At 71.8% G+C, this 44,775-nt stretch carries 43 protein-coding genes and 1 CRISPR repeat array; of the genes, 25 read left to right on the forward strand and 18 right to left on the reverse strand.

Annotation, left to right across the window (positions count from 1 at the left end):
• The first annotated feature begins 2 nt into the window (after positions 1–2).
• Positions 3–1,005: a CRISPR direct-repeat array (repeat unit 28 nt; unit sequence GGACCATCCCCGCGTGCGCGGGGCCGAC).
• 506 nt (positions 1,006–1,511) lie between these two features.
• A complete protein-coding gene (locus AR3_RS18010; protein ID WP_169803853.1) occupies positions 1,512–2,798 on the forward strand; it encodes a glycosyltransferase family 87 protein in 1,287 nt (428 codons plus the stop codon).
• Between the two features lie 864 nt (positions 2,799–3,662).
• On the opposite strand, the gene AR3_RS18015 is transcribed toward AR3_RS18010, so the two are convergent.
• A complete protein-coding gene (locus AR3_RS18015; RefSeq protein ID WP_227023379.1) occupies positions 3,663–4,559 on the reverse strand; it encodes a PaaX family transcriptional regulator in 897 nt (298 codons plus the stop codon).
• 211 nt (positions 4,560–4,770) lie between these two features.
• On the opposite strand from AR3_RS18015, the gene AR3_RS18020 reads away from it, so the two are divergent.
• The 5 genes from AR3_RS18020 (at position 4,771) to AR3_RS18040 (ending at position 10,501) form a co-directional block, all read left to right on the forward strand.
• Positions 4,771–6,081: an MFS transporter gene (locus AR3_RS18020; RefSeq protein WP_227023380.1), complete on the forward strand. Its 1,311-nt coding sequence runs from the start codon at positions 4,771–4,773 to the stop codon at positions 6,079–6,081.
• A 149-nt stretch (positions 6,082–6,230) separates the two neighbouring features.
• The gene (locus AR3_RS18025) at positions 6,231–7,160 is read left to right on the forward strand and encodes an SDR family oxidoreductase (protein WP_067915395.1); all 930 of its coding nucleotides are present in this window, start codon (positions 6,231–6,233) and stop codon (positions 7,158–7,160) included.
• Positions 7,157–8,059, forward strand: a complete 903-nt coding sequence (locus tag AR3_RS18030; protein WP_067915396.1) for an amidohydrolase family protein — start codon at positions 7,157–7,159, stop codon at positions 8,057–8,059. The genes AR3_RS18025 and AR3_RS18030 overlap by 4 nt, the downstream gene beginning before the upstream one ends.
• Positions 8,056–8,514 carry a MaoC family dehydratase gene (locus tag AR3_RS18035; protein WP_067915397.1) on the forward strand — a complete coding sequence of 153 codons (459 nt, stop codon included), beginning with the start codon at positions 8,056–8,058 and terminating at the stop codon, positions 8,512–8,514. The genes AR3_RS18030 and AR3_RS18035 overlap by 4 nt, the downstream gene beginning before the upstream one ends.
• Before the next feature lie 565 nt (positions 8,515–9,079).
• Positions 9,080–10,501, forward strand: a complete 1,422-nt coding sequence (locus AR3_RS18040; RefSeq protein ID WP_067915398.1) for a multicopper oxidase family protein — start codon at positions 9,080–9,082, stop codon at positions 10,499–10,501.
• Here the strand turns inward: AR3_RS18040 and AR3_RS31165 are convergent.
• Complete coding sequence (locus tag AR3_RS31165; protein ID WP_169803852.1) at positions 10,494–10,691, reverse strand: hypothetical protein; 198 nt, start codon at positions 10,689–10,691, stop codon at positions 10,494–10,496. The two genes, AR3_RS18040 and AR3_RS31165, sit on opposite strands and share 8 nt — an antisense overlap.
• 10 nt (positions 10,692–10,701) lie before the next feature.
• On the opposite strand from AR3_RS31165, the gene AR3_RS18045 reads away from it, so the two are divergent.
• The 3 genes from AR3_RS18045 (at position 10,702) to AR3_RS18055 (ending at position 12,754) form a co-directional block, all read left to right on the forward strand.
• Positions 10,702–11,535 carry an NAD(P)-dependent oxidoreductase gene (locus tag AR3_RS18045; protein ID WP_245637900.1) on the forward strand — a complete coding sequence of 278 codons (834 nt, stop codon included), beginning with the start codon at positions 10,702–10,704 and terminating at the stop codon, positions 11,533–11,535.
• A gap of 103 nt (positions 11,536–11,638) precedes the next feature.
• Positions 11,639–11,875, forward strand: a complete 237-nt coding sequence (locus AR3_RS18050; protein WP_067915400.1) for a hypothetical protein — start codon at positions 11,639–11,641, stop codon at positions 11,873–11,875.
• Between the two features lie 162 nt (positions 11,876–12,037).
• Positions 12,038–12,754 (forward strand): MerR family transcriptional regulator, encoded by a 717-nt coding sequence (locus tag AR3_RS18055; protein ID WP_067915401.1) that lies wholly within the window; start codon positions 12,038–12,040, stop codon positions 12,752–12,754.
• Positions 12,755–12,758: 4 nt separating this feature from the next.
• Here AR3_RS18055 and AR3_RS18060 read toward each other — a convergent pair whose 3' ends face one another.
• The gene (locus AR3_RS18060) at positions 12,759–13,538 is read right to left on the reverse strand and encodes a helix-turn-helix domain-containing protein (RefSeq protein ID WP_067915402.1); all 780 of its coding nucleotides are present in this window, start codon (positions 13,536–13,538) and stop codon (positions 12,759–12,761) included.
• Between the two features lie 65 nt (positions 13,539–13,603).
• Here AR3_RS18060 and AR3_RS18065 point away from each other — a divergent pair, with 65 nt between their 5' ends.
• Positions 13,604–14,185, forward strand: coding sequence for a TIGR03086 family metal-binding protein (locus AR3_RS18065; RefSeq protein ID WP_067915403.1), 582 nt, complete (start codon positions 13,604–13,606; stop codon positions 14,183–14,185).
• 75 nt (positions 14,186–14,260) lie between these two features.
• On the opposite strand, the gene AR3_RS18070 is transcribed toward AR3_RS18065, so the two are convergent.
• On the reverse strand, positions 14,261–14,851 hold the full coding sequence (locus AR3_RS18070; protein ID WP_106259225.1) for a TetR/AcrR family transcriptional regulator: 591 nt from the start codon (positions 14,849–14,851) through the stop codon (positions 14,261–14,263).
• Between the two features lie 83 nt (positions 14,852–14,934).
• On the opposite strand from AR3_RS18070, the gene AR3_RS18075 reads away from it, so the two are divergent.
• Together AR3_RS18075 and AR3_RS18080 are read left to right on the forward strand one after the other, a co-directional pair.
• Positions 14,935–16,830 carry a cellulase family glycosylhydrolase gene (locus AR3_RS18075; protein ID WP_217998621.1) on the forward strand — a complete coding sequence of 632 codons (1,896 nt, stop codon included), beginning with the start codon at positions 14,935–14,937 and terminating at the stop codon, positions 16,828–16,830.
• Positions 16,831–17,487: 657 nt separating this feature from the next.
• Positions 17,488–18,831, forward strand: coding sequence for a S8 family serine peptidase (locus AR3_RS18080; protein ID WP_083951651.1), 1,344 nt, complete (start codon positions 17,488–17,490; stop codon positions 18,829–18,831).
• A gap of 314 nt (positions 18,832–19,145) precedes the next feature.
• On the opposite strand, the gene AR3_RS18085 is transcribed toward AR3_RS18080, so the two are convergent.
• The 4 genes from AR3_RS18085 to AR3_RS18100 form a co-directional block, all read right to left on the reverse strand.
• Positions 19,146–20,159 (reverse strand): lysylphosphatidylglycerol synthase transmembrane domain-containing protein, encoded by a 1,014-nt coding sequence (locus tag AR3_RS18085; protein WP_083951652.1) that lies wholly within the window; start codon positions 20,157–20,159, stop codon positions 19,146–19,148.
• A gap of 3 nt (positions 20,160–20,162) precedes the next feature.
• Positions 20,163–21,044 (reverse strand): methyltransferase domain-containing protein, encoded by an 882-nt coding sequence (locus tag AR3_RS18090; RefSeq protein ID WP_067915407.1) that lies wholly within the window; start codon positions 21,042–21,044, stop codon positions 20,163–20,165.
• Complete coding sequence (locus AR3_RS18095; RefSeq protein ID WP_067915408.1) at positions 21,041–21,439, reverse strand: 6-pyruvoyl trahydropterin synthase family protein; 399 nt, start codon at positions 21,437–21,439, stop codon at positions 21,041–21,043. Before AR3_RS18095 ends, AR3_RS18090 begins: the two co-directional genes overlap by 4 nt.
• Positions 21,440–21,519: 80 nt before the next feature.
• On the reverse strand, positions 21,520–22,500 hold the full coding sequence (locus AR3_RS18100; RefSeq protein WP_067915409.1) for a zinc-dependent alcohol dehydrogenase: 981 nt from the start codon (positions 22,498–22,500) through the stop codon (positions 21,520–21,522).
• A 68-nt stretch (positions 22,501–22,568) separates the two neighbouring features.
• On the opposite strand from AR3_RS18100, the gene AR3_RS18105 reads away from it, so the two are divergent.
• Positions 22,569–23,384, forward strand: coding sequence for a CDP-alcohol phosphatidyltransferase family protein (locus AR3_RS18105; protein WP_083951653.1), 816 nt, complete (start codon positions 22,569–22,571; stop codon positions 23,382–23,384).
• Between the two features lie 81 nt (positions 23,385–23,465).
• Here the strand turns inward: AR3_RS18105 and AR3_RS18110 are convergent, their stop codons facing one another.
• Positions 23,466–25,055 carry an MDR family MFS transporter gene (locus tag AR3_RS18110; protein WP_083951654.1) on the reverse strand — a complete coding sequence of 530 codons (1,590 nt, stop codon included), beginning with the start codon at positions 25,053–25,055 and terminating at the stop codon, positions 23,466–23,468.
• Positions 25,056–25,177: 122 nt separating this feature from the next.
• Here AR3_RS18110 and AR3_RS18115 point away from each other — a divergent pair, with 122 nt between their 5' ends.
• The gene (locus AR3_RS18115) at positions 25,178–25,732 is read left to right on the forward strand and encodes a TetR/AcrR family transcriptional regulator (RefSeq protein WP_067915410.1); all 555 of its coding nucleotides are present in this window, start codon (positions 25,178–25,180) and stop codon (positions 25,730–25,732) included.
• Positions 25,733–26,196: 464 nt separating this feature from the next.
• Here AR3_RS18115 and AR3_RS18120 read toward each other — a convergent pair whose 3' ends face one another.
• Complete coding sequence (locus AR3_RS18120) at positions 26,197–26,649, reverse strand: hypothetical protein (RefSeq protein WP_067915411.1); 453 nt, start codon at positions 26,647–26,649, stop codon at positions 26,197–26,199.
• A gap of 381 nt (positions 26,650–27,030) precedes the next feature.
• On the opposite strand from AR3_RS18120, the gene AR3_RS18125 reads away from it, so the two are divergent.
• Positions 27,031–27,834 (forward strand): SAM-dependent methyltransferase, encoded by an 804-nt coding sequence (locus tag AR3_RS18125; RefSeq protein WP_217998623.1) that lies wholly within the window; start codon positions 27,031–27,033, stop codon positions 27,832–27,834.
• A 94-nt stretch (positions 27,835–27,928) separates the two neighbouring features.
• Here AR3_RS18125 and AR3_RS18130 read toward each other — a convergent pair whose 3' ends face one another.
• From AR3_RS18130 to AR3_RS18145, 4 genes are all read right to left on the reverse strand, one after another.
• Positions 27,929–29,422, reverse strand: a complete 1,494-nt coding sequence (locus AR3_RS18130) for a tripartite tricarboxylate transporter permease (protein ID WP_067915412.1) — start codon at positions 29,420–29,422, stop codon at positions 27,929–27,931.
• A 33-nt stretch (positions 29,423–29,455) separates the two neighbouring features.
• A complete protein-coding gene (locus AR3_RS18135) occupies positions 29,456–29,992 on the reverse strand; it encodes a tripartite tricarboxylate transporter TctB family protein (RefSeq protein ID WP_067915413.1) in 537 nt (178 codons plus the stop codon).
• Between the two features lie 105 nt (positions 29,993–30,097).
• Complete coding sequence (locus AR3_RS18140) at positions 30,098–31,090, reverse strand: Bug family tripartite tricarboxylate transporter substrate binding protein (RefSeq protein ID WP_217998625.1); 993 nt, start codon at positions 31,088–31,090, stop codon at positions 30,098–30,100.
• Between the two features lie 166 nt (positions 31,091–31,256).
• A complete protein-coding gene (locus AR3_RS18145) occupies positions 31,257–32,255 on the reverse strand; it encodes a Bug family tripartite tricarboxylate transporter substrate binding protein (protein WP_067915414.1) in 999 nt (332 codons plus the stop codon).
• A gap of 139 nt (positions 32,256–32,394) precedes the next feature.
• On the opposite strand from AR3_RS18145, the gene AR3_RS18150 reads away from it, so the two are divergent.
• The 6 genes from AR3_RS18150 (at position 32,395) to AR3_RS32635 (ending at position 38,381) form a co-directional block, all read left to right on the forward strand.
• Entirely contained in the window at positions 32,395–34,017 is a 1,623-nt protein-coding gene (locus AR3_RS18150) for a sensor histidine kinase (RefSeq protein WP_067915431.1), read from the forward strand.
• Positions 34,014–34,769, forward strand: a complete 756-nt coding sequence (locus tag AR3_RS18155; protein WP_067915415.1) for a response regulator — start codon at positions 34,014–34,016, stop codon at positions 34,767–34,769. Before AR3_RS18150 ends, AR3_RS18155 begins: the two co-directional genes overlap by 4 nt.
• A 232-nt stretch (positions 34,770–35,001) precedes the next feature.
• Positions 35,002–36,792, forward strand: coding sequence for a ferredoxin reductase family protein (locus AR3_RS18160; protein WP_067915416.1), 1,791 nt, complete (start codon positions 35,002–35,004; stop codon positions 36,790–36,792).
• Between the two features lie 53 nt (positions 36,793–36,845).
• The gene (locus AR3_RS18165; RefSeq protein WP_067915417.1) at positions 36,846–37,391 is read left to right on the forward strand and encodes an FMN-binding protein; all 546 of its coding nucleotides are present in this window, start codon (positions 36,846–36,848) and stop codon (positions 37,389–37,391) included.
• Between the two features lie 21 nt (positions 37,392–37,412).
• Positions 37,413–38,198 carry an FAD:protein FMN transferase gene (locus AR3_RS18170; RefSeq protein ID WP_217998627.1) on the forward strand — a complete coding sequence of 262 codons (786 nt, stop codon included), beginning with the start codon at positions 37,413–37,415 and terminating at the stop codon, positions 38,196–38,198.
• A 54-nt stretch (positions 38,199–38,252) separates the two neighbouring features.
• Positions 38,253–38,381: a hypothetical protein gene (locus AR3_RS32635; RefSeq protein WP_281179279.1), complete on the forward strand. Its 129-nt coding sequence runs from the start codon at positions 38,253–38,255 to the stop codon at positions 38,379–38,381.
• Positions 38,382–38,386: 5 nt separating this feature from the next.
• Here the strand turns inward: AR3_RS32635 and AR3_RS18175 are convergent, their stop codons facing one another.
• A complete protein-coding gene (locus AR3_RS18175; RefSeq protein WP_169803854.1) occupies positions 38,387–38,818 on the reverse strand; it encodes a MarR family winged helix-turn-helix transcriptional regulator in 432 nt (143 codons plus the stop codon).
• A 140-nt stretch (positions 38,819–38,958) separates the two neighbouring features.
• On the opposite strand from AR3_RS18175, the gene AR3_RS18180 reads away from it, so the two are divergent.
• Positions 38,959–39,252 (forward strand): FAD-binding oxidoreductase, encoded by a 294-nt coding sequence (locus AR3_RS18180; RefSeq protein WP_067915419.1) that lies wholly within the window; start codon positions 38,959–38,961, stop codon positions 39,250–39,252.
• Positions 39,253–39,421: 169 nt separating this feature from the next.
• Here the strand turns inward: AR3_RS18180 and AR3_RS18185 are convergent, their stop codons facing one another.
• Positions 39,422–39,784 (reverse strand): MmcQ/YjbR family DNA-binding protein, encoded by a 363-nt coding sequence (locus AR3_RS18185; protein ID WP_067915420.1) that lies wholly within the window; start codon positions 39,782–39,784, stop codon positions 39,422–39,424.
• A 355-nt stretch (positions 39,785–40,139) separates the two neighbouring features.
• On the opposite strand from AR3_RS18185, the gene AR3_RS18190 reads away from it, so the two are divergent.
• Together AR3_RS18190 and AR3_RS18200 are read left to right on the forward strand one after the other, a co-directional pair.
• The gene (locus AR3_RS18190) at positions 40,140–41,009 is read left to right on the forward strand and encodes a universal stress protein (RefSeq protein WP_083951656.1); all 870 of its coding nucleotides are present in this window, start codon (positions 40,140–40,142) and stop codon (positions 41,007–41,009) included.
• A 682-nt stretch (positions 41,010–41,691) separates the two neighbouring features.
• Entirely contained in the window at positions 41,692–42,216 is a 525-nt protein-coding gene (locus tag AR3_RS18200; RefSeq protein WP_083951657.1) for a cyclic nucleotide-binding domain-containing protein, read from the forward strand.
• A gap of 1 nt (position 42,217) precedes the next feature.
• On the opposite strand, the gene AR3_RS18205 is transcribed toward AR3_RS18200, so the two are convergent.
• The gene (locus AR3_RS18205; RefSeq protein ID WP_067915423.1) at positions 42,218–43,138 is read right to left on the reverse strand and encodes a universal stress protein; all 921 of its coding nucleotides are present in this window, start codon (positions 43,136–43,138) and stop codon (positions 42,218–42,220) included.
• A 657-nt stretch (positions 43,139–43,795) separates the two neighbouring features.
• Positions 43,796–44,170, reverse strand: coding sequence for a CBS domain-containing protein (locus tag AR3_RS18210; RefSeq protein ID WP_067915424.1), 375 nt, complete (start codon positions 44,168–44,170; stop codon positions 43,796–43,798).
• Positions 44,171–44,677: 507 nt separating this feature from the next.
• On the opposite strand from AR3_RS18210, the gene AR3_RS32640 reads away from it, so the two are divergent.
• Positions 44,678–44,775 (forward strand): SAM-dependent methyltransferase (locus tag AR3_RS32640; RefSeq protein WP_174545457.1); only part of this gene is annotated, 98 nt, incomplete at its 3' end.

Genomic DNA, 44,775 nt, shown 5'->3' on the forward strand with positions numbered 1-44,775 from the left:
CGGGACCATCCCCGCGTGCGCGGGGCCGACTCAACCATGGGCTGAGCTGCCCCCAACAGGGACGGACCATCCCCGCGTGCGCGGGGCCGACTGGCACAGTTACGGGGACGTCATCCCGGAATGGGGACCATCCCCGCGTGCGCGGGGCCGACGTGAGCCAAGCATCCTCATGGGCAACCACTTGAGGACCATCCCCGCGTGCGCGGGGCCGACGAGTCCCCGGTGTTGAGGCGCCTGGAGGGCCTGGGACCATCCCCGCGTGCGCGGGGCCGACCCCGGAGTCGCGCCCGAAGGGACTCAACGGGAAGGACCATCCCCGCGTGCGCGGGGCCGATTCGAAAACGTCCGCGTAAGGTTGCTGGATCAGCGGACCATCCCCGCGTGCGCGGGGCCGACGAACTGCCAAACCTGGACATCCTGCCCGACATCGGACCATCCCCGCGTGCGCGGGGCCGACCTGCGCCCCTACGGCGTGTCCAGTCGGCCCAAGGGACCATCCCCGCGTGCGCGGGGCCGACACAGCGTTCCGCCTGCGGCGCTGCTCGGAACGCGGACCATCCCCGCGTGCGCGGGGCCGACCAGGCCCCGCTCCAGGACCAGGCCACCCGCCTGGGACCATCCCCGCGTGCGCGGGGCCGACGCCAAAACGCAGCAGCTGATCCGCAGCGGAGAGGGACCATCCCCGCGTGCGCGGGGCCGACGTGACCTTGTACACCCATCGGCCGCTGTTCCCGGGACCATCCCCGCGTGCGCGGGGCCGACGTGGCTCTGCGGTCCGCTCACCGTCTTTGTTGGGACCATCCCCGCGTGCGCGGGGCCGACCCGCACGTGCACCGCAACTGGAACCGCACCAAGGGACCATCCCCGCGTGCGCGGGGCCGACACCCCGTGCCGGAGACAGAACCTGAGGCATCAGGGACCATCCCCGCGTGCGCGGGGCCGACCGTCTCATGGCTCGCCCCAACCGCCGACCGCCAGGACCATCCCCGCGTGCGCGGGGCCGACACTTTGTGACCTGCGATTCTATGGTGTCGAATCCAGGATTCCATTCAGTTGGAGTTGCAAACGGACCCCAGGGCGTCTAGCGGCAAGGCAGCGGGATGCAGGGTTGATCCTGCCGACCGTGCGGGCGGCGTTGGGAACATCATGCTCGGTCGCAGTGTCGCTGATTCCGCTGACATCAGATCCTGAACCGTCATCGGACCGGTGTCCTACCACCAACCCATCTCATGTGTCGGACGTCGCCTTTGATGACGTTGAGGGGCGGCGCTTCTTCCTTCGTCAACAAGATCACGATGGGGCGGTGGATCTCGTAGTGTGACAGCGTGTTGATCTTGGCGAGGAGTGGCCGTCGGTCGGCGGGGCGGGCGGCGGACGGACGCCCTGGGCGTGTATGCGCCCTCCTGGGGTTCGCGTTCTTGCTGGTCAGCGTGGCGGTGTTCGCAGTTGGGATGGCTGCGGGCCCGTCTGGGCTGGTCGCGCGGTGGGGGTCTGGCGGACCGTTCCTCGCGGTGGCGGCTGACTTGTCTCGCCACACCGTCACGGTGATCGCCCGTACGGCGGCCGCGTGTTCGGCGGTTGGCGTTGTGCTGCTTCTGTTGGCGCTGCGGCGCGGATGGAGCGGTGTCGCGCCCCGGGTGCTGCTGTGGGCCGGGGTGGTCGGCGCCGTCCTGTTCTGTCTGCTGCCGCCGGCCGGGTCGATCGACATCCTCAACTACGCGATCTACGGCCGCATCGCCGACCTCGGGTTCGACCCGTACCACATGACGCCGAACCAGCTTCGGCAGGCAGGTGACCCGGTGGGCCTCTGGCGGCCGCGGTCGTGGGCGGAGCAGCCCACGGTGTACGGGCCCGTGGCGACGGCCGTACATGCCGTGGCCGCTCGGCTCGGCGGCGCTTCCATGGCCTGGATCGTGGCGTGGCTCAAGGTGGCCCACGCGGCGGCGTTCGTCGCGATCGCAGTGATGATCGACCGGCTGGTCGGGCCTGATCGAGTGGCGCGGATGCGGGCGGCGGTGCTGTGGACGGTCAACCCGCTGATGCTCTTCTGGATGGTGGGCAGCGGCCACGTCGACGTCATCGCGGTGGCGTTGCTGGTCGGAGCCGTGTGGGTGCTCAGCCGGAGCAGATGGGGGATCGCCGCGTCCGGCCTGGTCGCTGGAGCGCTGGTGGGGGCTGCGATCGCGGCCAAGGTGACGTACCTGTTTCCTGCGGTCGGCCTAGCTCTGGGCTGTCGCCGTCGGCCTCGTGTGGTGGTCGCGGGTGCTCTGGGGGCCGCCGTCACCGTGGGAGTCGGCTATCTCCTCGCCGGGCGAACGGCGATGGCGTCGTTGTCTCAGCGCATGTCCCACGACAGCGACCTGTTCTTGCCGATACCGTCCATCTTGCGGGACCGGCCCGCCGTCTACAGCGCGACTGTGCTGGTCAGCACCTTGTGCGTCGCTGGCCTGGTGTGGTGGCGTCTCCGCCGCGACGGCACTGGCGACGGCACCTTGGACCTGCGTCCGCTGGTCGCGTTCGCCATCGCCTGCGTGGTGGTGTCGCCCGTTCAGTACCCGTGGTACGACGCGACGTTCCTCCCCGCGCTGGCCCTGCTGCTGCGCACTCGTTTCGACGAGGCTGTGGTGTTGCGCTGCGCTGTGCTGAGCGTCGTCCTGTTGCCTGGGATTGGCACGTTCCCATCCCAGTACGAGACGGCACGCGTCGCCGTGCTGATGTTCTTTGTGGCACTCGGAGTGCTAGTTGCTGTCAGCGGCCGCGGCGTACTCCGAAATTGGGAGCGTTTGCGAAGTACGTGACGCGTCTGCCTGTCCGTCAGGGTGTTCGGGGATGAGGCCGCCTTGTGCACGGCATCTCCTCGAGGGGGCGGACCAGCCCGTAGCTGCGTCGGCTGCGGCAGAGCACATGGCGGACGATCGTTGCGGCTCCAGGAGCGGCTCAGCACAGTCGGTAGATGTGTGTTGGCTCGTGGCTGTGGCCCCCGACAGCACACCCACCGGTCGATTCGACCCGATCCTGCAGACGATGCGCCATCAGCGCTACGGGCGGACATGCAGTGTGTCGCGACCTTGTTGCGAGGGCAGGGGAGATGGCGGCGTGGGCAGCCCCCTGCGAGTGGTGGCGCCCTATGGGCTTCTCGGCCTGACACGTCGGGTGGGTGGGCTGCTCGCGTCGCCGTGTCGGCTGCGGCAGCGCAAGTGGCGGATGATGTCGTCCGATTCCAGGAGCGGTGCAGCGGAGTCGGTAGACGTGTGGTGGCTCGTGGCTGTGGCGCCCCCAAAGTGCCCCATCCGTCGACCCGATCTTGGAGACGATCCGGTCGTCAGCTACAACGGGGCGGGGTGGTGCGCGCCCGGCGTTGTCGCGGAGATGGTAGGCGAGGATCGTCCAGATCATCGGCCCGGTGGACGAGGACCGCGGAGCTGCTGGAGCCGGTGACATTGAGTTCGGCGAGGAGGACCTGCAGCCGCGTCCGCCTGTCGTGACCGTCATGGGTCACGTCGACCACGGGAAGACGAAGCGCTCAGCGCTGGCGATCGGCGGGGTGCAGGCTCCGCGGGCCGGCGGGAAGAACCCGTTCGAGGACCGTTTCGCGAGTGGTGGGAGCCCGGCGGGCTTCTTCGGGCACACGCGTTGGGTGGATGGGCTGTCCGCGAGTGGGCTCAGTGGGCGACAGCGGCGGTCTTTGGCTGCTCGTCGGGGATGGTGTCGAGCACTTCGGCCGCGATCGCGCGGGCTGCCGGGTCGAGGTCGGCGTGCAGTGTGCGGAAGACGTGTTGGGCGCGCTCGGCGGGCCAGTCCTCGGGCAGGTGCTCCTGCGGCAGGCGCGGATCCTGTCTGATGACCTGGAGCCATTCGGTCTCGAGCAGAAGTTGCCGGGCCAGGCTGTCGGTCGGAATGCCTGGCGGCGGGGACGGGGCGTCCCATCGGTCGAGGAAGCGGCGGTAGCGGGCGGCGACGGCGGTCAGGTCCCAGGCGTCGCGCACCAGCTCGGCCACGTTGGTCGGCGGGAGCGCCCGCCCCTGGAACACCTTGACGTGCTCGGCCGCCTCCAGGCCTTCCAAGAGTGCGCGGACGTCGACTTTCGACGGGGAGATCCATAGTCCGCCTTGCAGGCTGCCGAATCCGGCCCACAGCAGCCGTGAACGGAGCACGTGGCGTTGCCGCTGCCACGATTCGGGCAGGGAGAAGCCCAGCAGCGTCCATGTGCCGTCCCAGTGGGTGTTGACCGCGCCGATCCGCCAGATTCTGGATTCGCCGTCGCGCAGGATCTCGCGTGACCGCGGTGTCAGGCCCACGTAGACGTTGCGGCCGCGGCGGGTGCGCTGGAGGAGGCCGCGCCGCGCCATGCGGCTGAGCGTGGAGCGGGTGGCGTGTTCGGAGACGCCGACGCGGCTGAGGACGTCGAGCACGCTGGAGGTGGCCACCAGCATGTCGCGCCCCAGTACGTGTCTGCCGAAGAACGTCAGGAGCAGCGCCTGAGGACGAGGTGTGCCGGCGGGCGAATGCTCGTCCTCGTCTGTCTCTCCCGCTCCGTTGGGGCTGAGGTCGTCGTGCACGCGTTCAGGGTAGTCGCGACGATGTTGGGCAAAGTCTTGACGGCGGTGAGAGCAATGCTTACTTTCTTCGGCAATGTGGCCTGGGCCACAGTCACGCGTCAGTGGTCACCGAGAGGCAGGGCACGCCATGTCAGGCACCACCTCAGGGAAACCGTCAGCCGGACGGCCGGACGGCCGGCCGCGCCCCTCACCCGTCCAGTTGCGCCGCGCGGTGCTGTCCAGCTACCTGGGCAGCGTCATCGAGTACTACGACTTCCTGCTGTACGCCACGGCGTCGGCGCTGGTGTTCAACAAGGTGTTCTTCTCCAGCCTCGATCCGCTGGCGGGCACCGTGGCCAGCCTCGGCACGTTCACCACCGGCTACCTGGCCCGGCCGCTCGGCGGCATCGTCTTCGGGCACTTCGGCGACCGGCTCGGTCGCAAGCGCATGCTCGTCGTCACCATGGTGCTGATGGGCGTGGCCAGCACGCTCATCGGCCTGCTGCCCACCTACGACCACATCGGCGTGTGGGCGCCGATCCTGCTGGTCGTCCTGCGCGTGCTGCAGGGCGTCGCCGTCGGCGGCGAGTGGGGCGGGGCGGTGCTGATGTCCGCCGAGCACGCCACCTCGCGGCGCGGCATGTGGGCCAGCTTCACCAACGCCGGCGCGCCCAGCGGCATGGTCGTGTCGACGCTCGTGCTGACGCTGACGTCGTCGGCGACCAGCGAGGACCAGTTCCTGTCGTGGGGATGGCGCGTGCCGTTCCTGCTGAGCGTACTGCTCCTGGTGCTCGGCTTGTTCGTGCGCCTGAAGGTCGAGGAGACGCCGGTGTTCGCTGAGGCCGAGGCGGCTCGGGCATCGCGGGCCGCCGAGGCGCCGCCGCTGCTGGAGGTGCTGCGCCGCCATCCCAGGAACCTGCTGCTGGCGGTCGGCGTGGGGTTCGGTGCGTTCGTCGCCCAAGCCACCCTGACCACCTTCCTCATTTCGTACGCGGTCGACGCGGGCTTTCCTCGGCAGACGGTCCTCAACGCGCTGACCCTGTCGTCGGTCCTTGCCGTCGTGGGCATCGTCGGTTACTCGGCGCTGTCCGACCGGATAGGTCGGCGTCCGGTTGTGCTCGCCGGAGCGATCGCTATGGCGGTCGTCGCGTTCCTGCTCTTCCCGATGGTCGACAGCGGATCGGTCGTCCTGCTGACAGTGGCGGTCGTGCTCGGGCAGTCGGTCGCGCATCCGGCGATGTACGGACCGCTGGCCGCGCTGTACAGCGAGATGTTCGGCACCCGCACCCGCTACACCGGTGCGTCGCTCGGTTACCAGATCTCCGCCACCGGCGCGGGTTTCGCGCCCGTGCTCTTTGCGAGCATGACCGGCGCCTCGGGCGGCGGCACGGTCGGGGTGTCCGTGCTCATCGCCCTGGCCTGCGTGATCACCGTCGTGTGCGTGCTGGTGGCGAGGGAGAGTCACCGGCTGGACCTGACGGAGGAGCCGCAGGAGTCCGCGGGTGCGGTGGGGCGTTCGGCCGCCGAAGGCGCGGCCGGGTAGCCGCTGCGCCTCGCCTTGCCCGCGGGCCAGGGCGCCGTCCGGGGCGCCCGGCGTCCCTGGCCCGCGGGCAATGTTGGGCACTTTATTGACTGTCATAATGAACACGCCTAACATCGTGCCGACTCCCGGACGGAAGGGCGGACAGCCGCATGGATCTGGCGAACAAGGTGGTGATCGTCACCGGCGCGGGGCGCGGCCTCGGCCGTGCCTACGCGCTGGCGCTGGCCGACGCGGGCGCGGCGGTCGTGGTGAACGACGCCGACGAGTCGGCCGCCGAGCGGGTGGTCGAGGACGTGGCGGCGCGCGGCGGCCGGGCGGTCGCCGCACCGGGCGCGGTCGGCCCGACCGCGGTGGCCGGCGCGCTGGTCGACCGCGCCGTGACCGAGTTCGGCCGGCTGGACGGCCTGATCGCCAACGCGGGCATCCTGCGCGACCGGGTGCTGTGGAAGATGTCGGACGAGGACTTCGACGCCGTCGTCAACGTGCACCTGCGCGGCACGTTCACCTGCGTGCGGGCCGCCGTGCGCCGCATGCGCGAGCAAGGCGAGGGCGGCCGCATCGTCGTGGTCGGCTCTCCCGCCGGACAGCGCGGCAACTTCGGCCAGACCAACTATTCGGCGGCCAAGGCCGCGATCGTCGGGATGGTGCGCACCTGGGCGTTGGAGTGCGCCAAGGCGAACATCACCGTGAACGCCGTGATCCCCGTGGCGGCCACCGCCATGACCAAGACGATCCCCGCGTTCGCTCCCTACGTGGAGGCGTGGGAGAAGGACGGGCGGCCCTTCCCGTCCTGGCTGCGCGCCGCCGAAGGCTTCGGCACTCCCGACGACGTCGCGGGCCTGCCGGTGTTCCTGCTCTCCGACGCCGCCGCGGACGTCACCGGGCAGGCCATCGGCATCGGCGGCGACCGGCTGTCGCTGTGGACGCACCCGCAGGAGTCCGTGGTCGCCGTCCGCGACGGCGGCTGGGACGCCGACGCCATCGCCGCGGCCTGGGCGACCACGGTCGGCCGGGAGCCGCAGACCTACGGCATACCCGCCCCGAAGGTCCCCGACGACGCCCGGGAGGCCGTGGCGTGAACGTCGACGAACTGGTCGCCATCGACGTCCACACGCACGCCGAGATCTCCGCCGACGGGCACGCCTCCCTGCCTCCCGAGCTGATGGAGGCGTCGGAGAAGTACTTCGGCGCGCACGGCCACCGTCAGCCGACCGTGGACGAGATGGCCGCGTACTACCGCGAGCGGAAGATGGCTGCGGTCGTGTTCACCGTCGATGCCGAGCACGCCACCGGGCATCCGCCGATTCCCAACGAGGAGGTCGCCGAGGCCTGCGCGCGCCACTCCGACACGCTCATCCCGTTCGCCAGCATCGACCCCTGGCGGGGAAAGGCGGGCGTGCGCATGGCGCGCCGCCTGGTGGAGGAGTACGGGGTGCGCGGTTTCAAGTTCCACCCGAGCATGCAGGGCTTCGCCCCCAACGACCCGATCGCCTACCCCCTGTACGAGGCCATAGAGGAAATGGGCGTGCCCGCGCTGTTCCACACCGGGCAGACGGGCATCGGTGCGGGCGTGCCGGGCGGGGGCGGCATCCGGCTCAAGTACTCCGACCCGATGCTGGTGGACGACGTCGCCGTCGACTTCCCGCATCTGCGGATCATCCTCGCGCACCCGTCGTTCCCCTGGCAGGACGAGGCGCTCGCCGTCGCCGTCCACAAGCCGTACGTCCACATCGACCTGTCGGGCTGGTCGCCCAAGTACTTCCCCCCGCAGCTCGTCCGGTACGCCAACACGCTCCTGAAGGACAAGGTGCTGTTCGGCTCCGACTACCCGGTCATCACCCCGGACCGGTGGCTGGCCGACTTCGACCGGCTGGAGATCAAGCCCGAGGTCCGACCGAAGATCCTCAAGAACAACGCCGCCCGCCTGCTCGGGCTGACCGGGGCGGGCCCGGCGGACAAGGAGGCGAACCGCTCGTGACCGTCAAAGCCCACGGTCCGGCCGAGATTCTCGCGCTGGCCGGCGCCGACCTCGGCCGCACCGACTGGATGGAGATCACCCAGGAGCGGGTGAACGTCTTCGCCGACGCCACCGACGACCACCAGTGGATCCACGTCGACGCCGAACGGGCCGCGCGCGGCCCGTTCGGCGGCACCATCGCGCACGGCTACCTCACCCTGTCGCTTCTCATCCCGCTGTTCAGCGAGCTGCTGGAGATCAGCGGCGTGGCGATGAGCGTCAACTACGGGCTGAACAAGGTGCGCTTCCCCGCCCCCGTCCCGGTCGGCGCGCGGATCCGTCTGCACGGCGTCGTCGCCGACGCCAGGGAGATCCCCGGGGGTGTCGAGACGACCATGGACTTCACCGTCGAGGTCGACCGCGGCGACAAGCCCGCCTGCGTCGCCCAGGCCGTCTACCGGCACTACACCTCCTAGCGCCGCCCGTTCCCGCGCGACCGCCCGCGCCGCCCGTGGGAACGGGCGGCGACGAGTCGAAACAGTCATCGAAAATGCGGCGATGCCGATGATATCGGCATGTCGAATCCGGTGGGCGCGGTGAAAGCCGTCATATCGGGTGATGATCGTGACGACATGTCAGAAAAGTGCCCTGTGTGATCGACTACTGCGAACCGCAGCGACCTGTCCTACGTCGTGGCGGTATAGGGGAGGTCAGGTCCTTCTCGTCGCCGGGCGAACCGCGCGTGAACCTCGTCCAAGCGACACGCATGGCGGCGTAAACGCGCGAGATCTCGGCGCCCGCGCGCATCAAGCGCCGGTAAGTCGGAAAACCGGCGCCGATGAATTCTGGAATATGGGTCGAGAAAGCCTGGCGTGTCTTCCTCGACCTTCGACTAGCTTTTTGACTCGCACTCCCACTCGTGGTCGCACATCGCTGCTCGATTCCCCGAGCGAGCGCGTCTGCGCCGGCGGTTCCCCCCAAGCCTCCGGCGAGCTGCGCGCCTCGGTGGTGCTGCCCTGTCACCGAACGAAAGGGACGGCAATGCTGAGCAGACGTGGAATCCTCAAGGCGGGCGCGGTGTCCGCCGCCGGAGCGACGATCCCGGACCTGGTCGCGGAGCGGCACGCCGACGCGGCCGTGGCCCGGCCCAAACCGTTCTCCAGGCCGCTGTACGTACCCAAGACGGCCGTTCCCGTGCATCGGTCGAAGACGACGGACTTCTATGAGATGACGATCCGGGAGGCCGCGGTCCAGATCCTGCCGGGCCGCAAGACCCGGGTCTTGGGCTATGACGGCATGTTCCCCGGCCCCACCGTCCGGGCCCGCGCCGGCCGCCGGGTCGTCATCCGGCAGTGGAACAGGCTGCGCCGCGACGCCGTCGTCCACCTGCACGGCGGGCTCGTCCCGCCCGAACACGACGGGCATCCCGCCGACCCCATCGCGCCCGGCCGGTACCGCGACTACGTCTACGCCAACCGCCAGCCGCCCGCGACCTTGTGGTACCACGACCATTCGCACCACAAGGAGGCCGAGCTGGTGTACCGCGGGCTGGCCGGCTTCTATTTGATCGACGACCGGCCGGAGCGGTGCCCGAACCTGCCGTCGGGGCGCTACGACATCCCGCTGATGCTGCGCGACGCGCGCTTCGACAAGCACGGGCAGCTGGTGTTCGGCATGGACGACGACAACGGCCGAAACATCCTGCTGGTCAACGGACGGCCCCAGCCGTACTTCAAGGTGTGCCGCCGCAAGTACCGGCTGCGGCTGCTCAACGGCTCCAACATGCGTCACCTCGCGCTGCGGCTGGGGAACGGCGCGGAGCTCGCGGTGATCGCCTCCGATGGCGGGCTGCTGCCCGAGCCGCTGCCCGCCACCAGTGTCAGGCTGTCACCGGCCGAACGCGTCGACGTCGTCGTCGACTTCGCGCGCTACCGGGAGGGATCCCGCGTGGTGCTGTACAACACCGCCGGCTCCAGCGACGCCACCAGGCGGGTCATGTGCTTCCACGTGGGGGAGCGGGTGCCGGACTGCGGCGAGCTGCCCGACGAGCTCGGCGACAAGTTCGACCTCGGCGACGCCGAGGTCGTCCGCGATGTCAACCTGAGCACCGACGCGAAGCGGGGACGCTTCCTCATCGACGGCAAGACGTTCGACATCGACCGGATCGACATGCGGATCCGGTGCGGCCAGACCGAGCTCTGGCGCGTGCACAACCGCGACCGGAGGCCGGCGACGCTGCACAACCTTCATCTGCACGGCACCCATTTCCAGGTGGTGGAACGCAACGGCAGACGGGTGTCCGGGCATGAGACGGGTCGCAAGGACACCGTTTCGGTCCCGATCGGCGGCAACGTCACCATCAAGGTCTGCTACGACCGCCACCTGGGCCGCTACCTCTACCACTGCCACCTGCTCGATCACGCGTCCATGGGCATGATGGCGCAGGCGGAGATCATCAAATAGACGCCGCCGCCGCGCGGACATCAGTGTGATCAACGTTCTGCCGGGCATTGTCGTCACGGTCGGCGACGACGAGCGGGGCGGGCGGCCGCTCCCGCTCGGCGACGCCGCGGCAGGACATCCACGAAGCGGGGGCTTGAATGAAAAACGACGCCAATAAACACGTTGTCGGGTTTCTCGGCTTGGGCGCCATGGGCACCGGCATGGCGATACGGCTGGTCGAGGCGGGGCATTCGGTCCGCGTCTACAACCGCACGGCGGAAAAGGCCGCACCGGTCGTCGCCGCGGGGGCGCACGCGGCGGAGTCGCCGGGGGACGCGGTGGACGGCGCGACCGCCGTCTTCGTCAGCCTGGCCGACGAGCCCGCGGTGGAGAAGGTGCTGTTCGCCGACGCCGTGCACCGGCTCGCGCCCGGCACCCTGGTGATCGACACCTCGACGGTGTCGCCGGACTTCGCGCGCCGGGCCGCGCGCCGACTGGCCGCGTCGGGCGCCCGCAGAGTGGAGGCGTGCGTGTTCGGCAACCCGGCGCAGGCGCGCTCGGGGGAGCTGCGGGTGCTGACGGCGGGGGACCCCGCGGACGTGGACGCGGCCCGCGACCTGCTGGAGGCCGTCGGCCGCGAGGTGCGGCACTACGGCCCGCCCGGCGCGGCCGCCACCATGAAGCTCGTGCTCAACATGCTGATCGGCGCGGAGATCGCGGCGATGGCCGAGGCGGTGGAGCTGGGCCGGTGCGCCGGGCTGGACCGCGACGCGGTGCTGGAGTGCGTGGCCTCGACCGGCATCGGCTCGGCGGTCATGTCGTTCCGTGCGCCGATCATGCGGGAGCGCCGCTACGAGCCCCCCGCGTTCCGCACCCGCCTCATGGCCAAGGACCTGCGTTACGCCGTGGAGCTGGCCGAGGAGGTCGGGACCGAGCTGCCGCTGGCCGAATGCGCGCTGGACCTGGTGCAGCGGGCCGTCGACTGCGGCGACGGAGACCGCGACCTCGCCGTCCTCGCCGAGCACGCCGGACGGCACCCGGCAGGGGTCGGGTAGCGAGGCGCGCGGGGGCCGCGCCCGCCGCCCGGGTCCCGGTGGCGGGCGCGGCCCCGCGCCACAGGCGGCCCCCGACGACGGTGGCGATCTCCATTCGCCTACCATGAGTGATGATCAGTTGCTCAGTGTGTTCATCGGGGGTCTCATGAAGCGATTTCTGATCGTCTGCGGTCTCGCCGCCGCGCTGCTCGCCCCTGCATGGGCCGGATCGTCCGGCGAGACCGGCGTCCTCGCACCGGGGTTCGCCCCCGGCCTCGCGCCGCTTCTCCACTCGGACGCGCGTCAGACGGAGCACGGCCCGGTGCTCGCGTTGCGGCACTGCGGGCCGCGGTGTCACTGACACCCGCGGACACCCGTACGTGACGCGGGCTGCGGGTGATGCGAGTGCGTCGCAGTGTCGGGGCAGCGCCCTTCGGAGCCGGTCGCGACTTCGCAGTAGCAGTGCTCGCTATGCTGGGCAGCCGATCGCAAGAGCGTCAACTCCCGGACGGAGGAGCAACCGGTGGCCCGGGCGCTGCGTCCCGTCGACCTGGCGCGCGCGGCGAGCGTGTCGACCCAGCAGATCCGCAACTACGCCGACGCGGGCGTCCTGCCGCCGACGCCCCGCACGCCGTCCGGGCACCGCAGGTTCGGCGTCCGGCACCGGCGGGCCCTGCTCGCCTACCGCGCCCTGGCCAAGGGGTACGGGCCGGTGACCGCGCAGGCGATCATGCGGGCCGTGCACGCGGACGACGTGCCCGAGGCGCTCGCGTTGGTCGACGCCGCCCACGCGGCGCTGCACGAGCAGCGCCGGGTGCTGCGCGCGACGAGCGAGGCGCTGGAGGCCGCCGCGCGGCGGGCGCCGGACGACCCGGCCGTGCCGCGGTCGGGATGGCGCATCGGAGAGGTCGCCGCCCACCTGGGCGTACGCGCGTCCGCCCTGCGCGTGTGGGAGGCCGCGGGGCTGCTGCGCCCCGCGCGCGAACCCGGCACCGGCCACCGCCGCTTCAGCCCCGCCGATGTCCGCGACGCCCAGATGATCCACATGCTCCGGCAAGGGCACTATCCGCTGCCGCGGATCCGCGCCGTCCTGGACGAGCTGCGCCGCACCGGCAGCCGCGAGGCGCTGCACGCGGCCATCGCGCAGCGGCGGGCGGCGCTGGCGCAGCGCGCGGCGGCGATGCTGGAAGGCTCCAGCCACCTGCACCACTACCTCGCCGACGAGGATCCGCCCGGCTGAGCCGTCAGGAGCGGGCGTATCTGGCCGGGGGAACGCCCACCGTCGCGGTGAAGTCGCGGATGAGGTGCGACTGGTCGCAGTACCCGAGCTCGTCGGCGAGCGCGGCCCAGTCGACGTCGTCGCCCTGGTCGGCGCGGGCGGCGGCCTCGTGCAACCGGGCCCGGCGCATCACCCACTTCGGACTGGCGCCCACATACTCGGCGAACAGCCGCTGCAGGGTGCGGGTGGAGACGTGCAGCGCCTCGGCGGCCTGGTCGACGCGGAACAGCGCCGGGCGGGCGACGATGCGCTCCACCATGCCCGCCACCTCCTCGGCGACCGGGTCCGGCTCGGGCAGCCGGGGCAGCAGGAAGCCCTCGGCGAGGGCGATCATCTCGTCCGGGCCGTCGGCCTTCAGGACGGCGCGGCAGACGTCCTCAACGGCAGGACCGAAGAATTCCTCGGCGGGCACCCTCCGGTCGGCGAGTTCGCTGACCGCGACGTCGATGAACGGGCGGAACCAGCCGGGCCGGAACTTGACCCCGAGGACCTGCCCGCGCCCTTCCAGACGGCGGACGAACAGGCTGCGGTGCACCCCGTACACGTACGGCGCGGGCTCCTCGAACACCAGGTGGACGTTGGGATGGGAGAGCACCTTCGTCTCATAGGGCTCGGCGACGTTCCAGCGCACATGCCAGTAGAACTCCACGAACCGCGCCAGCTCCGCCCGGGGAGCGCGGCGGTCCAGTTCGACGAAGGCGGCCTGCTCGTCCGGATACAGAACGCCGCGTCCCAAGTCCCCCACGCGACCAGGGTATCTGGCGCGTTTGTCCAAGAGGCCCGGCGTGCGGCCTTCCTAGCGTGGCCCGCATGCACGAGCTGTACGCCTACATGAAGGAATGCGCCGCCGAGGCCGCCCGCGTCGCCCGCGGCGTCGACGCCGACCGGCTGGCCGCACCGACCCCCTGCACGGAGTTCGACGTGCGGGCGCTGGTGAACCACTGGGTTCTCTACACCTCCCACGGGTTGGAGCACCGGGCCCTGCGCAAGCCGCTGCCGGAGGCGCTCACCGAACGCGACTTCACGGCCGAGCCCGACTGGGCCGACGCGTACGCGGCGCAGCTCGACCGGGCCGTGGCGGCCTGGGCGGACCCGGCGGTATGGGAGGGCGAGATCGACCTCGGCTTCGCGACCTCCCCGGCGCGCCAGATCGCGTCGCTGATCATCAAGGAGATGGCGGTGCACGGGTGGGACGTCGCGGTGTCCACCGGCCAGGAGTACACCGTCTCCTCCGAGACGGAGGAGTTCCTGCTGCGGGTGGTCGACGAGCACGCCGAGATGTACCGGAAGTACGGCGGGTTCGCCGACCCGGTGCCGGTTGACGCCGGAGCCTCGGCGTTCGAACGCGCCCTGGCGCTGTCGGGCCGCGACCCCCATTGGGCGCCGCGCTGATCCGCCGTCATCCAACCCGTCAGTGACGGCGGGCGGGGTGCATGACATCCCCCGTCGTAGTCCGTTCGCCAGGAATCAGCCGTCTTGGCCGCCGGCGAGCAGCGCGGCCAAGGCGGCGGCGAAACGCTCCGGCGCGACGCCCGCCGGAGACCGGCCGAAGAACTCGCGGGACAGGTGGTAGCCGGCCAGGGCGGACACCACCACGGCGAGCAGGGCGCGCGGGTCGCCGTCGCCGGGCACGGCGCCCAGGTCGCGGCTCAGGTGCTCGGCCTCGTCGGCGATGCCGTCGTCCAGCAGCGCGCCGCGCACCTTGTCCGTCAGCTCGGGGAACCGGCCGTGCTCGTGCGCCAGCAGCATGATCAGCGGCCGGATCGCCGCCAGGTAGTCGAGCTGCTGCAGGAAGCGGCGGGTCAGCGCGGCCTGGGCGTCGCCGCCGACCGGGCCGCGTTCGAACGTCTCCCGAAGCCGCCGGGCGCGTTCCAGCTCGCGTTCGAAGACCGCCTCGAACACCTCGCGCTTGGACCGGAAATGTCGGTAGAAGCTGCCGCTGCCGGGGGAGAGCCCGGCGCGCAACTCGATGGCGGTGACGGCGGTGCCGCCGAAGCCGCGCTCCAAGACGAGCTCCAGCGTCGCGTCCATGATGCGCTCGCGCGTGGGGGAGGGCACCTCTGCAAGATAGCTCTTGCTTATGCAAGAGGGTTCTTGCACAGTGGAGGCGCGTCCATGGCCCCCCGGCGGAAGGCCCCGCCATGCGAGCACCGTTCGCGCGTCTGCACGCCGTCCGTCCCCTCACCGCCGCGGCGGTGGCGGCGGCACTGGCGGTCACCGTCACGCCCCCGATGCCCGACGCAAACGCCGACACCACCGCCCCTTCCCCGATCGTCGTCGCGCCCAAGCAGCAGTCCTGGGTCTTCCGGGACGGGGCCGGTCGGGAGGTGACGCTGCGCGGATTCAACGTCTCCGGCAGCACCAAGCTGTACGAGAACGGCCTGCTGCCGTTCCGAAGCACGGCGGACGCCGCCACGTCGGCGCAGGCCATGCGGGACCTCACCGGCGCCAACGTGATCCGCTTTCTCATCAGCTGGGAAGGCGTGCAGCCCGCCCCCGACCGCATCGACCACGCCTACCTGGACCGAGCGATCGAGCAGATCAGGGCGTTCACCGACCGGGGCATCCGCGTCCTGCTCGACTACCACCAGGACCTGTACTCGGCGCACCTCTTCCACCGCGACAGCTGGTACACCGGCGACGGCGCGCCCAAGTGGGTCATCGGCGCGGGGAACTACCCGAGGGAGTTCTGCGGCATCTGCCTGCTGTGGGGGCAGAACATGATGACGAACGCCGCCGTCCGCCAGGCCGCCCGCGACTTCTGGAACAACCGCGTGCTCACCACCTCGGCCGGGCCGATCGGCGTGCAGGACGCCTTCCTCGAGCAGGCGTCGGCCATGATGGCCTACCTCGAGCGGAGGCTCCCGGCGCAGGCGTTCGACGCCATCGTCGGCATCGACCCCTTCAACGAGCCGTTCGACGGCGGCCTGGACGGCGCGACCGGGCTGGAATGGGAGAAGACCCGCCTCATGCCGTTCTACCGGCGCTTCCGCGCCGCCATGGACGCCGCGGGCTGGTCGGGCAAACCTCTGTTCGCCGAACCGCTGGTGTTCTGGAACACCGGGTTCTTCGAGCAGGGCGGCCTGGCGACCGTCGGAACACTCGGCACACGCATGGTGTTCAACAGCCACTACTACGACGGCGCCCGCATGACGCTCGACCCGTCGCCCGCCTCCGACGGCACCTACGCCGCGCCCATGAACAGGATCCGCGACCGGGCGGCGTCCCTGGGCACCGCCGCGATCGTCTCGGAGTTCGGCAACCGGCTCACGGGCGCGACCAGCGACCGGACGCCGTGGATGGTGCGCAGCATGTACCAGGCCTTGGACCACGGCGTCCCCGGCGAGAAGTGGTGGGACCGACCCTCCTCCGGCGGCACCGTGCTGTCGGGCATCCAATGGCACTGGGACATCTACAGCGGCCGCCACCGGGAGCCGATGAACGGCAACCCCGACAAGGTGCAGACCGACGGCGACGCCTGGAACGACGAAGACCACTCGGTCGTGCGCACCGACGACGCGGGCCGCGTCACGCCTCGGCTCGACCGGCGCGTCCTGGACCGGCTCTACCCGGCGGCCGTGGCCGGCGACACCCTCGCGTTCGCCTACGAGGACCTGGCCCGCTCCGGCCACGACGGCGCAGGGCGACAGCAGACGTGGCTGACCGTCCCGCCGTCCATGCCCAACGTCGCCGCCTTGGTCAAGGACCGTCAGTATGGCGTGCTGGCATGGCGGGAGGCGCCCACGCGCGCCCCCACCGAGCTGCACATGCCCGCATCGTTCGCCCCCGCGGGCACGGTCGTCGTCAGCGACCTCGGCGCCCTCGACGGCGTCCCGTCCGACGGCGTGATCCGGATCGCCCAGGAGATCGGCTCCCGCACCGCCCGTCGTCTGATCATCGAGCCGCCGGCCCGCACCCCCGGCGCGGTGCACTACGCGCTGATCGTCAACGCCGCGTCCGGCGAACCCGTCACCTCCGAGCTGCTCGCAGCGGCCCGCGCCGAACTCGAGGCCTGGAAGAACCGGCGATTCCCCTGATCGAGGCCCGCCGCTTCGCCGATCACCCTGCAAGCGACCCCCTGATGGGCAAGGAATCGCGCCTGAACGCAGGCACCGCCCGATCCCACTTCCGGGACCGCTGAAATGCCAAGCTGCTAAGCCAAATTACCGACGTCCGCAACGACAACGCGGCCACCGACTATTGCGACCACCCTCGCCACCCGGACGAGTCCGCCGAGAATCCATGCCTAGGGCTATAACTGGCGACGAGGCCTACCGTCGGAGATGACGGCATGCGCTTTCGGTTGAATGCGGTCGACCTGAACGACCTCGTCGTCTTCGGTAAGCCGCCTTGTGGCCAGGATCACGCACTGCGATGAGCGGCAAGCCCTCGAGTCCACGCAGAGGGAGTCTTCGGCCGCTGTACTGGGCCTTTGTCCTCACCGTGCCGCGCACGTGACACGTGCGGCCTGCTGGATACGTGCCCTGAAAGGAGCGAATGAGGGGACTGTGACCTTTGAGTGATGACACCCTCAGTAACCTGTCCGGCATGCCCAGTGGCGGTCGGGTGGTCCGGGCGGTGCCCCCTCTGGTGACCGGCTGAGCCGGAAAGGCGGAGAGGCGCGAATGGGGACGGCCGGCTGCGGAACCCGCCGCCCACATTCCAGATGAGAAGGGTTGGTAGTGCGAAGGCTGATGAGATTCGCTTCCGCGGTTCTGGCGGTGTCCCTGGCACTCGCCCCCGTGGCGTCGGCCCAAGCCTCTCCACTGAGCGAGCGGCAGTGGTGGTTCGATTCTCGGGCCATCGAGGAGCTGGTCTGGCCGAAGACCAAGGGCGCCGGCGTCACCGTGGCCGTGATCGACAGCGGTGTGCAGGCCGACCTGCCCGACCTGCGTGACGCCGTGCTTCCCGGAACGGACATGACCGGGGGCGGATCGGACGGTCGCCGGGACACCCAGGACGGCGCGGGCGATTTCGGCCACGGCACCGCCATGGCCAGTCTGATCGCGTCACGCGGGACCAAGACCGGATTCACCGGGCTCGCGCCGCGCGCCAAGATCCTGCCGATCGTCGCGCCCGGCGTCGGCTCCACGACCACGGCGCCCGCCATCCGCTACGCGGCCGATCACGGCGCGAAGGTCATCAGCATTTCGCAAGGGTCGCCCGCCGGGTCCTATCCCCATCAGTGTCCCCCGGCCGTTCTCGAAGCCGTCAAGCACGCGGCCGAAAAGGACGCGATCGTGGTCGCGGCGGCGGGCAACGAGGGCGACTCGACCAACGAGCCCTCGTATCCGGCCTCCTGCCCGGGGGGCGTGGCGGTCGGTGCCTTCGACAATCAGGGCCAGGCGTGGGAGCACACCCAGCGGCAGGATTATGTGACCCTGTCCGCACCTGGCGTCAACATCACGGCGTTGGGGCGTGATGGCCAGATTTGGGTCAACGGGGAGGGAACCGGCCATGCGACCGCCCTGGCGTCCGGGTGCTTCGCGTTGCTGCGCAGCGCCTTCCCCGACAAGTCGGCGCGGGAGATCGTGCGGCTGGCCGTCAACACCGCCAAGGACTTGGGGCCGAGCGGCAAGGACGACCAGTTCGGCTATGGTGCGCTGAGCCTGCGCAACGCCCTGTCGCAGTCGGTGCCCGCTGACGCGCCGAACCCCGTGTACGAACGCCTGGACAAGGCTCTCGCGCAGAACGCGAACGGCTCCAGCACCACGTCCGCGCCGCAGGCGGCCACGGCCGCGAAGAAGTCCGGCGGCAACGTCATCTACGGCGGCGCCGTCTTCCTCCTCGGCGTGGCGATGGTGATCGCCTACCTCTACATGCGGCACTACCACGGGCGTCGCACCCCGCTCCGGCCCCCGCGGCCGCCCAAGACGCCGACGCCGCCGCCCGGATACGGACCCCCTGGCTCCGGCCCCTCCCACAACGTTCCCCCGCCGCCTCCTGCCGGGGGCTACGCGCCTCCGCCTCCCTACGGGCATGGGCCGACGCCTGGACCGCAAGGCCCTCCGCCGGGTGGACATCCCCCACAGCGTTGAGCCTGCTGACCGTCGGCGGGGGGTGGCGCACACCACGCCTCCAGGCGGGCAAGGTACGACCGTGTGATCCGCCCCGGACGCGTCGCGCATGGATCACTGTGACGCCTTGGACGGGGTAGCCGCCGACCTGGGCACCGCACCCCGATTCGGGACAGACAGCCCGGCGGCTGTGCGCTGCTGCGGCCCGTGTCTTCACGGGCCGCAGCACGTTTAAGGATGAGAGAAATGCCCCAGTAGGGCCCTGCGATCAGGCGACGGCCGTAGTGAGGGACGTCTCCAACGGCCGTGCGCGGCCCCACGTCCGGTTCCGGGGACTATTGCGTCGACGTGGTCGCCCATGTCCGTTCGCCGACCGCTCCCGCTCTTCTGCGCCAGAGGCGATCGACCCGGACAGGGATCTTGAGGTCGACTTTGGCGGCCAGCAGGACCGCCGCGCCGGGCAGGCTCGCCACCAGTGCGAGCACGCCGTACACGACGGCGGAGGCCAAACCCTGCGCCGCCCCCAGACCGGCGGCGCCGAACGCCAGCGTCGCCACGCCCTCGCGCGGCCCCCAGCCGCCGACGCCCACCGGCAGCCCCATGGCCAGCAGCGCCAGGATCATCGGCGGGAGCAGCTGGGTGACCGGCGCGGTCGACCCGGCCGTCCGGGCGGCCACCACGAACAGGGCCAGGTAACCGGCCAGCGTCGCCGCCGACAGCAGCGCGACACCCGGCCACGCGCGCCGCGACAGCAGTCCGATACGGGCGTCCTCCAGCGTGGTCGCCAGGCCGCGCAGCCAGCGGGACCGGCCCGCGGCCCAGCGCCGCCCGAGCGTGACGGCCAGGACCGGAACGGCCACCGCGGCCACCGCCATCACCGCCCCGGCGGCCAGGACCGTGCCGTGGAACCGCGCCGGGACCACCGCCGGACGCGTGAGCAGCACCGCCATCCCCGCAAGGATGATCACGGCCTGTCCGGCGGCGCGTTCCAGCGCGACCGCGCGCACCCCGCGCCCCACGTCGCCCTCCTGCTTGCCATGCCGCACCGCCCGGTGCACGTCGCCGAGCATGCCCGCGGGCAGCACCGCGTTCAGGAACTGCGAAAGGTAGTAGTCGCGGACGGCTTCGCCCAGCGGCAGCCGCAGCCCGAGCCGCCGCGCTATCAGGCACCAGCGCCCCGCGCACAGCACCGTGGTGGCCAGGCCGATTCCCAGCGCCGCCAGCACCGCGTCGACGTCGATCATCCGGAGTCCGGACACGAACGCGCCGGTGCCCACCTGCCACACCAGCACGCCGAGGATGGCCGGCGCGGCGAGCGTCCGGAACCGCCCCATCTGGAATCGCCTCATCGTTCACCCGCCCGCCGGAAGCGCCAGCAGGTCTTCGTGGCCGACGACGGCGTGCAGCTCGCCCGCCGCGCACTGGTCCAGCCGGCGCCGCAGGTAGGGGCGCGCCGCGAACGCCAGCTCGGGACGCTGCTCGACCGCGTACCGGACCCAGCCGCGCAGCCATTCGGCGGTCAGCGCGGCCTGCTCGGGGCCGAGCCGCCACGGGCTGGAGCGGCGGTGCACCGCCATGCCCGCGCGGGTGAACGCCTCGACCGCCGCCTCCACCGCGTCCGGGCCGAGTTTCCGCGCCGTCGTCTGCGGCAGCGTCACCGGGACAGGCGTTCCCCTCGTGCGGCGCTGATGCGCGTTGAACGCCTCGGCGATCGCGGCGTCGAGCGGGTCGGCCGGGGTCAGTTCGACGCGGCCGACCACCGTCAGCACCAGCAGCGCCGGGCAGCCCGCCCCGCCGTTCGCCCCGGCGCAGGCGTCCGCGAGCCCGACGACGTCCGGACCGGTGAGCAGGTCGAGCAGTGCCGAGGCCGTCACCAGGGACGTCCCCTCAAGGTCCGCCGCGCGAAGCCGGGTGATGTCGCGGCGGCGCGTCTCGGCCGTGACGGGGCCGCCGTCCTGCGCCTTGTCGGGCAGGCGCGCCGCGGCCAGGGCGAGCAGCCTCGGGTCGTGGTCGTAGAGCACCCAGTGCTGCGGGCCGGGAAGGCGTCCGGCCAGCCAGCGCGCCATGGACCCGGAGCCGCAGCCCAGGTCCCGCACCACCAGCGGCCGCTCGGGCCGTCCGGCCAGGTGCGCGCGCAGCGGGTCGAGCAGCTCGACGGCGCGGGCGGCCGCGTCGGCGTCCTCGCGCAGGGCCAGCCAGTCGGGGCTGATGGCGCCCGCCACGGTCGCGCTCACAGCGCCCGCTCGTAGGTCGCCCACGCGATGTGCGACTCGCGCAGGGTGACGGCGATGCCGGACAGGCCGCGGGCGCCCTCGCCGAGCGCGCCGGCGTGCACGCGCTCGGCCAGCCGGTCGGCGATCACCTTGGCCAGGAACTCGGTGGAGGTGTTGACGCCGGCGAACTCGGGCTCCTCGTCGAGGTTGCGGTAGTCCAGCGCACCGAGCACCTGCTTGAGCTCCCGGGTCGCCAGCCCGATGTCCACGACGAGGTTGTCCGCGTCCAGCTCGGCGCGGCGGAACGTGGCGTCCACCACGTACGTCGCGCCGTGCAGCCGCTGCGCGGGGCCGAAGACCTCGCCGCGGAAGCTGTGCGCGATCATGAAGTGATCACGGACGGTGAGGCTGAACACTGGGAGCCTTTCTGCTCGGTCGGGTCTCGTGTCGGGCCGGTGGTGCGCGGACCGGGCCGGGTCGCGCCCGGCGCCCCGGGTCACGGCTGGTCGTAGACGACCCGGTGGCACAAGGGATGCGTCCGGCCGGCCGCCAACTGCGGCATCACCGCGGGCAGCTCCGCGAAACCGCACTCGCCGGTGATCAGCGCGTCGTACGCCGGGTCGGCGAGCAGCTCGAGGGCCAGCCGCATCCGGTCGGCGTGGCTGCGGCGCCCGCGCCGGGCGGGCGCCACCGTGCCCACCTGGCTGCCGCGCACCACCAGCCGCCGCGAGTGGAACGCCTCGCCCAGCGGCAGGCTCACCTTGCGGTCGCCGTACCAGCTCAGTTCCAGCACCACGCCCTCTGGTACGAGCAGTTCGAGCGATCGGCTCAATCCCTCGTCGGTCGCGCTGGCGTGGACGACCAGGTCGCAGTCGCCGAGGGCGTCGTCGGGGGCGGCGAAGTCGACGCCGAGGGCCTCGGCGACCGCGGCGCGGGCCGGGTCCACGTCGACGAGCTGCACGCGGACGGCCGGGAACCCGGCCAGCACCTTGGCGACGGTGCAGCCGACCATCCCGGCGCCGACGACGGCGATGCGGTCGCCGAGCATCGGGGCGGCGTCCCACACGGCGTTGACGGCGGTCTCGACCGTCCCGGCCAGCACCGCGCGGGAGGCGGGCACCCCGTCCGGCACCGGCGTCACCGCCGACGCGGGGACGACGTAGCGCGTCTGGTGCGGGTACAGGCAGAACACGGTGCGGTCGACCAGGTCGGACGGCCCTTCCTCCACGACGCCGACGTTCAGATAGCCGTATTTGACCGGCCCGGGGAACTCGCCTTCCTGGAACGGCGCCCGCATCGCCTCATACTGGGAGGCGGGGACGCCGCCGCGGAACACCAGCGCCTCCGTGCCCCGGCTCACCCCCGAATACAGCGTGCGCACGAGGACCTCGCCCTCGCCCGGCGACCCCACGTCGACGGGGCGGATCTCACCGCTTCCGGGTGCGTTGAGCCAGAACGCGTGAGCCGTACGTAGCACTAGCGACCCCTCCAATCCGGATGGGTCATCGTACGCGGTGATCCCACGCCGCTAGGGGGAGGCTAAACGTGGGCACGGAAATCATCAGCCGACCGCACCAGGGCCCCGTCGTTGGGGCGGTCGCGCAGGTCGGCTTGCTGGCGACGTTGACGGCGACGACCGGTCTCGGCGCCGTCGGATGGCTGGTCGGGGTGGCGCACGCCCTGGCCGTCTGCGTGGCGCTCGACATCGGGCTGCGCCGCCGCGGCGGGACGTCAGGGCTGGGCCCCGCGGACCGGGTCACGCTGGCCAGGATGACACTGGCCGGGGGAGTGGCGGCCCTCGTCGTCGACACCGTCGTCCGCGCTCCGGCGCCGACCGCGGTGCTGGTCGGGCTCGCCGCCGTGGCGCTGGTGCTCGACGCCGTCGACGGCAAGGTCGCCCGCCGCACCGGGACCGTGTCCGCCCTCGGCGCGCGGTTCGACATGGAGGCCGACGCGTTCCTCATCCTGGCGCTGAGCGTCCACGTCGCCGGGTCGCTGGGACCGTGGGTGCTGACGATCGGTCTCATGCGCTACGTCTTCTTCGCGGCCGGTCGTCCGCTGCCGTGGCTGAACGCGCCGCTGCCGCCGAGCATGGCCCGCAAGACCGTGGCGGCGGCGCAGGGCGTCGTCCTGGTCGTGGCGACCGCGGACGTGCTGCCCCGTCCGGCGGCGGCCGTCCTGGTCGGCGCGGCCCTGGCCGGGCTGACATGGTCGTTCGGCCGCGACGTCGCCTGGCTGTACCGGAACCGCCGGGTCGAGGCGCCGGTGCGCACGCGCGTGCACTACCGGCTCATCACGCCCGTGGTGGAGCGTCCCGCTGCGCCGGTGAAGCAGCCGCATCCCGCGGGGACACGCGGCTAGCGACGAGGCGACGACACGTCGAAGGGGCCGTCCTGCGGCGGGGGACGGCCCCTTCGACGTTGACGGGTCCGTTGACGAGAGTTACAGGGCGGCGGGCTCGGCGACCGGGCGGTCTTCGCCGGTGCGCCGATCGGACGGGGCGGCGCCGCGCAGCGGCGTCTCGCGGATGAACCAGGCGGTGACGAACGCCAGCGCGGCGAACCCGGCGGCCCACAGGAACACGTTGTGCACGCCCGCGGTGACCGCGTGCTCGACGGTGTCCCGCACGTTGGCGGGCAGATGCTTGAGCAGCGCAGGGGTGAGCTGGCCGCCGCCGTTGGACAGCGCCTCGCCCGCCCGCTCGCCGAGCCGGTCGGTGAGCGAGCCGGTCAGCCGGTGGCTGTAGACGGCGCCGAGGATCGACACGCCGAGCGACCCGCCGATCGTCCTGAACAGGGTGGCGGCGCCGCTGGCCGCGCCCATGTCGCTCATCGGCACGCTGTTCTGGGCGATGAGCATCGTGTTCTGCATGAGGAACCCCATGCCGACGCCTAGCACCACCATGAACAGCGCCGCGGTGAGCCGCGTGGAGTCGACGGTGAGCCCGGACAGCAGCAGCATGCCCACGGCCATGACCAGCCCGCCCGCGATCGGGTAGACGCGGTAGCGCCCGGTGCGCGTCACCAGTTGCCCGACGACCAGGGCCGTCACCAGCATGCCGAGCATGAGCGGCAGCAGGAGCAGACCGCTGTTGGTGGCCGAGGCGCCCTGCACCAGCTGCTGGTACTGAGGCAGGAACGTCACCGCGCCGAACATGGCGAAACCGACCAGGAAGCCCAGCACGGAGGCCAGGGAGAAGTTGCGGTTCCGGAACAGCCGCAGCGGCAGGATCGGGTCGGCGGCCCGCATCTCCCACAGCACGAACAGCGCCAGCGTCACGGCGGTCGCCGCGCCCAGCCCGATGATCACACCGGACCCCCAGGCGTACTCGGTGCCGCCCCAGCTGGTCATCAGCGACAGGCACACGATGGACGCGGTCAGCAGGGCGGCGCCGACGTAGTCGATGCGGGACGCGCCGCGCGGACGCTTGGGCAGGTGCATGGTGAGCGCGGTGACGACCAGCGCCGCGCCGCCGAGCGGCAGGTTCACGTAGAAGGCCCAGCGCCAGTTCAGATGGTCGGTGACGAAGCCGCCGAGCAGCGGCCCGCCGATCATCGCCAGCGGCGCCACCGCCGCCATCAGCCCCTGGTAGCGGCCGCGCTCCCGGGGCGGCACGAGGTCGCCGATGATGGCCATCGCGCCGACCATCAGACCGCCCGCGCCCAGCCCCTGGACGCCGCGGAACGCGATCAGCTGCCCCATGCTCTGCGCCGTCCCGGCCAGCGCCGAACCGAGCAGGAACAGCGCGATCGACGCCATGAACATGCCCTTGCGGCCGTAGATGTCGCCGAGCTTGCCCCAGATCGGGGTGGCCGCGGCGGTCGCCAGCGTGTACGCGGTGACCACCCACGACAGGTGCGCCAGTCCGCCCAGCTCGCCGACGATCGTGGGCATGGCGGTGCCGACGACCATGTTGTCGAGCATCGCCAGCAGCATGCCGATCATCAGTCCGCTCAGCACCGTGCAGACCTGGCGCCGGCTCAGCGGCGCCGGCGGCGCATCGTCCGGCGCGCCCGTGGTCGAACGTGACATCTGTGCCCTCACCTTCGCAGCGCCGGGAACACTTACCTGCCGCCCGGCTAGTTTTGTGGTGCCTGCCGTACGGTACGTGCGAACTAGCCGGGCGTCAAGTAAGTTTGGGGCGGGAGGGTGCCATGGCCAGACGACGCGGCGACACCCGCGAGCAGATCCGCGAGGTCGCCCTGAAGCTGTTCGCCGAGCAGGGCTACGAGAAGACCTCGCTGCGCGAGATCGCCGAGCGGCTCGGCGTCACCAAGGCGGCGCTGTACTACCACTTCAAAACGAAAGAGGACATCGTCACCAGCCTCTTCGACGACTTCAAGACCGAGGTCGACGAGCTGTTCGCCTGGGCGCGCGAGCAGTCGGTCACCCCCGAGATGCGGCGCGAGTTCATCCGCCGCTACGCCGAGATCATCCAGGGGACCGGCGGCACCCTGATGCGGTTCATGCAGGAGAACGGACCGGCCGTGCGGCACCTGAAGGCCGGCGACGACATGCGCAAGCGCTTCCAGGCGCTCGCCGACGTCCTGGTCGACAAGGACGCGAGCCTTCCCGACCAGATCCGCGCCCGGCTGTCCATCTTCAGTCTGCACATGACCCTGTTCATCAGGGATGCGATCGACGCCGACGACGAGGCCGTCCAGGCCGCCGCGCTGGAGGTCGCGCTGGACCTGCTGCCGACCGGCTGAACCGGCGCCGCCCCCGACCTGCGACCGCCGTGAAGGACCGTCCGTCGCTGATCGGAAGACCGAATGTCCCGGCCTGGACGGTGGTTCGATGCGTCGGTCGCACATGTGACGGCGCCGCTCCTTCGGGCGGCGGAGGATGCGGCTGCGGGGGCCGACCGCTCCCGGTCGGTGAAGCGCTCATGAGGTCGGTGAGATGTGGCCGCCCGCAGCCTTCATCTCCACGAAGCCGCATCCGGATGTCCGCTGCGCCGAGGCGAAACCGGACGGCTCCGCGTACAAGCCGCCGACCGCAGGGCAGAAGACGGTACCGGCGAAGGTCTCGCGACGATCACGCCTACGGCCGTCATGATCTTCAGAAGATGATGTCCTTGGTCCCCGACAGCTAATGATCGTGAGCTGTTTCCTGTCGGAGCACCTGATCGCGCAGCCGGTGAGAAGCGGTCGGAGCGTCGGAGGAACGAGGTTCAGGACGCGAACGTATAAAGCAAACCTGCGGTCAAAACCGCCAGGCCCAGGAAGGTGAACGGAACGCCGGACCACAAGAAGGCTCGCGCCTGAGACCTCGTGATTCCCGCGCCCTCCATGGCGCGTATGCTCATCGCGAAACCGAACGATTCGCTCGGGATGAACAGCCCCGAAAACGGTGCGTACAGCAGTACGGCGGGCACCACCGTGACCGCTCCCCAGCGAGGATCTCCGGCTGCCTCCGCTATAGGGATTGTGGCCAGGCTGAGCAGCGAACACGCCAAGAGCGCGGCCATCTGCAGGCCCGCGCCTAGAAGTGCCGCCCGCACGGTACTTCCGCGCACGCGGCCGGGCAACCACGGGAGCAGCAGGCGTTCAAGCCGCACGGTCGCGAAGCCGAACCAAGCGATGAACGCAGCCGCACCCACCAGTATCAGCACCCAGGCCCACATGCGTGTACTCCCAGTCGCGACGACGATGAAAGTATGGCAGCACCCTGAGACACCGAATGATCGACCGCCCCCTTCCGCGTGTGTGGTCGTGTGACTGTACTGGGGCTGCTCGGAGTGGTGACAAGCGGTCTTGGCGTTGTAGCGGTAGGTGCTTCGTCGCAGGTGAGATGGGGTGCCGTGATGTCACCCTGCGCGGGGCGGCGGATGGCGCCTGCGGCGACCAAGAATCGGGCCTCGAGGGAAAGTCGTGGAGGGGAATAAGGCCTGCCCGGAAATGGGGGAGGTTCTCCGGCAGGGGAGTGTCGGGAAAAGCGATTTTGTTGGGAGCGTGGACCGTTAAGATCATTGTTGAGGGTGTGCTCCCGATTTGGAGGTCGCTACGTGCAGGCGAACGACGATCCGCCCCCGCCCGGCATCGACATCAGCCGGCCCCACGTGGCCCTTATGTACGACTATTACCTGGGCGGAAAGGACAACTACCAAGTGGATCGGGAGGCGGTCGACCGGGTCGCGAAGGCGATGCCGGAAATCCGCGTCCTGGCCAGGGAGAACCGCGCGTTCCTGCGCCGTGCCGTGCGCTACATGGCCGAGCAGGGGATCCGGCAGTTCATCGACATCGGCTCCGGTCTGCCCACCGCGGGCAACACCCACGAGGTCGCACAGGAGGTCCACTCCGACGCGCGGGTGGTCTATGTCGACAACGAGCCGATCGTGCTCGCCCACGGGCGGGCGCTCCTGGCGACCGACGACAACACGACCGTGGCCACCGCGGACATGCGGCGCCCGTCCGAGGTGCTCGAGCACCCCGAGACGCTGCGGCTCATCGACTTCACCGCCCCGGTCGGCGTGCTGCTGATCGCCATGGTGCACTTCCTCGCCCGGGAGGAGCAGCCCATGGTCATGGGCCGGCTGCGGGAGGCGCTCCCGAAGGGCAGTCACATCGCCGCCACCCACGTGACCGTGGACGGCAACTCCGCCGAGACGGTCGAGAAGATCGAGAAGGTGTACGCGACCACGCCGACCCCGATCTACTTCCGCACCCGCGACGAGATCGCCCGGTTCTTCGACGGGTTCGAGATGGTGGAGCCGGGCCTGGTGACGATCGACAAGTGGCGGCCCGACCCGTCCAAGCCCTCGCACCCGGTCGCCCATTGGCTGTACGGGGGCGTCGGCGTCCTGCGCTGACCCGGAACGAAGGAAGACGATCCGGGGACGGTGGGCGAGGGAGCGCGTCCACCGTCCCCGGATCGCCGGCGCGGGGGCGAGGCGGGGAAGGCCGTCAGCCGGTGCGGCGGCGGGGGAGGGGCAACCTGCGCAGCAGCGGCCACAGCACGATCAGCAAGATGATCACGTAGACGGTCACCGCGAACGGCGTGCTGACCAGGCCGCTGAGGCTGCCGTCGCTGATCTGCAGGGCGCGCCGCAGCTGCTGCTCGGCGTTCGGGCCGAGGATCACGCCGATGACGGCGGGCAGCACCGGCAGCCCGTAACGGCGCATGCCGAACCCGACCAGCCCGATGACCAACAGGATCACCAGGTCGATGACCTCGCCGCCGACCGCGTACGCGCCGACGGCGGCGAAGAACAGGATGCCCGCGTACAGGTACTGGCGCGGGATGCGCAGCAGCCTGGCCCACAGCGGCGCCAGCGGCAGGTTCAGCGCGAGCAGCAGCACCATGCCGATGAACAGCGAGGCGATCAGGCCCCATACCAGGTCGGGTTCGTGTTGGAACAGCAGCGGGCCCGGCTGGATGCCGTACTGCTGGAACGCCGCCAGCATGACCGCGGCGACCGCGGTGGTCGGCAGGCCCAGCGTCAGCATGGTGCCGAGCGTCCCGGCGGCCGAGGCCGACGCCGCCGACTCCGGTCCGGCCACGCCCTCGATCGCGCCGCGGCCCCATTCGTCGGGGTGCTTGGACAGGCGCTTCTCGGTGACGTAGGACAGGAACGTCGGGATCTCCGCGCCGCCCGCCGGGACGGCGCCGAACGGGAAGCCGATCAGCGGGCCGCGCAGCCACGGCTTCCAGGTGCGGCGCAGGTCGGCGCGGCCCAGCCAGGGGCGGCCCACCGGGATCGCCTCGGCGGTGGTGCGGCGCAGGTGCGCGGCGACCCACAGCGCCTCGCCGATCGCGAACAGGCCGACCGCGACGACGACCACGTCGATGCCGTCGGCGAGCTGCAGCGACCCGAAGGTCAGGCGCTGCTGCCCGGTCATCTGGTCCAGGCCGACCAGGCCGATGGCGAGGCCGATCAGCAGGGACGCCAGACCGCGGATGCGGGACGCGCCCAGCACGGACGTCACCGCGATGAACGCCAGGACCATGATGGCGAAGAAGTCGGGTGCGCCGAAGTCCACGGCCAGGTCGGCGATGGTCGGCGCCAGGGCGACCAGCAGCAGGGTGCCGATCATGCCGCCGGTGAAGTGGCCGATGGCCGCGGCGGCGAGCGCCTGCGCGCCGCGTCCCGACGTGGCCATGGGATGGCCTTCCATCGCCGCGACCACGGCGGCGCTCTCGCCCGGCGTGTTCAGCAGGATCGACGTGGTGGACCCGCCGAACATCGCCCCGTAGTAGATCCCCGCGAACATGATGAACGCGCCGGTCGGGTCCAGGCCGTAGGTGACCGGGAGCAGCAGCGCGACGGCCATCGCCGGGCCGATGCCGGGCAGCACGCCGATCGCGGTGCCGAGCAGCACCCCGATCGCCGCCCACAGCAGGCTCATCGGGGTGAGGGCGGTGCCGAATCCGTCCAGCAGGGAGCCGAAGGCGTCCATGTCACAGCACTCCCATGTCACAGCGCTCCCATGTCACAGCGCTCCCATGAGCGGCCCGCCGGGCAGCGGCACCCCCAGCAGGTTGTTGAAGACGACGTAGGTGACCAGCGACAGCGTGGCGGCGATCAGCGGGTCCCGGTCGAACCGGCGGCTGCCGAGCGCGTACGCGGCGCCCCAGAACAGCAGCGCCCCGGCGGCGGGGAACCCGAGCGGTTCGATGAGCACCGCCGTGCCGAGGAACACCCCGACCAGCATCAGCACGGTGCGCCAGTCGGCGGGTTCGGACAGGTCGACGTCCTCGCCCTCCTCTGCCGCGCCGCGGCCGCCGCGCAGCACGTCCACGGCCAGCAGCGCCGCCACGGCCAGCAGGCCGGCGCCGACCGCGATCGGCACGGTGCGCGGGCCCACCGGACCGCGCTGTGCGATCTCGACGTCCATGGTCAGCGCGTCGGTGAGGACCAGGACGCCGATCGCGAGGAGGACGGCGCTGACGCCGAGTTCGGAGGTGAACCTCCGGTCGCGCGAGGAGCGGGCGGGCCGCTGATCGCGCCGCGAGAGCCGAGCACTCATGTCACGTCCTGCCGTTCGTTCCGACGTCGATCCGGGGCCGGTGCCGATCGTCCGAGGCCGGCGCGGCGATCAGGCCGCGCGGGTCGGGGCGCTTGCGGCCGGCGGTCACAGTCCCAGCTCCTTCAGCACCGAGGCCACGCGCCGGTCCTGCTCGGCGAGGAAACGGCCGAAGTCCTCGCCGGTGAGGAAGGCGTCGTCCCAGCCGTTCCGGCGCATCGACTCCCGCCACTGCCGCGAGTCGTGCAGCTTCTGGAACAGCCGGACGAGCTTGCCGCGCTCGGCGTCCGACAGTCCGGGCGGGGCGACGACGCCGCGCCAGTTGGTGAAGTCGACGTCGATCCCGGCCTCCCGCAGGGTGGGCGCGTCCAGCCCCGCGACCCGCTTCAGGCCGGTGACGGCCAGCAGCCGCAGCTCGCCGGCGCGGATCTGGTCCAGGTATTCGCCGACGCCGGAGACGCCGAAGGCGACCTTCCTGCCGAGGATCGAGGCGAGCAGCTCGCCGCCGCCGTCGAAGGGGATGTAGTTGACCCGCTTGGGCGCGATGCCCGAGGCCTGCGCCATGAGCATCGTGGCCAGGTGGTCGGGGCCGCCGGGGGACGACCCGCCGCCCACCGGGAGCTTGCCGGGGTCCCGCCGCCACGCCTCGACCAGCTCGCCGATCGTCCGGTACGGGGAGTCCTTGGCGACCACCACGACGTCCTGCTCTTCGGTGAGCCGGGCGATCGGCGTGGTGTCGGCGAGGGTCTTGGGGCTGCGGTTGGACCGCGCCGCGCCCACCACGCCCAGTCCCATGGACATCGCGAGCTTGCCGTTGCCGTGTTCGCTCACCAGGCGCGTCAGGCCGACCGTGCCGCCGGCGCCGGGCAGGTTGAACACCTCGATGTTGTGGGTGAGTCCGGCGTCCTCGGCGTCCTTGGCGGCGGTGCGGGCGGTGATGTCGTATCCGCCGCCGGGCGTGTTGGGGACCATGAAGCGCAGGCCGGGGATGCGCGTGCCGGTGTCGGCGCCGTCGCCGGTGGTCAACAGCGGCGGCCCCGCGAGCACGAGCACCACGGCTCCGAGCAGCGCGAGGACGGTGCGCAGGCGCACGTTCGCCACCACCTGTTCGGTACGTCGATGAGCGTCACGGGGGCTGAGGTGTGAGGTGGCCCACATGGTGCCCGTGCGTCGACGTCCTGTCTCGATTCCGGAACCAACGAAGGTTGTGTTCGTTGTGTTCGCGAGGTTTGCCGGTAAACGCGCCGTTTTGAGAACGGAGCACCGGTCAGGACGTGCCGAGGTCCGCCAGGAACCGCGCGACGGCCTTGCTCTGGTCGTCCAGGAAGGTCGCGTACTCCTCGCCCGTGGCGAACGCGTCGATCCAGCCGTGCCTGGCGAGCTCGGCCCTCCACTGCCGGGTGCGGCGCATCGCGGTCAGCGCCTCGATCCAGGTGCGCCGTTCGTCGGCGCTGATGCCGGGCGGGGCGACGATGCCGCGCCAGTTGGTGAAGACCAGGTCGATGCCCTGGGATTTCAGGGTCGGGACGTCGCCGAGCGGGGCGGCGGGGCGGTCGGAGGTCACCGCCAGCACTCGCAGCTGCCCCGCCCGGATCTGCCCGAGCAGTTCGCCGAAGCCGCTGGCCCCAAAGGTCAGCCGGCCGTCCAGCAGGACCGGCAGCAGCTCACCGCCGCCCCCGTCGTAGGACGTGTAGCGCACCTCCCGGGGGTCGATGCCGACGGCCTCGGCGAGCCGCATGGACATCAGGTGGTCGGGCCCGCCGGGGGACGATCCGCCGCCGATTCTCACCCGCGCCGGGTCCTTCTTCCACGCGGTGATCAGCTCGCCGATCGTCCGGAAGGGAGAGTCGCTCGGCACCACGACGGCACCGGGCTCGGCCACGAGCCGGGCGATCGGCGTGGTCTGCGCGACGCTCACCCGTCCGCCCGCCACCGACGAGGCGCCCAGCACGCCGAGGCCCATCTGCATGGCCAGCGCGCCGTTGCCGCGTTCGTTGACGAGGCGCTGCAGGCCGACCACGCCGCCCGCGCCCGGCAGGTTGAACACCTGCACGTCGGAGGCGATCCCGGTGTCACTCAGGACCTTGGCCACGGTGCGGGCGGTGGTGTCGTATCCCCCGCCGGGAATGTTGGGCACCATGATCCGCAGCTCCGGCCGGGACGGCGCGCCCGCCCCCGGCCACGGGCCGCAGGCGGCCGCGGCCGCCGGCGTCAGCGCCGCCACGACGGCGAGAAGGGCGCGCACGAGAGCCGCCGCAGTGCCCATCACACCCCTCTCTTCCGCCCGCGGCCCCGCGGGCGCGATGATTGTGCGGCTCGGCACCTGAACCGCCCGGACCGTGAAGAGACTGAAGGTTGGGTTCATTGTGGTCGCCCCGTTCCGCCGCCATAGCCTCGCGGGCGAGATGCTGGTGCTCCAGCTCGCCATCATCGTGGTGGTGCTGCTGGCGGTCGCCGCGGTCTCGCTGGCCCAGTCCGAGGCCACCTTCAACCGGGTGGAGGGACGCCGGGTCGTCGCGCTGGCCGAGCAGCTGGCCGCCAATCCGCTGGTGCGCAGCCGCCTGGAGCGGCCCGGCCCGCAGGAGTCCCTCGCCCCGCTCGTCCAGGCCACCCGGACCCAGGCGCGCGTCTCCTCGGTCACCGTGGCGGACGCGCACGGGCGGATCGTCAGCGCGACCGACCCCACGTTGATCGGCAGCCGCATGCCGCTGGGGGCGGGCGCCGCCGAGGGCCGGGGCTGGTCCGGCGAGCTGACCCTGGGCGGCACCCGCGAGCTGGTCGCGCAGGTGCCGGTGCTCGGCGAGTCGGGGGACGCCCTGGGCCGCCAGCTGGGCGTGGTCATGATCGGCGAGGCGTCCCCGACGGTGTGGCAGCGGCTCGGCGGCGCGTCCTCGTACCTGCTGGTCTACCTCGGCATCGCCAGCGGCCTGGGGCTGGCCGGGTCCTGGCTGTTGGCACGGCGGGTCAAGCGGCAGACCCTCGGCCTGGAACCGCGGGAGATCACCGGGCTGGCCGAGTACCGCGAGGCGATCCTGTACGGGATCGCCGAGGGCGTGGTCGCCCTCGACCCGCAGCACCGGATCACCCTGGTGAACGAGGTGGGCCGGCGGCTGCTCGACCTGCCCGCCGACTGCGTCGGCCAGAGCCTGGCGGACCTGGGCATCGACGGACGCCTCCGGGACGTGCTCACCGGCGTCCCGGACGAGGCGGGGGAGCGGCGCGACGAGGTGGTCATCCGCCGGGGCAGGGTGCTGGTGATGAACCGGATGACCGTGGAGAAGGACGGCCGTGTGCTCGGCTCGGTCACCACCCTGCGCGACCGCACCGAGCTGGCCCGCCTGGAACGCGAGCTCGGCTCGTTCCGCAGCTCCTCGGAGCTGCTGCGCGCCCAGGCCCACGAGTTCGCCAACCAGCTGCACACCATCTCCGGGCTCATCCAGATCGGGGAGCAGGACGAGGTGGTGCGCTACATCCAGGCGCTCAAGCAGCACCGCCAGGACCTGGACGTCACGCTCAGCCGACGAGTGCGGGACGGCGCCGTGGCCGCCCTGCTGATGGCCAAGTCGTCCCAGGCCGCCGAACGCCACGTCGCGCTGCGCATCTCCGAGCGCACCGCCCTGGACCGGCTGGCCGCCGAGGACGCCGCGGACGTGGCGACCGTGGTCGGCAACCTCGTGGACAACGCCGTGGACGCCGCCGCGTCCGCCGCCGACCCGGCTTCGGGGACCGCGGACGGCGCCTGGGTGGAGGTGGAGTTGCGGCAGGATGCCTCCAGCGTGGAGATCGTGGTGCGCGACTCCGGTCCCGGGGTGGCGCCCGAGCTGGCCCAGGAGGTGTTCTCTCACGGGTTCACGACCAAGGCCGCGCAGGGCGGCGAGCGCGGCATCGGCCTGGCCCTCACCCGCCTGGTGTGCGAGCGGCACGGCGGTGAGATCTCGGTGGCCAACACGCCCGACGGCGCCGTGTTCACCGCCCGCATGACCGTCCGCGCCCTGGCCGACGAGACGACGGAAGGAGCCCGCCGATGAGCGAGCCGACCGAGCCGGCCGAGCCGGCCGCCCCGGCCGACCGGACCGGCGCGACCCAGCGGCCCCAGGCGAGCGACCGGATCGACGTCCTGGTCGTCGAGGACGACTTCATGGTGGCCCGGGTGCACCGCGCGTTCGTCGAGCGCGTCCCGTCCTTCCGGGTGGCGGGCGCGGCCGGCACCGGCGGGCAGGCGATCGAGGCGGTCGACCGGCTGCGCCCCGACCTGGTGCTGCTCGACCTGTACCTGCCGGACATGTTCGGCCTGGACGTCATCCCCCGGCTGCGCGCGGCCGGGCACGACTGCGACGTGATGGTGATCAGCGCCGCGCGGGAGGCGGAGGCGCTGCGCGGCGCCGTCCGCCACGGCGTCGTCGACTACCTGCTGAAGCCGTTCGAGTTCGAGGACCTGCGGTCCCGCCTGGAACGCTACGCCGACCGCCGCCGGCGGCTCCTGACGACGGTGGTGCGCGGGCAGGCGGACGTGGACCGGGTCCTGGCCGGCGCCGCCGCGCCCCCGCCGCGCGCCGCGCTGCCCAAAGGCATGAGCGTGGAGACCGCCGACCTGATCGAGCAGGCCCTGCGGGAGGCCGACGGCAGCCTGTCGGCCAGCGAGTGCGCCGCCCTGACCGGCGTCTCCCGGGTCAGCGCCCGCCGCTACCTGGAGCACTTCACCGCCGTCGGCCGCGCCGAGGTGTCCCTGCGGTACGGCGCCGCGGGCCGTCCCGAACGCCGCTACACCTGGCGCCTTTGACCCGCGCCTGCGACCTCGCGCCGTTGGCCTGGCGCTTTCGGCCTCGCCGCCGTCCAGGACGAGATCGACTCTGAACCGCGTGTCGTGGCGGGGCCGTACGGCTTGTCGTCAGGCCCCCGGGCCGGACGCGCGTGGTGATCGATGATGCGCGCGGCCTGTGGACGGTTCCGGTCGAGGAGGACGAGGTGCACGCAGACATGACGGTTCACGCCGCCGCCCCCCGGATCAGGTGATGGACGGGCGTTCGCGGCGGAACGGAGCGCCGTACCTCGCCGACGGCGGCGGACCGGGCGAGCGCCCGGCGTGGGCCGACCGCCACCGCACCGCCGACGAACCGTACGGCGGCTCCTGGGATCGGCGCCGGACCGCCATGCGTTCCGCGCCCGAGACGGGTCCCGAAGGCGCGTGGACGTCGCTGGGCGCTTCGGCGCGTCCGGCGGTGTCTCCGCGCGACCGGGGCGCGGCCGCGCGCACCGAGCCGCTGTCCGCGCGCAACCAGCCGGTGCTCACGCAGAACCTGACGATGCCGCTGACGGCCGACGACCCCTTGGCCGTGGCGCCCGCTGCGGACCGTCGGCCCCGTCCGCCTCAGGGGACGGTCGGCACGGTCCCCCGCTACTCCCGCGACGAGCGGCGGAGGGCGGCACGCGCCGCGGCGGCCCCGCCGCGCCGGGCCCGCCCCGTGCTCGAGGACCCCCCGGGTCCGCGGGTCGCGGGCGACCGGCTGCTGGTGATCCTGCTGTTCTGGGCGCTGCTGGCCACCAGCGCCGGCCTGTGGGTGTTCGCCACCCCCGCCGTCTACCTCACCACCCCGGCCGAGATCATCACCGGGGTCGGGCGCGTCACCGGCCTGATCGGCGGATACCTGCTGATGGTGCAGGTCCTGATGATGAGCCGGGTGTCGTGGATGGAGACCTGGGTGGGCGGCCACGACCTGATGCGCTGGCACCGCCGCCTGGGCGCCTGGACGCTGGTGATGGTGCTGGCGCACGTCGGGTACACGATCGTGGGCTACGCGCTCACCGACCAGGTGTCCATCGCCGACCAGACGGCCATCCTGATCACCACCTACGAGGACATGGTCGGCGCGTTCGCCGCGGTCGGGGTCATGGTGGGGATCAGCGTGCTGGCGGTCCGGGGGCTGCGCCGCCGCCTGCCCTACGAGCTGTGGCACTGGCTGCACCTGGCCGCCTATGCCGTGCTGCTCCTCGGGTACGGGCACCAGCTCACCACCGGGTCCGAGCTGTCCCAGGACGGCTTCGCCCGCTGGTTCTGGACGGGCCTGTACGCGCTGGTGATCGCCTGCCTGTTCTGGGGGCGGGTGGTGGAACCGCTGTGGCTCAACCTGCGGCACCGGCTGCGCGTGGTGGACGTGATGCCCGAGTCGGACACGACGGTGTCCATCTACGTCGGCGGGCACGCCCTGGACAAGCTGGGCGCGCGTGCCGGGCAGTACTTCCGGTGGCGGTTCTTGACAGCGACGGGCTGGTGGCAGTCGCACCCGTTCTCGCTGTCGGCGGCGCCCAACGAGCACTGGCTGCGGCTGACCGTGAACGCGGTCGGCGGGTACACGGCCGGGCTGCGCCGGATGCGTCCGGGCACCAGGGTGCTCGTCCACGGGCCGTCGGGGACGTTCACCGCCGAGCACCGCACCCGGCACGGCGCCCTGCTCATCGCCGGCGGCAGCGGCATCGCCCCGATCCGGGCCCTGCTCGAGGAGCTGCCGAGCGACACCATCGTGATCTACCGGGCGACGTCGCCCGACGACATCGTCTTCAAGGACGAGCTGAACAGTCTGGCGCGGCGGCGCGGCTTCCAGCTGCGCTACGTGCTGGGCTCGCGGAACGAGCCGGAACCGCGGCGCCTGTTCACCCCCAAAGGGCTGCGGGAGCTGGTCCCGGACGTGCGCGACCGCGACGTGTACCTGTGCGGACCGGCCGGGATGGTCGAGTCCGCGATCGCCGTCCTGCGCCGTCTGCGGGTGCGCCGCCGGCAGATCCACCTCGACCCCTTCGAGTTCTGACCCCTGTTCGCCGTCTGATGTCCACCGTCTGACCTGTCATCGGGAGAATCGCGATGCGCCGAACCACCGCGGCCGTCTTCGGCACGCTGACCGGCACCGCCCTGCTGCTCGCCGCGAAATTCGGGGCGGACGCGGCCGCCCTGGGGAAGGGCGCGGCCGGCGCGGACCAGGCCGCCGCCCAGGCGGGCGGCGAGCTCGCCCCCGGCGCCGAAGCGCCCGCCGCCCCCGGGAGCGGCCGGTCCTCGACCGCCCCGGGACGCGGGGGCGCGGGAGGCGCCGGAAAGGGGGCGCGTCCCGGCGGCGGCGGCGCGGCGAACGGGCTGAAGGACGGCCTGTTCCGAGGCAAGGCCTCGGTCAACCCCTACGGCCCCATCCAGGTCACGATCAGGGTCGCCGGCGGGCGGATCACCGGGGTGGCCGCCACGCACGCCACGTCCCCGGCCAGGACCCTGCAGGTCAACCGACGTGCGATCCCCCTGCTGCGGCAGGAGACGCTGAAGGCGCAGAGCGCCCAGATCGACGCCGTGTCGGGCGCCACCTACACCAGCCGCTCGTTCGCCGCCTCGCTGCAGTCCGCGCTGGCGGCCGCGCGCGCCTGACCGCGGGAAGGGCACGCGAGCATGCACCACATCGAGCACGTCATGGGCACGGCGGTCAGCATCGAGATCGCCGACCTGCTTCCGCGCGCCACGCTGACCGGGCTGGTCGAGCAGACCTGCGCCTGGCTGCACGAGGTGGACCGGCGGTTCAGCACCTACCGCGACGACAGCGAGATCACCCGGCTCGACCGGGGCGAGCTGGCGCCGGAGGAGTGCTCCGCCGACACGCGCGCCGTGCTGGCGGCCTGCGAGGACCTCCGCCGCCGCACCGACGGGTACTTCGACGCGCGCGCGACCGGGCGGCTCGACCCGTCCGGCTACGTCAAGGGCTGGTCGGTCGAGGTCGCCTCACGCCGACTGGCCCGCGCCGGCGCGCTCAACCACTGCATCAACGCGGGCGGGGACGTGCGCAGCCGCGGCCGTCCCGAACCCGGCCGCGCCTGGCGCATCGGCATCCGCCACCCGTGGGAGCCGGACAAGCTGGCCTGGGTGGTCACCGGCACCGACCTGGCGGTCGCGACGTCCGGCACCTACGAACGCGGCCACCACGTGATCGACCCGCATTCGGGGGAACCCGCCCGCGACCTGTGCTCGGTCACCGTCACCGGCCCGGACCTGGCGATCGCCGACGCCTACGCCACCGCCGCGCTGGCCATGGGACGCGACGGCCTGCCGTGGCTCGCCGGGCTCGCCGCGTCCGGCTACGAGTCGGCCGCCGTCGCCGACGACGGGAGCGCCTACCGCTCCGACGGGCTGCCCGTGGCGCCCGTCGACGAGCCCGCCGAACCGGCGGCCGCGCGTCCCTGACGGCCCCCGGCCGACGTCCGCCCCGCCCGCTGCCGAGCACGGAAGGCCCCCTCCATGCACAAGTTCCTGCTGTTCCTCGTGACCGTGGCGCTGCTCGCCGGGCTCGGCGTCGGCGCCGCGATCAGCGTCACCGGGCAGCCCGCCCCGGCGGGCGGCTCCGGCGCGGTCGCCGAACGGCCCTGAGACGGTCACTCGGTGCAGGCGCGTGCGTCCGCTGCCGCGATCCGGTCGAGCAGCGCCCGCAGCGTCCGCACCTCCTCCTGGTCGAGGTCGGCGAACAGCTCCTTCTCGACGGCGAGCACGGCCTCGTCGACCTCGGCGACGAGCGCGACGCCGTCGGCGGAGATCTCCACGATGTGGCGGCGCCGGTCCCGCGGGTCGCGGCGGCGCGTGACCAGGCCGCGGTCCTCCAGAACGTTGAGCAGCGTCACCAGGACGCTGGGATCGACCCCGAGCTCCTCCAGCAGCGCGCGCTGGCTGAGACGTCCGCGCTCGGCCAGCAGCGACAGCACGTGCGCGTGACCGGGTTTGAGCCCTCGCGCGGCCAGCGCCTCGCGGATGGCCGTGTCGGCGATGCGGCCCGAGCGGGCCAGCGCCGCGCTGACACGATTCAGGATCACATCCCGGATTCTATCCACGCCCCTCAACGATGGAATATCGCCAATCGTTGATGATGTTCAACGGTCTGCCGGTTCCGATCACGTGCTTTCCGCGGTGGGGGTACGGACATGGGCGACTACGGTCTCGACGCGCCCCGGGCGTGCCGATCGCGGTGCGCAGCGGCGGCCACGGCATCAGCGGCCGCTCCACCAACGACGGCGGCATCGTCATCGACCTGTCCGCCCTCAACAGCGTGGACGTCGTCGACCGCGAACGGCGCCTGGTGCGCGTCGGCCCCGGGGCCCGCTGGGGCGAGGTCGCGCAGGCGCTGGCCCCGCACCGCCTGGCGATCAGCTCCGGCGACTACGGCGACGTCGGCGTCGGCGGGCTGGCCACCATCGGCGGACAAGGCTACGTCTTCCGCACCAACTTCCCGATCCCTCCGGCGGACTGACACCGCGCCGACCGCTTTGTCATGTGCGGCGGCATGGCATGACGGGCATCCGTCGTCGCTGCTGCACGCCACGCCCGATGGGCTCCCAGGAGACGTCGCGGCCGGTCGCGGTGGTCAGTGGAACGACACCGTCGGGCGCCGCGTCCTGCCGCCCTCCGGACGGGGCGGATCAGCGCTGAGGGCTGTCGAGGAGGGCGGCGAGACGCTTGGGAGCGACCAGGCGGTAGCTGTCTTCGACGAGTTCGGCGATCTCGTCCCAGTCCTGGTCGACGTCCAGGCGGGCGCCCACCCATCCCTTGTGGCCCACGTACGGCGGGACGAAGAAGCGCTCCGGGGCCTCCGCGACCAGGGCCTCCTGCACGCCCGGAGCGCCCTTGAACGTGATCGTCCGCCCGTCCTCGCTGGTCATCACGAACAGCTTCCCCCGCACCCGGTACGCGGGGGCCGTGTGGCCGCCGAACGGCTTCTCCACCGCCTCCGGCAGCGACAGGCAGATCTCGCGCAGCCGTGCCGCGGCGTCCGTGTCTTCCATGCCGTGCGTCCCTTCCACCCGAACGTGGCCGACCAGCCTAAACGCGCCCACCGACACTCCTGACAGGTACAGACTGCCCGGCGCCCGCCGGATAGAGGTCGTCACCGGCCTTCTCTTCGTCCGAGCTTGCTCATCGGCCCCCTGGACCGCATCGCGCCCGTGGCCGGGCGACCGGCGGTAGAACCCAAGCCGCGCCGGGGAAGCCCTCATCAGGACGCCGCCTCCCAGGCGCACAGCACCTCACGATGCAGCCCGCGGTGTGCGGAGGTCCCGGACCCTGGGGTCTTTCGTCCCTGGGCTGGCGAACCGCCCACGAGTGCAATGAGTTGAGAAGGCAACCAGTCCGGGGGGCGTCATGAGCAGGGGCTCGTATGTGCTCGTCGGTTACGACGGGACCGTGCACAGCGCACACGCCGTGGAATGGGCGGCGACGGAGGCCCGGCTGCGGCGGCTCCCGCTGAAGGTCGTGCACTCCTGGCGCTGGCCTTACCCCATCAGCCACATCGACCACGAGGGCGCGGCGATCGTCAGGCGCATGGGCGAGCACGTCCTCGACCACGGCGTCTCGCTGGCCGAGCGCGTCGCGCCGGGGACGAGGATCCAGCGGCGGCTCAAGGACGGACCCGCGTACGTGGCGCTGATGGCGGAGGGCGACGACGCCGAACTGATCGTCATCGGCTCGCACGGGCAGGCCGATCTGCCGGTCGCCTCGACGGCGCTGCAGCTGCCGTCCCGGGCGCGCAGCCCCGTCCTGGTCGTGCGCCGGCCGGTCGCCGGGCACCGGCGGGTGGTCGTCGGGGTCGACGGCTCGGCGGGCTCCGACGCGGCGTTGGACTTCGCGTTCGAGCAGGCGGCCCTGCGCGGGTGGAGCCTGCTTGCGGTGTACGGGTGCTGGGAGCCGGGCGCGGTGCCGCGCGAGGAGCTGGACCTGTTCCACGACGACGAGAAGCTCAAGCGGGTCTGCGGCGCCCGGCTGGAACGCGCCGTGGCCCCCTTCCGGGTGCGGTATCCGCAGGTGGACGCGTGGACGTCGCTGGTGCTGGACCCGCCCCGCGAGGCCCTGTTCGACGCGGCGGACCACGCCGACCTGGTCGTGGTCGGCAAACGCGGCCACGGCACCGTGGATCCGCTGCTCCTCGGGGCGACCAGCACGGCGATGCTCCAGCACGCGCCCTGCTCGGTCGCCGTCGTCCAGCCCGTTCTCGAGGAGGGCGGCAAGGAATGACCGGCGAAGGCGAGGCGGAGGACAAGCGCTCCGAGCGCACAGGGCGACGCGCTGCGCCGTTCAGCTGGAGTGTCCCGCTGGCGTTCGGCGGCGAGCGAATCCGGCGCCGCGGAGTTCAGCGTGCGTTCGTCCGTTCGCCGAACCCCCTGACAGGGAAGCCGCTCTCGCACCGGTCACAGGCGAGGCCAGAGGACGCGCCTCTACGCCTTGAAGGGGATGGGGGCGAAGTCGAAACCCGGGTGCGCTTCAACGCTCGTCGAAATCAGCGACGACGACAGCCCTCGCGACATCGCCAAGGAGGGCACGAAACGGGAGCAGTTGTCCTGTCCATGGCGCCTGCCAGCGAGGCACGCGAGGAGCTGCTGCGGCGCGCCCGCGCAGAAGAAGCCATGGCCGGCGAGCACATGGCGCGTTCTCGACCTGCGCGACCTCATGGCGATCAGCCCGGGCATCGCGCGTTGGGACGAGGCGGTGTCCCGCTGCCTGGGCTACCGCCTCTGCGCGACGTACCTCCGCACCGAACCGACCGGCGAGCACGCCAAGTGCTGGCAGCTGCGGGACGTCTACCCCGAAGTGCATGGGGGCGGCGCCCGCTGTTCCCCAAGCGCCATCGACTTGGCCGGGAAAGCCGCGGTCCCGCGGGTCGGGCGCTGCGAGCGTGCTTCAGGAAAGGAGGCGTGCCATGGCCACGGTGAGCATTGAGCAGCTGGCGGGGCACGACGTCTTCGCCGGGATGGACGCCGCCGATCTGGGCAGGCTCGCGTCCGCGGCGCGTCCGGTCGACTTCCCCGCCGGCCGGCGGCTGTTCGACGAGGGCGGCACGGCCGACCGGTTCTGGATCATCCAGGACGGGGCCGTCGCCCTGGACCTGCATCTGCCGGACCGGGGCACGCTGATCGTCGAGACGCTGGGCACCGGTGAGATCGTCGGCTGGTCCTGGCTGTTCCCGCCCTACCGGTGGCGGTTCGGGGCGGTGGCGACCCGGCCTGTGCGGGCCCTCGAGTTCGACGCCCGGCTGGTGCGTTTCCTGTGGGCGCTCGACCCGCGGCTGGCGCAACAGCTGACGCGGCGGTTCGCCGAAGTGGTCGTGGAACGCCTGCAAGCCACCCGGATGCGCCTGCTGGACCTGTACGGGGACGCGACGCGCACTCTGTCTGACAAGACGCGCACTCTGTCTGACAACTCGCGAACACCGCCCGGCGGCTAGGTCACCACGGCTGATGCGGCGGCACTACCGCCACCGTGCAGGCCGCACGCTGGAGCAGGTACTGGGGAACAGGGCCGAGGAGCGCCTGCGGCGTGGACCCGATGCCGCGGTTGCCCACGACCAGGAGCCCCGCGTCCTCGGAGGCCTTGGTCAGGGCGTGTCGAGGCGTGTCCACGACGAACTCGGCGTCGACCGCCACCTCGGGATATTCGGCGCGCCACGGCTTGACGGCCTGCTCGAACTTGTTGATCGCCTCGCGCCGGATCTTCTCGGCGTCGATGAAGGGCGCGCGGTCCGGGCTGGGAAGGGCGGCCGGGTCCCACCAACCGCAGAGGGCGCAGAGCGGGGCGCCGCGGAGCTCGGCCTCGTGAAAGGCGAAACCCAGGGCGGCCCGTCCGGCCGGGGACCCGTCCACGCCGACCACGATGCGCGCGTCCGGGCGATCCCCGGCGGGCGCCCGCCGCACGACGATGGCCGGGCGGTCGGCGTGGGCGGCGACCTGCACCGCGGTGGAGCCCACGGTGAGGCCTTCGAAGCCGCCCTGCCCCCGTGCTCCGAGCACGATCAACGTCGCGTCGCGGGACGCTTGCAGCAGCACGGCCGAAGCCGACCCCCGCTCCAGGATCCGGCGCACCTCCAATCGCGTGGCGAGCGCCCGGGCCTTGCGCACCCCCGCTTCGGCGACGATGGCATGCGCCTTGCGCACGCCCTCGTCGGCGACGATCGCCCCCGCGCCGTGGAGGATGTCAAGGGCGTCCTCGTCGGGCATGGAGAACGGATACGGCCACTGCCATGCGTGGCAGACGATGAGAGGGAGATCGCGCAGCTGAGCCTCCTGCACGGCCCAGTGCAGCGCCTGATCCGCGGCCACCGACCCGTCATAACCGACCAGGACGGGGCATCCGTCGCCGTTGCCGCTCATCGGCCGCCTCCCTTCGCGACGGGGATGCGTCCAGCTCACCAAAGCGCCGAACGCGCCGGACAGGGACGGCGGTCCCTCAGGCGAGGGACCTTCGGACCACCGCGCCGAACCACAGACCACGGCTGGAGCAGGAGACACACCCCGCCGCAGGCCTCGCCCACGCCGTAGACGGTGATGATCCGCCCGCTGCGCAGGCGGACCTCGGCGAGCAGGGCGGCAACGACCTCCACGCCAGACCGACCCCGGCGTCCAGCAGGCGCCGTAGCTGCGTAGTGACCGGCGCGGTGCGGGGGCCGTCCGCAGGCTAGGGCGGTGCCGAAGGCCGCCCTGTCGATGCGCGGCAGGAAGGGCCGGTTCGGCTCCTGCGGGCGGGCATCGCACCGGAGTCCGGACGCCGGACTCGCGGGCCGCCGGGGGCGTCCCTGGTCTGGTCCAACCGCCTGCCCTACCGGCGCCCGCCGGGACGCCCGGCTCGCCGACGGGCCCACTGGTACGGTCAGCCCACGTGGGGGAGCGCGGTTGCCCGACGCAATACGCCACGGTCGTCACACTTGCGCCGAGGCGTGGTCGACCAAGTCGGGCTGTTGACAGCGCAACGGCATCCGTTGCCGGTCTGCAGCGAGGGGCGAAGTCGGCATCGCCGACGGGGGAGGGACGCTAAGCAGCCCACGCCTCCAGGGCCAACAGATCGCGCATCGACACCATGCCGACGCAGCGTCCGCCCTCGTACACCGGTAGATGCCGGATGCCCTCCTCCAGCATGCGGCGCGCGACGTCGAGGGAGTCCTCTTCCAGGGCGGCGGTCCTGATCTGCGTTGAGGCGTAGTCCGCGGCCCTCTGGGAAGTCGGGTCGGCTGATGCGGCCAGAGCGGTGACCAGGTCGCGCTCGGTGATGATTCCGACGAGGCGTTCACCGTCGAGCACGGCCAGCGCGCCGACCTTGTGCTCCACCATCTGCCGCGCCACGTCGGCCAGCGGCTCGGTCGTCTGGCAACTGAAGACCATCGGCCGGTACACGTTCCTGATGAGCATGGTCCCTCCCCGCTGGGTAGATCGCTTTCCCGGCCGGACGGGCACGCCTGACTGCCAGGTGCTCTCCGGCGGCCGCCCACGGGTGAGGCTGGCGTGCGGCACCACCTGCGACCGCACGCCCCAGGCAGCAGGACCGCCCTGCATCACCCCCGTGAGAAACCATCGTGGTGGCGGGCGGAGGCGACCACCCAGAGGCGAAGGTCCCGACTTGTCGCCATCAGCGGACACGGGCTTGCGCAGATTTTGAAACGACGGTTGCTGTCCGAACAGGCGACCGTTCCGTGTGTTCAACCTGGAATTCGCCAAAGGAGACGGGAGCGCGCCCCGCGTGACCGGCGACCGCGCGAGGCCGGCGCCGCCAAAGCGTCTGTGCTGCGGTGCACGGTGCTGGAGCGACCTGCGGAGCCGAAGGGGGTTCGGCGGGAATGATCTTCAGACTAGGATGATCGCGAAGATTGCACGGTGTGGCCCGTGATCGTCAGTGAGCACGGCCGGTGAGGAGCGACGGTGGCGGACGAGCGGCCTCGGTCGAGGGGCTTCGACCCGAATGTGCCGAACATTGCCCGCATGTACGACTACTACCTCGGTGGCAAGGACCACTATGA

The sequence above is a fragment of the Actinomadura rubrobrunea NBRC 15275 genome (genome assembly GCF_001552235.1).
Classification (GTDB): domain Bacteria; phylum Actinomycetota; class Actinomycetes; order Streptosporangiales; family Streptosporangiaceae; genus Spirillospora; species Spirillospora viridilutea.

Excerpts from the sequence above, each read along its gene's own strand:
- AR3_RS18110 (WP_083951654.1), bottom strand. The coding sequence starts at position 25,055 with ATGTCACGTTCGACCACGGGCGCGCCGGACGATGCGCCGCCGGCGCCG.
- AR3_RS18160 (WP_067915416.1), top strand. The coding sequence starts at position 35,002 with ATGGACGGGCGTTCGCGGCGGAACGGAGCGCCGTACCTCGCCGACGGC.
- AR3_RS18130 (WP_067915412.1), bottom strand. The coding sequence starts at position 29,422 with ATGGACGCCTTCGGCTCCCTGCTGGACGGATTCGGCACCGCCCTCACC.
- AR3_RS18045 (WP_245637900.1), top strand. The coding sequence starts at position 10,702 with ATGGCGATACGGCTGGTCGAGGCGGGGCATTCGGTCCGCGTCTACAAC.
- AR3_RS18210 (WP_067915424.1), bottom strand. The coding sequence starts at position 44,170 with ATGCTCATCAGGAACGTGTACCGGCCGATGGTCTTCAGTTGCCAGACG.
- AR3_RS18190 (WP_083951656.1), top strand. The coding sequence starts at position 40,140 with ATGAGCAGGGGCTCGTATGTGCTCGTCGGTTACGACGGGACCGTGCAC.
- AR3_RS18135 (WP_067915413.1), bottom strand. The coding sequence starts at position 29,992 with ATGAGTGCTCGGCTCTCGCGGCGCGATCAGCGGCCCGCCCGCTCCTCG.
- AR3_RS18145 (WP_067915414.1), bottom strand. The coding sequence starts at position 32,255 with ATGGGCACTGCGGCGGCTCTCGTGCGCGCCCTTCTCGCCGTCGTGGCG.
- AR3_RS18065 (WP_067915403.1), top strand. The coding sequence starts at position 13,604 with ATGCACGAGCTGTACGCCTACATGAAGGAATGCGCCGCCGAGGCCGCC.
- AR3_RS18040 (WP_067915398.1), top strand. The coding sequence starts at position 9,080 with ATGCTGAGCAGACGTGGAATCCTCAAGGCGGGCGCGGTGTCCGCCGCC.
- AR3_RS18025 (WP_067915395.1), top strand. The coding sequence starts at position 6,231 with ATGGATCTGGCGAACAAGGTGGTGATCGTCACCGGCGCGGGGCGCGGC.
- AR3_RS18085 (WP_083951652.1), bottom strand. The coding sequence starts at position 20,159 with ATGAGGCGATTCCAGATGGGGCGGTTCCGGACGCTCGCCGCGCCGGCC.
- AR3_RS18075 (WP_217998621.1), top strand. The coding sequence starts at position 14,935 with ATGCGAGCACCGTTCGCGCGTCTGCACGCCGTCCGTCCCCTCACCGCC.
- AR3_RS18165 (WP_067915417.1), top strand. The coding sequence starts at position 36,846 with ATGCGCCGAACCACCGCGGCCGTCTTCGGCACGCTGACCGGCACCGCC.
- AR3_RS18200 (WP_083951657.1), top strand. The coding sequence starts at position 41,692 with ATGGCCACGGTGAGCATTGAGCAGCTGGCGGGGCACGACGTCTTCGCC.
- AR3_RS18115 (WP_067915410.1), top strand. The coding sequence starts at position 25,178 with ATGGCCAGACGACGCGGCGACACCCGCGAGCAGATCCGCGAGGTCGCC.
- AR3_RS18185 (WP_067915420.1), bottom strand. The coding sequence starts at position 39,784 with ATGGAAGACACGGACGCCGCGGCACGGCTGCGCGAGATCTGCCTGTCG.
- AR3_RS18205 (WP_067915423.1), bottom strand. The coding sequence starts at position 43,138 with ATGAGCGGCAACGGCGACGGATGCCCCGTCCTGGTCGGTTATGACGGG.
- AR3_RS32635 (WP_281179279.1), top strand. The coding sequence starts at position 38,253 with ATGCACAAGTTCCTGCTGTTCCTCGTGACCGTGGCGCTGCTCGCCGGG.
- AR3_RS18155 (WP_067915415.1), top strand. The coding sequence starts at position 34,014 with ATGAGCGAGCCGACCGAGCCGGCCGAGCCGGCCGCCCCGGCCGACCGG.
- AR3_RS18120 (WP_067915411.1), bottom strand. The coding sequence starts at position 26,649 with ATGTGGGCCTGGGTGCTGATACTGGTGGGTGCGGCTGCGTTCATCGCT.
- AR3_RS18080 (WP_083951651.1), top strand. The coding sequence starts at position 17,488 with ATGAGATTCGCTTCCGCGGTTCTGGCGGTGTCCCTGGCACTCGCCCCC.
- AR3_RS18050 (WP_067915400.1), top strand. The coding sequence starts at position 11,639 with ATGAGTGATGATCAGTTGCTCAGTGTGTTCATCGGGGGTCTCATGAAG.
- AR3_RS18170 (WP_217998627.1), top strand. The coding sequence starts at position 37,413 with ATGCACCACATCGAGCACGTCATGGGCACGGCGGTCAGCATCGAGATC.
- AR3_RS18150 (WP_067915431.1), top strand. The coding sequence starts at position 32,395 with ATGCTGGTGCTCCAGCTCGCCATCATCGTGGTGGTGCTGCTGGCGGTC.
- AR3_RS31165 (WP_169803852.1), bottom strand. The coding sequence starts at position 10,691 with ATGGCGCCCAAGCCGAGAAACCCGACAACGTGTTTATTGGCGTCGTTT.